Genomic DNA, 55,704 nt, shown 5'->3' with positions numbered 1-55,704 from the left:
CGCCGGGCTGCCGGCGCACGTCCAGCAGCACCGCCGGCTTGCCGTTGGCCCACGCCGCAAGTTGGTCGTTCTCGACGCCGTCGACCACGTTGGCCACATCGGACAGCCGTACCGGCGAGTTGTTCTTGTAGCTGATGATGGTGTTCTTGTACTCGGCCGCGTCGCTCAACTGGTCGTTGGTGCCGATCGAGTAACTCTGCGTCTTGCCGTTGAGCGTGCCCTTGGGCGCGTTGACGTTGGCCTGGGTCAGCGCCGAACGCACGTCCTCCATGGTGAGGCCGAGGTTGGACAGCTGCGCCGGGTTCACCTGCACGCGCACGGCCGGGCGCACGTTGCCGGCGATCGAGACCAGGCCCACGCCCTGCACCTGCGACAGCTTCTGCGCGATGATCGAATCGGCCAGGTCGTTCACCTCGCGCAGCTGGCGGCTGTCGGAGGTGAGCTTGAGGGTGAGGATCGGCGCGTCGGCCGGATTGACGCGGTTGTACACCGGCGGATACGGCAGGTTGCCCGGCAGCGTGCCGCGAGCCTGGTTGATCGCCGCCTGCACGTCCTGCGCGGCGATGTCGATGTCGCGGTCCATCGCGAACTGCAGGATGATCGTGGACAGCCCGGCGGAGGAGTCCGAGCTCATCATGCTGAGCCCGGAAATCTGCCCCAGGTTGCGCTCCAGTGGCGTGGTGATCAGCGACGCCATGGTGTTGGCGCTGGCGCCCGGATACTGGGTACTCACCACCAGGCTGGGCGCCTCGATCTCCGGCAAGGCGGACACCGGCAGCTGGCGATAGCCGAGGATGCCGAGCAGCAATACCGCCACCATCAGCAGCGAGGTGGCGATCGGGCGGCGAATGAAGAGGGTCGAGAATCCCATGGCTATCCGTAACGTGGTGAAGCGGCTTCAGCGGCGATCATGCGCGCGTCGCCGCCGGGTTCATCGCGACGCGGTGCCGGCGCGCGGGTCGGCGCGCCGGCGTGTCATCAATGGCGACGACCGCCGCCCTTGGTGTTCTTCTTGGCTTTCTCCAGCTCGGCGGCGGTCGGCGCCGCCGGCACCTCGCCGGGCTTGAGCGCGTTGACCTTGCTGCCCGGCTTGAGCCGGAACTGGCCTTCGGTGACGACCCGGTCGCCCGCCTTCAGGCCGCTGCCGATCATCACGTGGCTGTCGCCCACTTCGCCGGCGACCACCACCGGCTGCATCTTGACCGTGCTGTCGCCCTGCACCTGATAGACATAGTCGCCATCGGGCCCGCGTTGCACGGCCTGCGCCGGAATCACCAGACCGCCATCGACGGTGTTCACCAGCAGTTGCACGTTGACGAACTGGCCCGGCCACAGCTCGTTCTTGGCGTTCGGGAATTCGGATTTGAGGCGGAACGTGCCGGTGGTGGTGTCGATCTGGTTGTCGATCACCTTCAGCACGCCGCCGCTGGCGATCGGGTGCGAATCGGTGCGGTCGAGCGCGGTCACCTGCAGCGCCGCGCTGTCGCGGGTCGCGGCGGCGCGCACCATGTCGAGGTTCTGCTCGGGCAGGGTGAACATGATGTTGATCGGCTGCAGCTGGGTCAGCGTGACAATCGCGGTGGACGTGGTGATCACATTGCCCGGATCCACGCCGCGGATGCCGGCCAGGCCATCGATCGGCGAGATCACCTTGGTGTAGGCCAGTTGCACCTGGCTGTCGCGGATGTTGGCTGCGTCGGCCGCCACCGCAGCCTGGTACTGGGTGGCCGTGTTGCGCAGCGTATCCAGATCCTGCTTGGAGATATAACCCTTGGTGATCAGATCCTGGTTGCGCGACAGGTTGCTTTTCGCGGTGTCCAGCAGCGCCTGATCCTGATGCTGCTTCGCCAGCGCCTGGTCATAGGCCGCCTGGTAGGTGCGCGGGTCGATCTGCGCCAGCACCTGGCCTTTCTTGACCGGCTGGCCTTCGGTGAAGTCGAGGCTGAGCAACAGACCGCCCACCTGCGGGTTCACGGTGATCGTGTTCAGCGCCTGCACCGTACCCAGTGCGGTCAGATAGACCGGCACGTTCTGCTTGACCACCGGCACCACGGTGACCGGCACCGGCGGTGTCTCATCCTTGCCGTCCTTGCCCTTGCCCGCGGTTTGCGTCGAGGCCGAGCCGGCCGGTTTGTGCAGCAGACGGAAACCCACGACGGCCACGACGATCACGACAATGACGATCAACGCGATCTTCCAAAAACGCGACATGTAAAACTCCTGGACTGAACGGTGCGGTCAACCGGCACTCGACAACGCTGCAAGCGTCTCTTGGTGGGTGGTGTCTGCCGGGCTCATACCCGTTCGGAACGCTGCCGACAAACACCTCTCTGGATGAAAGCATAGGGGCAGTTGAACGAACTTGAACAATGCCGGTTGACATGGGTCGGGCATGACCGATGGCATGGCGACACACCATCGCAGCGCCATTCCGAGGCACGGCGCGGGTTGTGGCGCCAACGGCGATCCCGGTTCACATCGCCACGGCACCCTGAAACTTGCCGCGCGCTTCGTTTATAATCCGCGACTGGTTGCCCGTCGGGCCCTGAATCGGGATCTGGCGGCAGTGACATTCATGCCGTGCACCCCCAGGTGCGGCAATCCACGCCGGGATGAGTTCGCCAGACCGGTGCTACAGAACAGGCAATTCAGACAGGTCGGGCTGCCATCGTGGCGTTCCGCCCTGTCCACTGACAGGAGTACGTGCGTGAGCGGTCCCATGAGCAAATCCGATCAGAGCGTCTTGCGCCAGTTTTCGATCATGATCGGCGGTCTGGCGGTACTGACGGTGGTGCTGATTTTCGCGGCACTGGCGATTCACGAGCACGAGCCGCAGGAGACCAACCCGAACCAGGCGGCCGCCACCACCGCGCGGATCGCTCCCGCCGGTGCGGTGTATGCCGGCAACACCGGCCGCGCTGCCATGCAGGCCGCCGCCGACGCCGCCACCAAGGCCGCCGCCTCGCAGGTCGCCTACGGCGGCACCACCGACGGCAAGGCGATCTTCGATCACCTGTGCACCAGCTGCCACACCTCCGGCGTGGCCGGTGCACCCAAGGTCGGCGACAAGGCCATGTGGAGCCCGCGCATCGCGCAGGGTATCGACACCCTGGTCAAGCACGCGATCGAGGGCTACCACGGCCCGGACGGCAACTTCATGCCGGCGAAGGGCGGCAACCCGGCGCTCACCGACGAGCAGGTGACCAACGCCGTGCACTGGATCGCCGACCAGGCGAAGTAAATCGTCTGATCCAGCAAGCCTTCGCCAAACGCCGCCCTCCCGGGCGGCGTTTTCGTTTGCCCTTTCCCCCTGCGGGAGACAAATCGGCAGGAATTCCGATTTGCACGGCGCAAGCCGCCCGCGGGGCGAGGGCCATGGATGGCCCGAGTGTAGATTGGGACGAGAGGCGGCGGCTCGCGGGATACCCGCGCTCACTCCACCCGCCCCGCAACCCACGCCCGCGCAAACCCCTGCAACTGCGGAAAGAATGCCTCGAAGCGCAGCTGCAACGCCGCGTCGTGCTGCACCAGCACCGGCAAGGCCGAATCCAGCGGGTTGGCGCGACTGAGCCGCTGCCCGATGCCGGTCAACGCATGGCCCAGCGTCGCTCGATCGGCATAGCCTGCCGGCAGGCCATGCACATCCATGTACCCGCGAAATCGCCGCAGCGCTGGTGGCAGCAACGCGTCCTGTCGATGCAGCAAGGCGCGCAGCGCGGCGGAGTAGCGGTCCAGCGGCTGTGCGCTCCAGCGCGGAAAGTCCCGCGCCAGACAATGATCGAACCACATGTCCAGCATGATCCCGGCGTAGCGCCGATACGGCGGTGGCAGCAGTGCCTTGGCCGCCAGCACCTCGGGATGGGCATCGGTATATACGTCGATCGCGCGATGCAGGCGGATACCGTCGATCACCGGCATGGGCAGCTGCATCGCCTCCGCTCGACCGTGCAGGAAATCGCCCAGCATGCCGCCCAGCTGCAACTGCTCGTCATCGCCGGCCAGCAATGCATGCGCCAGATGGTTCATCGAACGCGCCCGCGGCGGCAAATCGCAGTGGCGGTTATCATCGTGTGCATGAATCCCATCGAGCTTCCCGCCGAGCCTGCCAGCTTTCCTGATGTCGCCGCCAGTTTCATGCTGGACGGCCCCACCGGCAAGCTCGAAGCCATCAGCGACATCGCCGATCCGGCCTGCGCGCGCGGCGCGGTGGCGGTGATCTGCCATCCGCTGACCCCCGAAGGCGGCACCATGCACAACAAGGTGGTGACGATGGCCGAGCGCGCGCTGCGCGAATCCGGGCTCGATACGCTGCGCTTCAACTTCCGCGGGGCAGGCAACTCGCAAGGCGTCTACGACAAGGGCCATGGCGAGAGCGACGATCTGGCCGCGGTCGTCGAATGGGTGCGCCGCGTGCGTCCGGACGATGCGCTGTGGCTGGTCGGCTTCTCGTTCGGCAGCTACGTGACAATCCACAATGCCGCGCGCCTGCGCGCCGATGCGTTGATCAGCATCGCGCCGCCGGTCGGCCGCTGGGAATTCGAAACCGTGGTACTGCCGACCTGCCCGTGGCTGATCGTGCAAGGCGAAGCCGACGAGGTGGTCGAGCCGCAGGCGGTGTTCGACTGGGTCGATACCATGGAGCACAAGCCCGAACTGGTGCGCATGCCCGATACCAGTCACTTCTTTCACCGCCGGCTGATGGATCTGCGCGGCGCGATCAAGCACGCCGTGCGCGACTGGCTTCCGCCACTGCGCCAGCGCTGAAGCAGCGTGCCCGACGCGCGCCGATCATTCCCCTCCCAGACCTGTCCGCTCCATGAGTGAAACTCCACCGCTCGCGCCCAGTGCGCGTTACCAGGAAGGCGTCGCCGCGCATCGCTGGGAATCCGATCCCACCCAGCTGGCGCTGTTGCCCGAGTTCGACCGCATGCACGCAGCGCTTTGCGTCGAACCGGCCGTCGACGGCAGCCTGTTCGGACGGCTGAAATCCCTGCTCGGCAGCGATCCGCCCGAAGCGGTACCCGGCTTGTACCTGTGGGGCACGGTCGGTCGGGGCAAGACCTTCCTGATGGACCTGTTCGTGGCCAGCCTGCCGCACGGCATCGCACTGCGCCGGCACTACCACCGCTTCATGGGCGAGGTGCACCAGAGCCTGCGCGCGCTGGGCGATCGGCAGAGCCCGCTGATCGAAGTCGCCGCCGGTATCGCCGAACGCTGCCGTGTCCTGTGCCTGGACGAGTTCCTGGTCAACGACATCGGTGACGCGATGATCCTGTCCGGCCTGCTCGACGAGCTGTTCAAGCGCGGCGTGAGCCTGGTCACTACCTCCAACACCGCACCAGCCAACCTGTATCGGGACGGCCTGCAGCGCGCGCGGTTCCTGCCCGCGATCGCGCTGATCGAGCAGCACTGTCATGTGGTCGAGATGGCTTCGTCACACGACTGGCGCCTGCGCGCGCTGACCCAGGCGCCGGTCTATCTCACGCCGCCTGGCGCCGAGGCGCATCGCGCGCTGGAGCGCATCTTCGCCGGCCAGGCCAGCGGCACGGTGCAACTGGACGGCGTGGTGCACATCAACGGCCGCGATATTCCCTGTCACAAGCACGCCGACGGCATCCTGTGGTTCGACTTCGCCGCGCTGTGCGAAGGCCCGCGCGCCGTGGCCGACTACATCGCGCTGGCGAAGGCCGGCCCCACCATCATCATTGCCAACGTGCCGCAGTTCACCGCCTACAGCGACGACGCAGCGAAGCGCTTCGTGCAATTGGTGGACGAGTTTTACGATCGTCACGTCAAGCTGGTGCTGTCCGCCGCCGCGCCGATCACCGCGCTCTACGACGGCGAACGCCTGCGCGCCGAATTCGGCCGCACCGAATCGCGGTTGATCGAGATGCAGAGCGAGGAATACCTCGCGCTGCCGCACCGGGCGGAATGATCGCCCTGCAGCCGTCAGCCCTTGTGGCACGCACTTCCCACCAACATTCCGTTGCGGCGCCCCCGGTACCGCAGTAGCCTGCCAAAACGCAATGACGCGGTTCCCTGGCTGAGGAGGAGGCTGGCGATGCACTCGACCACGGAATGGGGCCCGGGCTCTGCGTTGAATGCATTGCAGGACGATGCGATGAAGGGTGCTTCGGCAACCACCTCCCTTTCGACAGACGAGCAGTTTGCGGTACCCGGGTTCGACGCCGTGGCGCGACTGGCCGCCGGCACGCTCAAGGTGCCGCTGGTCTCGCTGATACTCAGCGGTGGCGATGCGTTCTGGTTTACCAGCGACCCGCGCGGTGCCGCACAAGCCGTGCCCCAGCTGAACGGGCTGTACCTCGATGCGGCACGACGCAGCACCGCGCAGGTGGTGCTGGATACGCGTGGCGACGAGCGCTTCACTCACGCCACGCTGGCGATCGGGCTGGTCTCGGCACCGATCCGCTTTTTCGCCAGCGAACCGGTGTTCACGCTCAGCGGGCAGCAGGTTGGCGCCTTGTGCGTGATGGATCACGCGCCACACACGGATCTGGGCGAAGCCGAACGCGCCGCCCTGCGCGATGCCGCCGCACTGGCCGGCACCAGCGTGGTGCTGGGCAGCTACATCGGCCGTACCGACCCGGTGACGCAGCTGCCGCACCGCAACGCCTTCTTCGGCGATCTGCACGAGCAATTTCACGATGGCGTGGGCCACGTCTGGCTCACTGCGATCGAGGTGGCCCCGGTCGAGCGCTTCAACGCCTTCGTGCGCGCGATGGGGCATGCCTATGCCGACGAGCTCATGCGCGGCGTGGCCGAGCGGATCCGGTCCTGGCTGACGCCCGGCATGCGGCTGTACCAGGTTGGCGTGACCCGTTTCGCGGTGCTGCTGAGCAATTCGCATGGACTGCTCGACACCGGCCGGCTGGACGATCTGGTGGCACGTCTGCGCCAGCCGTTCGAGTGTCTGAGCATCCCGCTGACCATCCAGCCTGGTGTCGGTCTGCTCAAGGTCGACGAAGCCGAACTACGCACTGGTGACCCGCTGCGACTGGTGATGAGCGCCTCTCACGAGGCCCAGCACAGCGAGAGCGGCTGGGCGTTGTACGACCGTGACCAGGACGAGCGGCACCGGCATGAGTTCTTCCTCGTCACCGAGCTGGCCGCTGCGCTGACCGAACGCACCGAGCTGGATCTGCACTACCAGCCGCGCATCGATCTGGACACCGGCCGCAGCGTGGCGGTGGAGGCGCTGGCCCGCTGGCAGCATCCCACGCTCGGGATGGTGCCTCCGACCGAGTTCATCCGGCTGGCGGAGTCGGCCGGGCTGATGCGCTCACTGACCCAGTGGGTGCTCGACCATGGCGTCGCCCAACTTGCCGCCTGGCGGCGCGAAGGACACGACATCCAGCTGTCGCTCAACGTCTCCAGCGCCGATTTCGGCGCCGATCTGGTCACCCGGCTGGAGGCTGCGGCGTCGCGCCACGGGGTGAATCCGCGCCTGCTGGAGCTGGAGTTCACCGAAAGCACGCTGATGCTGCACAGCGACGCCACGCGCAGTCATCTGGCGGCCATCCGCCAGCTGGGCACCGGCATTGCCATCGACGATTTCGGCACCGGCTACAGCAATCTCAACAGCCTGCGTCAGATGCCGGCCACTTGTCTGAAGATCGACCAGTCGTTCGTGCGCGCCATCGATGCGAACCCCCACGACGCGGCCATCGTGCGTTCGGTGGCCGACCTCGCGCGCGACCTGGGCTTTCGGGTGGTGGTCGAGGGCGTGGAAACCCAGCGCGTACTCGACGCCGTACTCGGCATGTCCTGCGACGAGGTGCAGGGCTTTCACCTGGCGCGCCCGATGCCTGCGCGAGCCCTGCCCGGCTGGCTCGCAGGCCATTCGCCGGCGACCATCCGCCGCTCCCGCTGAAACAGCGCGAGATGGAAGCTGCGGCCCGGCAGGTGCGAGCTGCTAACGTGCAGGCGAACTACCGCCGGAGCCACGCATGTCCATCATCCTCACCCTTGCCCTGCTGCTGGCTGCGCCGAGCGGCGGCCATGACGACGGTTTCGCCGCGCGCGTGCTGCGCGGCCGGCTGGTTGAAGCCGGCCCCACTGGCGCGGCCTACCAGAAAGCGCTGTGGCAGCAGATCAACGACTCGGCCGCCGCCGCGCTGAAGGGATGTATCGCCAGCCATGCGCCGGCGGACAAGTCGCCATTCACCGTGGTCGCCAACGTGCGTCCCGATGGCAAGCCCGAGCAGGTGGTGGCACAACCGGCCACGCCGGTCGCCAGCTGCTTCGGCGACTGGCTGGCCACGAACACACTGCCGCAGCCGCCTGCGCTGGCGTCGGAGCCGGTCTATCCGATCGAGATCGACGTCAGCATCGTGCCCTGAGCTTGCCGCACGGCCAGCGGCCGGGCCGGGATCAGCTCACACCGGCTGCAGCCGGGCTTGCTGGAAGCGGCGGTGATGGATCAGCAGGCCGCTGAAGTAGACGACGTAGTAGCCGACCAGCAGGCCGATCACCAGCATGGTCAGCGGGCTGGCGGCGTAACCCATCGGCGACATGTCGGACGCACCTGCCGTCGTCGCCGGGGCATGCTGCATCTGCGGCAGCAGCACCAGCAATCGCCAGGCCAGCCGGCCGAGCAGCAGCACCGTGAGCAGTGCACCGATCCACGGATTGGGCACGTAGCAATCACCCTTGAGCGGGTCGACCTCGAAGCGGGTCAGGCGCAAACCGAACCCGCCGAGCACACCACCGATCAGGATGCCACCCACCAGCCCTTCGGCCAGTTCGATCTTGTGCAGCCCGCTGAGCGCGAGCACGCCGCCGAGGATCGAGAACACCACGATGCGGAAGATCATCCGCTTGCGCTGGATCGGTTGCCGGCCGAACTGGCGGCTCACCCGTCGCCATACCACCCAGGCCAGCAGCGGCAGCATGATGAGGTATTGGGTCAGATGGACAGGCATCGGCAGCGCCATGTGGTGAAGTGGGTGCAGCTTAGTCGAGCGCCTCGCAACTGGCGACTGACGTTTGTCACCCGTCGATCAGGCGCGAGAAAACCCGCTCAGGCGCTGCCCAGTTGCTCGGCCAGCGAACGCGTCCGTGCCGTCACCACGTTGCCGGTGTGCAGTGTCGACTTGCGCTCGATCAGCATCACACAGCATTCCTGCGCAGCCATCGGATTGTGCCGGACGCCCCTGGGCACCACGAACATCTCGCCTTCGGCAAGCTCGACCGCGCCAGCTTCCATCTCGATGCGCAGCTGGCCGCTGAGGATCAGGAACATCTCGTCCTCGTCCTCATGGCTGTGCCAGCCGAACGTGCCCAGCACCTTGGCGACCTTGATGTAGGAGTCATCGACCTCGCCCACTACCCGCGGCGACCAGTAGTCGGTCAGCGCGGCAGCGGCGTCTTTCGGTGAAATCACTTGCGACATGACTGCTCCGTGCTACTTCGCCTTGCCCTGGTTCGCCACCGCGGCCATCTTCGCCGCGATCGCGGCGGCGTCACCGAGGTAGTAGTGGCGCAGCGGCTTGAGGTGTTCGTCGAACTCGTACACCAGCGGCACGCCGTTGGGGATGTTCAGCTCGACGATCGCCTCGTCGGACATGTCATCCAGATATTTGACCAGCGCGCGCAGCGAATTGCCGTGCGCCACCACCAGTACGCGCTGACCGGCGCGGATCGCCGGCGCCAGCACTTCGTGCCAGTACGGCAGCACACGCTCGACGGTGTCCTTCAGGCATTCGGTGTCGGGAATCTCTTTCGGGTCGAGCGTGGCGTAGCGCGGGTCGTGCACCGATTCGTTGGCGCTGCGCTCAAGTGGCGGCGGCGGAATATCGTAGCTGCGGCGCCAGATCTTGACCTGCTCCTCGCCGTACTTCGCCGCCGTCTCGGCCTTGTTGAGGCCGGTGAGCCCGCCGTAATGGCGCTCGTTGAGACGCCAGTCGGTGATCACCGGCAGCCACATCAGGTCCATCGCGTCCTGCACGCCCCACAACGTGCGCACCGCGCGCTTGAGCACCGAGGTATGCGCCACGTCAAAAGCAAACCCTTCGGCCTGCAGCAGCCGCGCGGCCTCCTGCGCCTCGGCTACACCCTGCTCGGTGAGGTCGACATCGGCCCAGCCGCTGAAACGGTTGTCGAGATTCCACTGGGATTGGCCGTGCCGGATCAGTACAAGCTTGTGCATGAATGCGCCCAACGCGATGAGGTGAACCGGGAATGGTGCAGGCCCGCCATGGCATCGTCAAATGCAGCCCCTGCCACAGGTCATGCTAAACCCGTTGCGCGGGGGCGGCATCCTATGCCCACTACCCACTTACGGAGATTGCCATGCGTCGTTTTTCGACGGTTCTCATACTCGCCGCCTTCACGCTGGGCCTGCCGTTGCTGGCGGCCGCGCACGATGACGACATCGACAAGATCAACGGCACTGCACGGGTGGAGGCCGGCCAGCACGCAGGCGATGTCAGCTCGGTGAACGGCTCGGTGGAAATCGGGAACAACGCCATCGTGCAGAAGGCCAGCACGGTCAACGGCTCGGTCGAGCTGGGTGACAAGGCGCAGGCCAGCGAACTGGGCACGGTCAACGGCGCGATCACCCTCGGCCGTGGCAGCCAGGTCCGCGGCGAGGTCGAGGCCGTCAACGGGCGCATCCAGCTTGGCCAGGGCGCCGACGTGGGCGGCAAGGTCGACAACGTCAACGGTGTGATCGAACTCGACGCCGCGCACGTCGGCGGCGGCATCGAGACCGTCAGTGGCGACATTACCGTTGGCGCCAACTCGCGCGTCGAGGGCGGCATCCTGATCGACAAGCCGCATGGCTGGTTCAGCGGCAACAGTCGCACACCGGTGGTGGTGATCGGCCCGCACGCGGTGGTGCAGGGCACCCTGGAGTTCCGCCGCGAGGTGGTGCTGAAAGTCAGCGACAGCGCGCAGATCGGCGCGGTGAAGGGCGCCACGCCGGTGAAATTCAGCGGCGCCACGCCGTAAGTTTGCGTTCCATCTGTGCGAGCGACTTCAGTCGCGGTGCTCTCCGCAACGAAGTTCAGCAGCATCGCGACTGAAGTCGCTCGCACAAATCCCGTGCCCGGACGGGTTCTTATACCCAGTCACGCGGCTTGAGATAATCGGCCAGTCGCGACTCGGCCGAACCCGGCTCCGGCGTATACGCGTATTCGAAGCGCACCCGCGGCGGCAGGCTCATCAGGATCGACTCGGTGCGCCCGCCGGACTGCAGCCCGAACAGCGTGCCGCGGTCGTAGACCAGGTTGAACTCCACGTAGCGGCCGCGCCGGTACAGCTGGAACTCGCGCTCGCGCTCGCCGTAAGAGGTGTCCATGCGGCGCGTCACGATCGGCCCATACGCATCCAGAAAGCCTTCGCCGACCGCACGGGTGAACGCGAAGCAGCGCTCGAAACCACCCTCGTTCAGATCGTCGTAGAACAGCCCGCCGATGCCACGCGTCTCGTCGCGATGTTTCAGGTAGAAGTATTCGTCGCACCACTTCTTGTAGCGCGGATAGACGTCCATACCGTACGGCCCGCACAGGTCACGCGCCACCGTGTGCCAGTGCCGCGCATCCTCGTCGTGCGGGTAGAATGGGGTCAGGTCAAAGCCGCCACCGAACCACCACACCGGCTCCACGCCTTCCCTGCTGGCCTCGAAATAGCGCACGTTCGCATGCGTGGTCGGCACATGCGGATTCTTCGGATGCAGCACCAGCGAGACGCCGGTGGCGATGAAGCTGCCGCCGGCCAGTTCCGGCCGGTGCGCGGTGGCGCTGGGTGGCAGCTGGGTGCCGGACACGCGCGAGAAATTGACCCCGGCCTGCTCGAACACCGCGCCATTGCGCAGTACGCGGGTGCGCCCGCCGCCGCCCGCCGCGCGCTGCCACGCGTCCTCCTCGAAGTGCGCCGTGCCATCGAGCTGCTCGATCGCCGCGCAGATGCGGTCCTGCAATCCGCGCAGGAAGGTTTCGGCAAGATCGGCTTGCTGGCTCATCGTCTGACTCGTCGATTCGATGCGGCAGCTTAGCAAGCCATCCGGCCCGGCGGCTGCGGCGAGACGCCACGTGCACCGACGACAACCGCCCCGCCAGGGAGCGGCGCGGATCGCTGCAACCCGGCAATGCGCGCGACCCGCTTTGATCAGCTGATCCGCGCACGCATCCGTCGATGCCCGATCAGCTGCGCCCAGCGCAGGCCCAGATCAATCCACATCAGGTAGCTCGCCTCGAGCAGCAGCAGGCCGAGATAGCGTCGGTGCCGCGGCAGTGCCGGCTCGGCGGCCACCGGCAAGCCGGTAAAGCCGAGCCGGCGCGCCAGCAACAGGCAGCGGGCGAGGTGATAGCGACTGGTCACCAGCGCCACCGGCGGCAAGCCGGCGTCGTTCGCCTGCGCCAGCAGCAGGCGCCGCGCATGGCGCAGGTTCTCCAGCGAATCGACCGAGTCCTGTTCCAGCTGCACCCGCACATGGCCGGGCAGGCCATGCCGTTGCAGCCAGGCATGGCCGGCGCATGCTTCGCTGCGCTGGCCACCACTGCAACCACCGAGCAGCAGTACATGATCGACCTGCGCTTGTTGCGTCAGCATCAGGGTACGGCTCAGGCGCTGCTGATAATCGTGTTCCGGCGCATCGCCTTCGAGCCGGCGGCCGAACACCAGCGCGATCATCCGCCGCGGTGGCACCAGCGGACTGCGCGCGGCAATCCGGCAGACGTGGATCAGGTAAGCCAGCCAGACCAGGCCCGCGCTCAATACCAGCGCCAGCACGGTCACCACCGCGGCATGCTGCACATCGCGGTCGCGCAGGTAGCGCCAGGTACGTCGGTTCGATGGCATGGTTGACCGCTGTGCGATGACGAGCATGTCAGTCTAACCGGCCGGTGTTCGCGGCGCGTTCATGCCGCCATGACCACCATGCATCACCGCCTGCGGACGGGTCGGCTGCAGGCTAGGCAAGCTGCAGGGTGACCGCTAGGCTTTCGCGATGCCCTTTCCGATGACACCACTCGCGGTCACCGCGTACACCGCCACGTCCGCCATCGGCAGTGGCCTTGCGGCGCAGCTCGATGCGCTTCGGCATGCCCGCAGCGGATTGCGCCCGAACGACATCAGCAGCGTGCCGCTGGCCTGCTGGATCGGCCGTGTCGACGGCGTGGAAGACGCCGCGCTGCCCGCCGCGCTCGCCAGCTGGGATTGCCGCAACAACCGGCTGGCCTGGCTGGGTCTGAACCAGGACGGCTTCCTCGAACGGGTGCGCGCGGCGCGCAGCCGCTACGGCGCCGCGCGCGTCGCGCTGCTGCTGGGCACCTCCACCGCCAGCATCGGCGCCACCGAGGAAGCCTATCGCCGGCTCGATGCCGATGGCGGTTTTGCCGACGACATGCTGCGGCCGATGATCCACACGCCTCATTCGCTGGCCGCCTTCGTCGCGGCCGTGCTGGAACTCGAAGGCCCGTGCCTGACCATCTCCACCGCCTGCTCGTCCAGCGCCAAGGTGTTCGCCAATGCCGAGCGGATGATCCGGCTCGGCCTGGTCGATGCGGCCGTGGTCGGCGGCGTCGATACCCTGTGCGACAGCGTGCTGTTCGGCTTCAACGCGCTGGAGTTGGTGTCGTCTGCGCCCTGCCGGCCGTTCGATGCAGCGCGCGACGGCATCTCGATCGGCGAGGCGGCCGGCTTCGCCCTGCTGGAGCGTGCCGAGCTGGCGCCGGACGCGCCGCAACTGCTCGGCTACGGCGAGGCCAGCGATGCGCATCACATGTCCACCCCGCATCCGGAGGGGCTCGGCGCCGAGCTGGCACTGAACGACGCGCTGGCCCGCGCCGGCCTGGATGCGGCGCAGGTCGATTACATCAACCTGCACGGCACCGCCAGCCAGAAGAACGACGAAGTGGAGGCCGCACTGGTCAGTCGCGCGTTTCCGCCGCGCACGCGGGCCAGCTCCACCAAGGGTTTCACCGGCCACACGCTGGGCGCCGCCGGGATCGTGGAGGCAACCATCGCGTTGCTGGCGATCGAGCACGGCCTGATTCCCGGCAACCTCGGCGGCGCCACGCCCGATCCGGTCTGCGGCGCGCAGTTCGCCTGGCGCAGCGAGCAGCAGCGCGTCGACGTGGCGCTGAGCAATTCGTTCGGCTTCGGCGGCAACAATGCCTGCCTCGCGTTTGCGCGCGCGGGATTTGCCGCATGAGTGCGTCGCGTGTGTACGTGGAAGGCATCGGCCTGTGGTCGCCGCAGCTGGCCGACTTCAGCGCCTTGCAGACCCTGCTGGCCGGCGCCATGCCGACGCCGCCGGTGCGGCCCGCCGCCGCCACGCTTCCGCCAAACGAACGTCGCCGCGCGCCGGAAAGCGTGCTGCTGGCGGTCGAGGTGGCCGGGCAGGCGGTGGCGATGAGCGGCCGTGATGCCGCCACGCTGGCCTGCGTGTTCGCCTCCTCGCACGGCGATCAGCCGATCACCGATTACATGTGCGCCACGCTGGCGCAGGCGCCGACCGAGCTGTCGCCGATCCGTTTCCACAATTCGGTGCACAACGCACCGGTCGGCTACTGGACGATCGCCACCGGTTGCCATGCGCCTTCCACCGCGGTGGCCGCACAGCGCGCCAGTTTCGGCGCCGGCCTGCTCGAAGCAGTCAGCCAGGTGCTGGCCGAACAACGCGCAGTGCTGCTGGTCTGCAGCGATACCGCCGGCAGCGGGCCGCTGGACGAAGTCACCGGCTGCCGCCAACCGTTCGGCTGCGCGCTGGTGCTGGCGCCGCGGGCCGGTCCGTCGACACTGGCGCAACTGGACCTGCGGCTGACCGCGGCAAGCCCCGACACGCCGCTTGACGAGCCGCTGGCCGGCTGGCGTGCCGGCAATCCTTCGGCGGCGGGCCTGTCGTTGCTGGCCCTGCTGGCCGGCGGGCCGGGTCACTGCCAGCTCGCGGCCGCCGCTACACTGGGATTGCGGATCGACATGGAGAACGTCGCTTGAACACTGCTGTCGCGCGCTGGTGCGTGCTGATTCCCTGCCTCAACGAAGAGGCCGCGATCCGCTCGGTGGTCGAGTCCGTGCTCGCGCTGGGCGCGCCGGTGATCGTGATCGACGATGGCTCGAACGACCGCACCCCGGAGATCGTCGCCAGCCTGCCGGTGACGCTGCTGCGCCACACCGAACGCTGCGGCAAGGGCGAAGCCCTGCGGCGCGGCTTTCGCGAGGCGCTGCGGCAAGGCTACGACGCCGTACTCACCATGGACGGCGACGGCCAGCATCTGGCCAGCGACATCCCGCGCATCGTGGCTGCCGCCGCGCAATACCCCAACCACATCGTGATCGGCGCGCGCCTGCTCGATCGCGAGCAGCAGCCCAAGGGCCGTCGTCGTGCCAATGCGGTGGCCGATTGGGGCATCTCCTGGGCGTGCGCGCAGCCGATCGCCGATACGCAAAGCGGTCAGCGCTGGTATCCGCGCCCGGCACTGGATCTGGTCGACCTGCCGGCGGAGAACTTCGTGTTCGAGGCGGCGATCCTGATCGTCGCTTCGCGCGAGAAGAAACTCGGCGTGGTCTCGGTGCCGATCGCCTCGCGCTACCACGGCGAATTCCGCCTGAGCCACTTCAATCCGGTCGGCGACGTCACCCGCATCACCACGTACACCATCGGCCGCGTTATCCACTACGGCAACTTCATCGCCAGCTATCGCCGTTCGCGCGCCGCGCCAATCGTCATCACCAACGTGACCGGCTGACGCCATGGGCCACGCGCTGCTGCTGGTGCAGTTGGTGGTGATTCTGCTCACCGCGCGCGGGCTGGCCTGGCTGCTGCGCTGGATCGGCCAGCCGCCGGTGATCGGCGAGATGATCGCCGGCCTGGCGCTGGGCCCGCTGGTGTTCGGTGCACTGGCACCGGCGTGGCAGGGCTGGCTGTTCGCGCCGGCCAGCCTGCCGGCACTGGACGGACTGAGCCAGATCGGCCTGGTGCTTTTCATGTTCATCGTCGGTGCCGAACTGCGTCTGCCCGGTGGCGTGCGACAGACCTTGCGCGCGGCCGGCGCGGTCGGCGGCCTCGCGGTGGCGCTGCCGATCGGCCTGGCCCTGCTGATCACGCCGATGCTGCATGCGCGCTACGCGCCGGCCGGCATTGCGTATTGGCCATTCGCGCTGTTCATGGCCGCGTCGATGGCGATCACCGCGATGCCGGTGCTGGCGCGCATCCTGAAGGATCGCCATCTCACGCACACGCCGGTAGGCCAGCTCGCGCTCACCGCGGCGGCGATGGCCGACGTGCTGGCGTGGATCCTGCTCGCGCTCACCGTGGCGCTGATCTCCGCACATGGCGACTGGACACCGTTCTGGCGCAGCGTGCTCGGGGTCGGCGCGATGCTGGTGCTGTGCTTCGGCGTGCTGCGTCCGCTATTGCGGCGCTGGCTGGCGCGGCATGCGACGGATGGACGCCCTGCCGGCGGCGTGCTCGCCGTGCTGCTGATCGGCGCGCTCGGCTGTGCCGCCATGACCGAGTGGCTGCATCTGCACGCCGTGTTCGGCGCGTTCGTGTTCGGCCTTTGCCTGCCGCGCGACGACGCACTGCTGGCCGGGCTGATCGAGCGGCTGGAACACGTCGCAGTGATCGCGCTCATGCCGGTGTTCTTCGCGCTGACCGGCCTCAGCACCAGCGTCGATGCGTTCCACGGCGAGGCGCTCGGCGCGTTCGCACTGATCCTCGCGGTGGCGGTGGTCGGCAAGGTATTCGGCGGCGCGTTGGGCGCGCGCCTTGGCGGTCATGGCTGGCGCGAAAGTTTTGCGGTCGGTTCGCTGATGAATGCGCGCGGCATGGTCGAACTGATCGTGCTGAAGATCGGCCTCGATGCCGGCGTGATCGGCCGCGAGATGTTCACCCTGCTGCTGCTGATGGCGATCGTCACCACCATGATGACCACGCCGATGCTGCTGTATTTCAGCCATCGCCGACGAGGCACCACCCCGGCGAACTCACGCCACCCCAACCTGCACTGAGCCACCATCCACTGCCTGCGACATCCGCAACACGCACCCTGGAGCCTGCGCCTGCATGAGCGAGACGACGCACGAAGCGGTAATCCTCGGCGGTGGACTGGCCGGCCTGTGTCTGGCGCTGCAGCTGCGCGGCGAATTTCCGGACATGGACATCCTGGTGCTGGAGCGTAATCACCACCCTTTGCCGGCCGCCGCACACAAGGTCGGCGAGTCGACAGTGGAGATCGGCGCGCACTACTTCGATCACACGCTGGGCCTGCGCGAGCACATGGATACAGCGCACATCCGCAAGTTCGGACTGCGCTATTTCTTCTCCGACGGGCGCGACGACGTCCACAACACCACCGAGCTGGGAGTCAGCCGGATCCTGCCGATTCCGAGCTACCAGATCGACCGCGGCATTTTCGAGAACTTCCTCGGCGAGGAAGCGCGCCGACGCGGCATCGACTTCCGCGACGGCGCCACGGTCAAGGGCTTCACCGTCGGCGAACACGGCGCGACACACACGGTGCGCTTCATCGACGCAGACGGCGAACACACCGCCGGCGCGCGCTGGCTGCTGGATGCTTCGGGCCGCGCGGCGCTGCTGCGCCGACGCTTCGAGCTGACCCTGGACAACGGCCACCATGCCAACGCGGTGTGGTTCCGCATGGGTGCGAAGCTCGACATCGATAGCTGGACCGACGACGCCGACTGGCGCGGACGTGTTTCACCGCCGGAGCGCTGGCGCTCGACCAACCACCTGATGGGTGCGGGCTACTGGGCGTGGCTGATTCCGCTGGGTTCGGGCGCGCACTCGGTGGGCATCGTCACCGACGCGGCGATGCATCCGCTGGAGGGCATGCGCGATTTCGAACTCGCGCTGGCATGGCTGCATGCACGTCAGCCGGCGATGGGCCGCGCAATCGCCGCCGAGCGCGACAGCCTGCTCGACTTCCGCTTCCTGCGTGACTACTCGCACAGCAGCAAGCAGCTTTTCTCGGCCGACCGCTGGGCCCTGACCGGCGAGGCCGGCACCTTCCTGGATCCGTTCTATTCGCCGGGCAGCGACTTCATCGCCATCGCCAACACATACATCGTGGCGCTGATCGGTCACGACCGCGCCGGCCGCAACATCGCGCCGTACGCACACTTCTACGAGAAGCTGTTCTTCTCGTTCTACGAGAACACGCTGGCGCTGTTCCGCGACCAGTACCCACTGTTCGGCAACGCCGAAGTGCTGCCGGCCAAGGTGATCTGGGATTACGCCTACTACTGGGGCGTGTTGTGCCAGCTGATGTTCCAGCAGCGGCTGACCGATCTGAACCTGCTCGGCGACATGCGTCCCGAACTGGAGCACGCCCAGGCATTGAACACGCGCATGCAGCAACTGTTCCGCCAGTGGCATGCCGCCGGCGGCGGGCAGAGCCGGCGCGAAATGCTGGACCAGTGCGCACTGACGTGGTTTGCCGAGCTCAACGCCTCGCTGACCGACCCGCTGGACGACGCCGGCATCCGCACGCGGCTGCGCGACAACGTGCGCCTGCTGGACGGCATCGCCGACGCACTCACGCTGCAGGCCGGCGGCGCCGATGCGCGCCTGCGTGCGCCACTGTCGGGCCAGCCGCGACCACCGCTGTTCAACGCGGCAGCCTGACGTCGGGACAATCAGCCCATGCCGCCGTTGACGCCGATCAGCTGGCCGTTGATGTAGCCGGCGGCATCCGAGCACAGGAACGCGACCAGCGCGGCGACTTCCTCCGGCTTGCCGGCGCGCTGCGCAGGCACCAGCTCGCGAATGCGCTCCGGCGGAAACGCCGCATCGGCCATGCGGCCTTCGATCACGCCGGGCGCGACCACGTTGACGGTGATGCCGCGCGAGGCCATCTCGCGTGCCAGCGACTTGCTGGCGCCAACCAGCGCGGCCTTCGCCGCCGCGTAGTTGGTCTGGCCGCGATTGCCCAGCTGCGCGGCGGCCGAGCCGATCGAGACGATGCGGCCGAAACGCGCGCGCGCCATCGGCAGCAGCAGCGGCTGGGTGACATGAAAGAAGCCGTGCAGCGAGACGTCGATCACCCGGTGCCACTGCTCGTCACTCATCCCCGCCATCGGCGCGTCGTCGTGGATACCGGCGTTGTTGATCAGCGCATGGATCGGCCCTTCGGACAGCAGCACGTCCAGCGCGGCACGGGTCACCTCCGCGTCGGTGACGTCGAACGCCAGCGCCTGCGCACTGCCGCCAGCTGCGCGGATCGCCGCCGCGGTCTCCTCGGCTCGGGTCAGGCTCTGGTGGCCATGCACGATCACCTGCCAGCCGGCAACGGCGAGCGCATGGCAGATTGCGCCACCGAGTTCGCCGCTGCCGCCGGTGACGAGTGCGCGACGTGAAATCATGGCTTCGGACATGGCGGGACTCGCTTGATGATCAGATGACGGGATGGATGACCGCGGCGCGGCCGCTGGCGAGCAGCCGGCCGCGGTGTTCGACGCGGAACGCGTACTGTGCACCGCCATCGTCGGCGTAGAGGCATTCGGCATGGACGTCCAGATGGCCGTCCAGCCGATCGATGTATTCCTCGAACAGCTGCACGTCGCGCAGGCTGACCAGTCGGCCGGGACGTACTTCCCTGCTGGCGTGCGCGCGCGCCTGCAGGGCACCGTGCACCGCCATCGCCTGTGCGCCGTATTCGGCCAGATGCACCGCGTGCAAGCCTTGCGTGCCGCGCAGCGGGTTGTCGGCACGTACATGACTTTCGCTGATCGCGTGGATCGTGCGCTCATCCCACACCTGCACCGCATCCAGCAGGCACATCGTGCCGGCGTGTGGAATCAGCTGCGCCCAATCACTCTTCGGAAGCATGCGCATGCGGCGCCATCAGGATCGACAGGCAGAAATGAAACGCCACGCCCAGGCTCACCGTAAGCCCGATCGCGCGCAGCACCGGGATCGTGGCCCACGCCAGCATGCCGAACACCAGCAGCGCGGACAGCACGCACACGATGGTGGCGTGCAACGTGCGCCGCTGCTCGGCCGGATCGCCGGTATCGCGCTCGAAGAACAATGCGTAATGCAGGCCCAGTCCGCCGGCGAGTATCAAGGCGACCAGGTGGAACAGCGAGATCTCGACGCCGGCCACGCGCTCCACCGCCAGCACCAGGAACGTCGCCAGGGTCATCGGCGCCAGCACGTGCCAGGCGCGACGCAGGCTGCGCAGCGCGAACGTGATGGTGAACACCAGCAGGATCGCGGCGACCAGCAACGCCTGCAGGATGCGCGTGCGGTAATCGACCACCAGCGATTCGCTCGCTGCCTTCAGGTCGAGCAGGCGCACCGTACCGTGGGTGTTTTTACCGAGCGCCTGCAAGGCAGCCACATCGTGCACGCCGCTGACCGTGCCCAGGCCGAGCCAATGCCCGTCGCGCTGCAGCAGCATCGCGTCGAGGCGCTGGCCCAGCGGCGTCTGCGCGTAACGCTCGGGCGTCAGTGGCGGCAGCGCGCGCGCCGCCTGCACGTCGTCGAGGAACGGCTGGAACAGATCGGGGCGGAACGGCAGACCCTGCAAGGCTTCGTTCAATGCCTTCCGCAAGATGGCCGGGTCCGGCAACTGTTGTTGACGCGTGCGTTGCCGCGCCACCGTCGGCAGGTAACGCGATGGCAGTTCCAGCGCATCGACTGCATGTTTTGCCACCAGCGCGTCGACCTGCGGCTGCAGTTTTTCCGACAGCGCCAGCACGCCCTGTTCGGTGGACGCCTGCAACACCAGCAGATAACGCACGTCCGGTGCGCCGAGTGCCTCGCGCAGGCGCGCGTCGTGCTGCAGCATGGCCTGCGGCAAGGGCGTCAGCGCCGCGAGGTTGTTCTGCCAGAACGGTCGCGGCGCGACGGCCAGCATCAGCACGATCGCAGCGGCCACCAGCACGGGAATCCAGCGCGGCCGCGGCAGACGGTCGACGAACGCGCGCGCCTGCGCCAGCCAGCGCATGTCAGCCACGTCGCGCACGCGCCGCGGCAGCAGATGCGGCAGCAGATAACGCGTGCTGAAGCCGGCGACCAGCAGGCCGACGATGGTGAACACCGCCAGCTGCTTCAGCCCATTCACGCCCGATGCGTAAAACGCCAGATAGGCGATGCACGCCGAGGCGATCGCGGTGAGCAACAGCGGCCACAGTGCGCGCACGCTCTGCACCGCATCCTCGCCCGCGCGGCGATGGCTGAGCACGCGGATCGGGTATTCCTGCGCCACCCCGAGCAGGGTGAAGCCGAACGCCAGGGTGATCCCGTGCACTTCGGAAAACGCCACGGTCAGCGCGGCAATGCCGGCCAGCGCGGCGCTGGCGATCGGCAGCGCCGACAGCAGCAGCGAGCTGAAGCTGCGATACGCCAGCAGCAGCAGCGCGATGAAACCCACGGTGGAGATGCGCCCGATCCAGTCGGCCTGATGCCGCGTCTGCGCGCCGACCACCACGCTGAAATAACCCGGCCCGCTCAGTTCGAGTTTCGCACCGGCACTGCCGGGCAACGCATGAAACGCCTGCTGGATGCCGTCGATCGCCTGCTGTTGCGCGCCCGGATCGAAGCCGGCAGCGACCGTCTGCACCAGCAGCAACGCCTCGTTCTGCGGCGAGAACCACACGCCCTCGCGCACTTCCGGCGATTTGGCCGGTGCCCACAGCTCGGCGAGCTTCAGCATCTCCAGCGTGGGATCGCGCGGCAGCAGACCTTTCAGCAGGCTGGCGGCAGGCGAGGACAAATCGTCCAGCCGCTGCTGCAGCTGGTCGGCCAGATACACCTCGTCCAGCGGCTGCGTATCCAGCGTCGGCGACAGCAGGTAGCGATACGGCAGCAGGCTGGCGTCGAGTGCACCGAGGTCGAAGCTGCCGTTGAGTATCTGGCTGTAGCGCTTGTCGTTCTTCAACGTCGCGGCGATGCCCTGGCTCAGCGCGGCCAGTTGCGCGTCGGACTGACCGGAGATGGATAGCAGCAGCAGGCGCGAACCCGGCCCGTCACCGACCTGCTCCATCAGCAAACGCTGATCCGGCGTGGTCGGTGCCGGCATGAAGCTGCGCAGATCGGTGCTGATCTTCAGACGCTGGCTGACCATCCAGCCGAGTCCGGCCAGCGCCAGCAGCCATACGATCAGCAGCGTCGCGCGGGCGCCCCGGCGCATGTTCAGGGCGTGCCCTGACACAGCGCCTGCAGCGCTTCGCGAGTGGGCTGCCCCGGCATCTTCGTCGCCAGCGAGCCGAGCAGGTCGATCGCGAGATCACCGTCGGCTTCCTGCATGTGCATGCAGCGCGACTCCCGGGCATAGCCATCGATGGTGATGCTGGCGACGGTCTTCGCCACTTTCACGTCACGCGGCACCAGGGTGAGCGTCCATGCGGCAGCAGCGTCACCGGCCTGCCTGATCTCGAACGCCTGCTGCAATCGGCCGGCATCGCCGCTGAGCAACGCGACGAAACTGTCCAGCAACACCTGCAATTGCGGCGCGCGCTCCAGCGAAAAATGACGAGGGCTCTTGCCGGCACGCTGCTGGGTCACTTCGCCGTTGGCGATGGTGGCGGTTTCCTGTTGCGGCTTGTCGACGCGCCGTTGCAGCTGATTGTCACCCAGCCATGACAGCTCGCCGGACACCACCAGCGGACGGTCCAGCACTTGCAGGAAGCGCGCCTCGGCAAACGCCGTATGCGCCGGCGCCGGCTGGCCCAGCGCGGCAATCAAAGCCTGCGCCGATGACGATGCGGCAGCCGGTTCAGACGCCGACGCGCTCGACCACAGCGGCAACAGCAGGCTCAGCAGCAGGAGGCGCGTCTTGCCAGAAATCATAGAAGTTGAACCAGTTGTAGGGTGCGACATGGATGTAGTGCTCCAACCGTTGCGCGTACAGGGCGATCAACGCATCCAGTGCCGGGCCGCGATTGTGTCGCGGAATCTCCACCCGATCGCTCAACGGCTCGAAGATCAGCCGATAGCGGTTGCCGCCCAGGTAGAGGCCGAAACACAGTACCACCGGCACCTGCAACGTATGCGCCAGCAGCCACGGGCTGATCGGAAACGGCGCCGGCGAGCCGAGGAACTCGGTGCGCCGCAGGACCTCATGACCACGGCCACGATCGGCCAGCATCGCCACCACAGCGCCGTTCTGGCAAGCCTCGGCCATCGCCAGCGCAATCGACGTGCCGTCCTGCGCTGCGTCGATCACGCACTTGCCCACGTCCGGCGCCAGCGCTTCCAGCAGTTCGGTCATCGCCGGGGTTTTCTGCTTGTCCAGCACCACCCGCAACGGCATCCCTGGCCGGCGTGCGCCGATGGCCCGCAATGCCTCGAAGCTGCCCTGATGCGAGCCGAACAGCAGCACGCCGCGACCCAGCGCCACGCGCTGATCCAGCAGATCCAGCCCGTGCGTCTCGATCTCGAACGGTTTCTCGCCATGCGCCAGCAGGAAGATCCGGTCCAGGATCGTGGCGGCGAAGCAATGGATGTGCTTGATTACCTGCCACTGCGAGACCGGCTGACCGAGCGCGCGCTGCAGATACTGTTTCGATGCCAGCCGCTCCGGCCCGCGGCGCAGGTAGAAGTACAGCGTGATCGGATACAGGCATAGCCGCCCTATCCGGCGTCCGCCGTACAACGCGATCGCGCGGATCAGCCAGATCGCGAAATGTCCGCCGCCTTCGGGGCGGCTCTGCCAATGCTCGTTCGTGCTCATGTCGTTCCCTCGACGACGCCGCGTGCCAGCAAGGTGCCGTCACGCTGAATCTCGAAACGGATCCGCGAGCCCGCAGGATCCGCCTCCATCAAGCGCAGCATTGCCGCTTCATTCGGCAGCAACGGTGCCACGAACTTTGCTTCCAGCACGCGTGTCAGCCGCTGACCACGCCATGCGCGCAGGGCCAGCGCCACCTGCTCCAGCAGGACCACACCGGGTACCAGCGGCTGGCCTGGGAAATGGCCAGGCAGCGCCGGATGCTTCGCATCGATGCACAGCGCCTGCTCGAAGCCGCTGCCATTCATGACGCCACCGCCCCTTTGCCGCGCAGCAACTGCGGCCAGTGCATGGCCAGTTGCAGCAGCATGTCGTGCAGGCCGGGATGACTCAGGTGGCGCAGCCGCCAGCGGCGATAGCCGTATTCGAGCAGGAACGCCGCAGCCAGCAGTACGTAACAACCCAGGTGCAGCCACGCCGCGGCCCATCGCTCGGGCACCTGCAGCGGCGAGGCAATCCCAAAGCGCGTCAGCAAGCCGCTGTGTTCGGCGCACAGCCACAGCACGCTCAGCAGCAATGCCTGCGCGCCCAGCAACAGCGTCCAGAACCAGGTGAGCTGGCGGGCGTAATCGGCCACGCCGGGTTGCTGCAGTCGGTCGGCGCCTTCAATCGCCACGATGAAACGCGCCACCAGGGGCTCCGCCGTACCCAGCGTGCGGCCGAACCAGCACGCCAGCAACGCATTGATCAGGATCGGCACGGTTTCCAGCAGCAAGCCGGCAAAGCCATACAGTGATAGCAGCAGCAACGCAGCCAGCACGCCCAACCAGACCGACCATGGCGCCACGCGGCGCGTCAGCAGGCGCGGCAGCATCACCACGGTCGCCAGCAAGGCCAGCGCCAGCAACGCAAAGACCTGCCGATGCGTCACCGCACCGGCGATCGCCAGCAAGGGGTAAGCCGGCAGCAACAGCAACGCATAACGCCGTGGCGTGCTGTCAGGCAGGGGAGAAACAGATCTCATGCCGGGTTCCACGAGGGTTCCGTCGAAACCGCAAGCCTGCCACTGACGACGGAATGCCACGTGACGATAGCGGAGTTGATGCGGCGAGAAAGCGCCGGTCTCAGCCGGCGCGGTGCTGCTCGACGTGCGCGGACAGCGTGCGCAGGCTGGTGAATATCTGCTTGTTGTCCGGGTTGTCCGAACGCAGCTGGAAACCATGGCGTTTGGATACGGCCAGTGCGATCTCCAGCGCATCGATCGAGTCCAGTCCCAGCTCGCCGCCGAACAGCGGGGCATCGGGATCGATCTGTTCCGGAGTCACTGTATCGAGATTCAGGCATTCCACGATCAAAGTAGCCAGTTCGTGTTGCGCTGTTGTCTGTTCTGCCATGCTCGATTCCGTACTCAAGATTCATTGCCTCCCCCCGGTGGCAGTGGGCGCGGAGTGTAACATAGCGCTCTTGTCGTTCCCGGTTGTACACAATGGTTCAGGGATGTGAAACCCCACAAATCGACTCGCTCGCGCGCCGCGCACCGCGGGTGTCCTACCGCATGGCAGAAGTCGCCAGCATCCTTGACGAGCCCGGCACACTGGCGTTGTTCGGGTTTGCCGCAGGTGCCTCGCCAGGCGACGATCCACGCTACCTGCAGGTGGCGCTGGAAGGCTTCGACACGCCTGCACCGTTCGAATTGTGGCGGGTCGATGCGCCGGTAAGCTGCGGCATCGAGGGCACGTTGCGCTGGTCGGCGGGCGGCGGCTGGCTGTTTGCGGCGATCGAACTGGACGAGCGCGAACACGGCGGACTGGAAGCCAGCGCCACCGTTGCCTATGCGACATTGCGGCAGTTCGTCGGCCAGCGTGCCGAAAAGCATGTATTGCGGGTGTGGAACTATCTGGGCGCGATCAACCAGGGTTCGGGCGACGCCGAGCGCTACAAGCACTTCTGCGACGGCCGTGCACAAGGCATGGGCGCGTTCTTTGCCGAAGGCTTTCCCGCCGCCACGGCCATCGGCCACCGCGGAGCGGAACACCGGATGCAGGTCTACCTGCTGGCCTGCGACCAGCCCGGCAGCCGGGTGGAAAACCCGCGTCAGGTCAGCGCATGGCGTTACCCGCGCCAGTACGGCCGTACACCACCCAGCTTTGCCCGCGCGATGACGCTGCCGGCGCAGGACGCGCTGGCGATCTCCGGCACTGCGGCCGTGGTGGGCCACGCGTCGGCACATGAGGACGACCTCGATGCCCAGCTCGGCGAAACCCTGACCAACCTCGAAGCATTGCTGGCCAGCGCCGGCATGGCCGCCGCGTTCGACACCCACTCGCCGCTCAAGATCTACGTGCGCCACAGCGCCGACGCGCCGCATGTGCGCGACTTCCTGCAAAACCGCCTGCCCGGCGTGCCGGTGCTGCTGCTGCACGGTGACATCTGTCGCAGCGAACTGCTGGTGGAGATTGACGGATGGCGCTACGCCTGAGCGTGTCCTGAGCCGCGCGCTGGAGCGCGACTGCGGTGGTTCTATGTCGGTACTTTTTTCGGCCGCTTCCAGCCCGGGAATGTCTGTTGCCGACCTCGCGCCACGGTCAACTCGCCCTCCGGCGCGTCATGCGTGATCACCGAGCCGGCGCCGATGGTGGCCTGCGCGCCGATCGTCACCGGTGCCACCAGCGCGCTGTTGGAACCGATGAAGGCGCCGTCACCGATGCGGGTGACGAACTTGTTGATGCCGTCGTAGTTGCAGGTGATGGTGCCGGCGCCGACATTGACGCCGCGACCGATCTCGGTGTCGCCGAGGTAGCTGAGGTGATTCGCCTTGCTGCCTTCGCCGATGCGGGTTTTCTTGGTTTCCACGAAGTTGCCGACATGCACGCCGGCATCCAGTTCGGTGCCCGGCCGCAGCCGCGCGAACGGGCCGATCGTGCAGGGGCCGTGGGTGACCACGCCCTCCAGGTCGCAGTGCGATTGCACCACGGTGCCGGCGGCCAGCTGCACGTCCTTCAGGCGGGTGAATGCGCCGATGCGCACGTCATCACCCAGCGCCACCCGGCCTTCGAGGATCACGTCGATGTCGAGCTCGACATCACGACCGGCCGCGACCGTACCGCGCACGTCGATGCGTGAGGGATCGGCCAGTCGCACGCCGTCGGCCAGCAGCGCGCGCGCGGCGCGCTGGCGGTACGCCGCCTCCAGTTCGGTCAGCTGCAGCGGATTGTTGGCGCCGGCCGCCTCGATCGGATCGCTGCATTCGACGCTGAGTGCCGCCAGCTTTTCAGCGGCGGCCATGCCGAAGATGTCGGTGAGGTAGTACTCACCCTGCGCGTTGTTGCGGTCAAGCCGGCTGATCCAGCCGCGCAACGCCTTTGCGTCGGCGACGAGGATGCCGGTATTGACCACGTTCACCGCGCGCTGGTCGGCATCGGCATCCTTCTCCTCGACCACCGCACGCACGCGGCCATGGTCGTCGCACAGCACGCGGCCATAACCGTGCGGGTCGGCGAGGCGGGTGGTCAACAGGCTGAAGCTGCCGTCCGCCGTGACCAGCTGCTGCAAGGTCTGCACCCGAGTCAGCGGCACGTCGCCGTACAGCACCAGAACACGCACATTTCCGGCTGAGACGCCGTCGGGCACATCGGCGAGCGCCTGCTCCACCGCGTGGCCGGTGCCCAGCCGCTCGGCCTGCAGCACCCAGCGCAGATCGGGCTGGCCAGCGAATGCCGCCCGCACCTGCTCGCCGCAATGGCCGTAGACGATATGGATCGCCGTCGGCTGCAGCGCACGCGCCGCGTCGATCACGTGCGCCAGCAGGGGTCGGCCGGCCAGCGGCATCAGGACCTTGGCCCGGTTCGATTTCATCCGCGTGCCGGCGCCGGCGGCGAGGATGATGATGTGGAGGGAAACTTGGTTCATGGGTATCGGCCTGACGCGTCTCGATCAAAAAAGCATAACAGCCTGTCCGGCCGGGACGAGGGCGGGAAAGGGCTCAGGGCTTCGCCGCCGCAGCCGAAACGGTGGCCTTGCCGGCATGACATTCGAAACGGAACACATAGGTCAGGCTGAATGGCCGCGCTCCGCTGTCGACCATATGGCTGTTGCCGTCGGCGTCGGCGGCCCAGCGGTTGATCGTCAGCGGATTGAACTGCCACCGCCGTGCCGCCACGCGCACGGCGGCGATGAAGGCACGCCGGCCCGTATCCGCCCGTGCCTCGTCCGCCACGCGCACTTCGCCGACCTTGCCTGCCTCATCGACGATCAGCAATGCCGGCACTTCCTGCGGCGATGGACAGCCTACGAGCAGCTCCGGCGGATACACCGGCGTCGCGCGCCGGAATGGCGTGCCGCCGCTGGACACCTCGCCCAGCGCCAGCCGGTAGCGCGTCGTGCCGACCGGCACCACCTCCTTCCAGGATGCATCATCGGTGGCGGAGGAAAGAGCCGGTGGCGGCCGCGTCATGGCGCAGCCCACCAGCATCAACAGCAGTCCACCGCATGCGTTACGCCAACCGGTTGCCCGCCCCGTCATCGTGATCGTTCCTGCCCGCCCTGACCCAAATCGTGCCGATGCAAAAACGCCGGCACAAGGCCGGCGTTCATTGCTTATCTCAGCATTCGCGCGGGAATGCCGACTCCGGCGAAACTCAGTGCTTGAGGTTTTTACGCAGACGCTCCAGCGCCTGCAGCTGGGTCATCGCCTGAACCAGCTTGGCCTGTGCCTCGGCAATTTCCATCGCGTCGGTGCGGTTGGCCAGCGCGTCTTCGGCTTCCTTCTTGGCGCGCTGCGCGGACGCCTCGTCCAGATCGGACGCGCGCGCGGCAGTGTCGGCCAGCACGGTGATCACCTGCGGCTGCACTTCCAGGATGCCGCCGGAAACCCAGAACTGCTGGCGCTCACCACCGGCCAGCACCACGTCGACGTGGCCCGGCTTGAGGCGGGTGATCAGCGGGGCATGACGGGGCGTGATGCCCAGCTCGCCCAGCTCGCCGGTGGCGACCACCATCACGGCATCGCCGTGATAGATCTCGGCTTCGGCACTGACGATGTCGACGCGAATGGTTTGGGTGGTCATGACTCAGATTCCGAATGCGTAAGACACGGGGCGGACTGAAGGTCCGCCCTTGAGGATCAGGCGGCCTTCTTGGCGCCCATGTCTTCGGCCTTCTTGACCGCCTCGTCGATGCCGCCAACCATGTAGAACGCCTGCTCCGGCAGATGGTCGACGTCGCCGTCGACGATCATCTTGAAGCCGCGGATGGTTTCCTTCAGCGGCACGTACTTGCCCGGCGAACCGGTGAACACTTCGGCCACGTGGAACGGCTGCGAGAAGAAGCGCTCGATCTTGCGCGCGCGCGACACGGCCTGCTTGTCTTCTTCGGACAGCTCGTCCATGCCGAGGATCGCGATGATGTCCTTCAGCTCCTTGTAGCGCTGCAGCGTGCCCTGCACGCGGCGGGCGACGTCGTAGTGCTCCACGCCGATCACGTTCGGGTCCAGCTGACGGCTGGTGGAATCCAGCGGATCCACCGCCGGGTAGATACCCAGCGACGCGATGTTGCGGCTCAGCACCACGGTCGCATCCAAGTGGGCGAAGGTGGTGGCCGGCGACGGATCGGTAAGGTCATCCGCGGGCACGTAGACAGCCTGGATCGAGGTGATCGAGCCGGTCTTGGTCGAGGTAATGCGCTCCTGCAGCACGCCCATTTCCTCGGCCAGCGTCGGCTGGTAACCCACCGCCGACGGCATGCGGCCGAGCAGCGCGGACACTTCGGTACCGGCCAGCGTGTAACGGTAGATGTTGTCGACGAAGAACAGCACGTCACGACCCTTGCCGGAAGCGTCCTTCTCGTCGCGGAAGTACTCGGCCATGGTCAGGCCGGTCAACGCCACGCGCAGACGGTTGCCCGGCGGCTCGTTCATCTGGCCGTACACCATCGCGACCTTGTCGAGCACGTTGGAGTCTTTCATCTCGTGGTAGAAGTCGTTGCCCTCGCGGGTACGCTCGCCCACGCCGGCGAACACGGACAGGCCTTCGTGCGCCTTGGCGATGTTGTTGATCAATTCCATCATGTTGACGGTCTTGCCCACGCCGGCGCCGCCGAACAGGCCGACCTTGCCGCCCTTGGCGAACGGGCACATCAGGTCGATCACCTTGATGCCGGTTTCCAGCAGATCGTTCGCGGCCGCCTGGTCGTCGTAGCTCGGCGCCTCGCGATGGATCACCCAGCGATCCTGCTCGCCGATCGGGCCGGCTTCGTCGATCGGGTTGCCGAGCACGTCCATGATACGGCCGAGCGTGGCCTTGCCGACCGGCACCTTGATGCCCTCGCCGGTGTTGCGGGCGATCAGGTTGCGGCGCAAACCGTCGGTGGAACCGAGCGCGATCGTGCGCACGATGCCGTCGCCCAGCACCTGCTGCACTTCCAGCGTGATCTCGGTGCCGTCGATCTTCAGTGCGTCGTACACCTGCGGTACCTGATCGCGCGGAAACTCGACGTCGATGACCGCGCCGATGATCTGAACAACTTTGCCCTGGCTCATGGAATGCTCCGGATGGATCTTTAAGGTTCTGTCTAAGCGCCGCTTGAAGCGTCGCTCTTATTGAGAGTGCGGCCACGGATGGCCGCTTTTTGATCTTGCCCTGCGATCAGGGACGATTGCACTTATACAGCCGCAGCACCGCCGACGATTTCCGAGATTTCCTGGGTGATCGCTGCCTGACGCGCCTTGTTGTAGATCAACGTCAACTCGCCAATCACCTTGTTCGCGTTGTCCGACGCGCTCTTCATCGCCACCATCCGCGCAGCGTGCTCGCTGGCCAGGTTCTCCAGCGACGCCTGATACACCACCGACTCGATGTAACGACCCAGCACGTGCTCAAGCACCGCCTGTGCATCCGGCTCGTAGATGTAGTCCCAGTCGTGGCTCGCTTCCAGCTTGACGCCGGCATACGCCGACTCGCCTGCTGCCTGATGCGCTTCCATTTCCGACGCCACCAGCGGCAGCGGCAGCAGCGCGTCGATCGTCGGCTTCTGCGTCATGGTGTTGACGAAGTCGTTGTAGGCGAGGAATACGCGATCCAGGCCGTTGGACGTATAGGCGTCCATCATCACCTTGATCACCCCGACCAGCTGTTCGAGCTTGGGCTTTTCGCCGAGATGGCTGACGCTGCCGATCAGGTTGATGTCCTTGAGCCGGCGGAAGAACGAAATCGCCTTCTGGCCGATCGCCACCACGTCCACCTGCACGCCCTGCCGATGCCACTCGGCGATCGCCGGCAGCAGACGACGGAACAGGTTGGAGTTGAGGCCGCCGCACAGGCCGCGATCGGTCGACACCACGATGTAGCCGACCCGCGCCACGTTGTCGCGCTGGGTCAGGAACGGATGGCTGAAATCGGTGCTGGCCTGGGCCACGTGCGCGATCACCTTGCGCATCGAACGGGCATACGGACGCGAGGCCTTCATCATGTCCTGCGCACGACGGATCTTTGCCGCAGAGACCATTTCGAGCGCGCGCGTGACCTTGCGCATGTTCTGCGTGCTCTTGATCTTGGTTTTGATTTCGCGTCCGCTGGCCATGCTTTATCCGCTCGTTATGCTCGCTGGTGGGAAGGGGGACGCTGTCCGCCCTTCCGATTCGCCTGCTTTACCGATTTACTGCAGCCGGTATTACCAGCTACCGGTTTTCTTGTACTCGTCCAGCGAGGCCTTGAAGGTGGCTTCGATGTCGTTGTTCCAGTCGCCGGTAGCCACGATCTTGCTCATCAGCTCGGCATGGTTCTGGTGCATGAATGCGTGCAGACCCTTCTCGAACGGCAGCACCTTGTTGACCGGCAGGTCGTCGAGATAGCCCTTCTCGGCGGCGTACACCGACAGTGCCAGCTCGGCGATCGACAGCGGCGAGTACTGCGCCTGCTTCATCAGTTCAACCACGCGCTGACCACGATCGAGCTGGGCGCGGGTGGCCGGATCCAGATCCGAGGCGAACTGCGCGAACGCGGCCAGCTCACGGTACTGCGCCAGCGCCAGCTTCACGCCGCCGGACAGCTTCTTGACGATCTTGGTCTGCGCGGCACCGCCGACGCGGGACACCGAGATACCGGCGTTCACGGCCGGACGGATGCCGGCGTTGAACAGGTCGGTTTCCAGGAAGATCTGGCCGTCGGTGATCGAGATCACGTTGGTCGGCACGAACGCCGAAACGTCGCCGCCCTGGGTCTCGATGATCGGCAGCGCGGTCAGCGAGCCGGTCTTGCCCTTCACCGCGCCGTTGGTGAACTTCTCCACGTAGGCCTCGGACACGCGCGAGGCGCGCTCGAGCAGACGCGAGTGGAGATAGAACACGTCGCCCGGATACGCCTCGCGGCCCGGCGGACGCTTCAGCAGCAGCGAGATCTGACGGTAGGCGACGGCCTGCTTGGACAGGTCGTCATACACGATCAGCGCGTCTTCGCCGCGATCGCGGAAATACTCGCCCATCGCGCAACCGGAGTACGGCGCGACGTACTGCAGCGCGGCCGACTCGGACGCCGAGGCGACCACGACGATGGTGTTGGCCAGTGCGCCGTTCGCTTCGAGCTTGCGCACCACGTTGGCCACCGACGACCGCTTCTGGCCGATCGCGACGTAGATGCACTTAATGCCGGAATCCTTCTGCGCGATGATCGCGTCGATCGCCAGCGCGGTCTTGCCGGTCTGGCGGTCGCCGATGATCAGCTCGCGCTGGCCGCGGCCGACCGGGATCATCGCGTCGACCGACTTGTAGCCGGTCTGCAGCGGCTGGTCGACCGACTTGCGCCAGATCACGCCCGGCGCGACCTTCTCGATCGCCGCGTTGAGCTTGGCGCCGAGCGGGCCCTTGCCGTCGATCGGGTTGCCCAGCGCGTCGACGACGCGGCCGAGCAGCTCCGGACCGACCGGCACTTCGAGGATGCGGCCGGTGGTCTTGGCGGTGTCGCCTTCGCGCAGGTGCTGGTATTCACCGAGCACCACCGCGCCGACCGAGTCGCGCTCCAGGTTCAGCGCCAGTGCAAACGAGTTGCCCGGCAGCTCGATCATTTCGCCCTGCATCACATCGGCCAGGCCGTGGATGCGCACGATGCCGTCAGACACGCTGATGATCGTGCCCTCGTTGCGTGCTTCCGCGCCGAGCTTGAACTGCTCGATGCGGTTCTTGATCAGTTCGCTGATCTCGGACGGATTCAAAGTGGTGCTGGACATGGCAAGTTTTCCTGGGATTCGCGCCGCATCAGCGGCACCCGATAGGTTTTGATTCTTTGGATCAGTGCGAAAGCGCGCTGGCCAGCTGCGCAAGACGTCCGCGGGCGGAGCCGTCGATCACCTGCTCGCCGGTATCGATCACCACGCCAGCCAGCAGCGAGGCATCGACCTTGGTTTCCAGTTCGATCTCGCGCTTGAAGCGGCGTTTCAGCGACACCTTGAGCTGCTCGGCCTGCGCCGCGTCCAGGGCCATCGCGCTGGTCACCTTGACCAGCAGCTGCGACTCGGACTCACGCTTGAACGCCTCGTACAGATCGGCCACTTCCGGCAGCAGTGCCATGCGGCGCTGCTCGGCCATCTCGGCGAGGAACTGCGCGAACGGCGCATCGGCGGCGACATCGGTCGGCAGATGCAGCGCCACCAGCTGAGCCGGGAGCACCCGCGGGTCGTTGCCGAGGCCGGCCACGCGCGGATCCTTCGCGACCTCGGCGGCAAAAGCCAGCGCCTGCGACCATGCGGCCAGCGAGCCGGCCGCATGAGCCACTTCGAAGGCGGCGCGCGCGTACGGGCGAGCTAGGGTGATTGCCTGGGCCATTGATCAGATCTCGGCCGCGAGCTGGTCGAGCAAGGCCTTGTGCGTCGACGCATCGACTTCGCGCTGCACGATCTTGCTGGCACCTTGCACCGCCAACGCGCCAACCTGCTCACGCAGCTGGTCACGGGCACGTTGGGCCATCGACGCGATGTCGTCCTGCGCGCTTGCCTTCAGACGGTTGATCTCGACGACGGCTTCGCCGCGCGCCTTCTCGATGATCTGATTGGCCTGCTGCTGGGCCTTGTCGATGATCTCGGAAGCCTGCTGACGGGCCACCTTGATCTCGGCCGCGACCTTGTGGTCGGCGTCCTTCAGCTCGGCGTGCGCACGCTCGGCGGCATTGAGACCTTCGGCAATCTTGATCTGCCGTTCTTCAATTGCCTTGTTGATATGCGGCCAAATGAAGTGGACGCAGAACCAGATCAGGATGGCGAACGAAATCATTTCGCCAATCAAGGTCGCGTTGAAATCCATCGCTGCGTTACCTGTAAATACGGTGTATTACGAGCAAAAACGCCGAAGCGTCGTTGCGGGAGTGCGGCGCCGCCGAAGCGACGCCGCGGTATGGCAAATCAATGACCAGCGGCAGCCGTAGCGGCATTCATCACGTTCGACAGCAGCGGGTTGGCCACGGCGAAGTACATCGCCAGCGCCACGCCGATCAGGAACGCTGCGTCGATCAGGCCGGCCAGCAGGAACATGCGGCCCTGCAGCAGCGGCACCAGCTCCGGCTGACGGGCAGCGGCTTCGAGGAACTTGGAACCCATGACGCCGATACCGATACAGGCACCGAGGGCACCGAGGCCGATGATCAGACCCAGCGCGATGGCGGTGAAGGACTGCACTTGAGCAATGTGAGCGATGAGTTCCACGACGGTCTCCTGAGAAATTGAAACTTGAAAGATCAAAATGGTTGAAGCGGATGATTCGAAAAACAGAAATCAGTGATGATCGTGCGCCATCGAGATGTACACGATCGTCAGCACCATGAAAATGAAAGCCTGGATACCGATGATCAGGATGTGGAAGATGCCCCACACTGTGTAGCCGATGATGCCCGCGCCATACAGCGCCCAGCCTGCCAGGCCAGCGCCAGCGCTGAACAAACCAGCGATCAGCATGAAGACCAGCTCGCCGGCATACATGTTGCCGAACAATCGCATCGCCAGGCTGACCGGCTTGGACAGCAGCTCGACCACGTTGAGCAGGAAGTTCGGAATCCACAGCGCCGGATGCGCGCCGAACGGCGCGGTGAACAACTCATGCATGTAGCCGCCAAAGCCCTTGGCCTTGAAGCTGTAGAAGATGATCAACACGAACACCGTCAGCGACATCGCGAACGTCATGTTGATGTCGGCGGTCGGCACGGCGCGGAAATGGCCGACGCCGAATTTCTCGGTGATCCACGGCAGCAGGTCGACCGGCAGCAGATCCATCGCATTCATCAGGAAGACCCAGAGAAATACGGTCAGCGCCAGCGGCCCGAGGATGCGCCGGTCGCCATGGAACACGTCCTTGACCTGACCATCGACGAATTCCAGCACGATTTCCACGAACGCCTGACCGCGACCCGGCACGCCCGCCGTCGCCTTGCGCGCCTTCAGCCAGAACAGCAGGCAGAACAGTACGCCCAGCACCAGCGATATGGTGATCGAGTCGATGTGCACCGCCCAGAAACCACTCTTGCTCGCATGCGGCGTGAGATGGGTGAGATGGTGCTGGATGTATTCGGTGAGTCCGCCTTGTGGCTCGCTTGCCATGTCTCAACCCTTGAATCTGAACGCCAGCAGATAAACCGCGTAGGCAGCCACCAACCCCGTGATGGCGGCCAGTGGCGGCAACTTGAATTGAAACAGGATCATGATCAGCCCCCCGACGATCACGATCCATTTCAGGATCATGCCCGTCAGCAAGCGGCTCAACGCCATGCCAGCCCCGCTGAGCCCGCTGAAGAAGCGCGCCGACAACAGCGCGGTACCCAGCGCCACGATCACCGCACCTGCAGCAGCCGACATCGCTTCGCGGCGCCCCAGCACCAGGAAAGCAAGGCCAGCCAACATGGCCACAGCAAGCTGCAGCAGCATGATGCGCAAGGCGAGACGTCGACCAGAGGCAAGACTATTGAGCACGTAACGTCTCCGCGCGGTTTACACCAGGCGGCACCGATACAGCTACGGGCCACGATCCAATCCGCAAAAGTATATCAGTGCGGCGAATGCAGCGACAAGCTGTGCGGCCTGCGACATCCTGCCCCTTCGCCCAAAAATGCAAGCTGGCGCTGGCTTCGAAACCCTCAACGCCGTGATCGCACGTTTTTGTGGGTGCGCATGCAAACAAGGCCGAACACGAATGTCCGGCCCTGCTTGTCGCGGCAGACGCCGCGATGATCCCGCTGTATTACTTGGCAGCCTTCTTGGCGGCAGCGACAACCGGCGCAGTGACGGCGTCGTTGGCAGCCTGACGCTGTTCCTGCACGAGCGCATTCAGCGACTCGGCGGTCTTCTGGGTGATCGCGAGGATCTCCTGCGAGACAGCCACCGAACGCTCGGCGTTGTCGCGGCTCAGGCTGGTGCCCTTTTCCCACAGGCTGCGCAGGCCGTTCACGTCGCGCGTTTCCATCGCCTCGGCAACGAACTCGGCGGAGATCTTGGACTGCTCCTCGAGCGCCTTGAGCTGCAACTCGGCGACCGTCTCCAGACCCTTCAGGGCCAGCGACTGTGCCTTGAAGGCGCTGTCGGTGAACTGCTTGGTGAAAGCGAAAAGCTGGTTGTTGAGCTGCTGGGTCATGATCTTGTCCTCACTGAGGATTGGGTAGTGGGATGAACTCTAGCAGCAAATTTTGTGCAGTGCAATATATTTTTCGGCTTGGGCAGCGACGTTAAGAAAAAATTCATGTAAAACGGTTATTTATGACAATTTGAAAAATATCGCGTCGCGTCAAAAACTGTCTCGACTGCAGCTGGCTCCCGACGTACAGGTCTCATACACGACCACCTTGTCCAACCCCGGCAAGCGCGGCAACAACCGTTGCCAGATCCAGCGCGCCAGCATCTCGCTGGTCGGATTCTCCAGCCCTTCGATGTCATTGAGGTAGTGGTGGTCAAGCTGGTCGTACAACGGCGCGAACGCCGTCTTCAGATCGGCAAAGTCCATCACCCAGCCCAGCTGCGGATCAGGCTCGCCCGTCACATGGATCTCGATGCGGAACGAATGCCCGTGCAGCCGCGCGCACTTGTGTCCGGCCGGCACGTGGGGCAGCCGATGAGCTGCCTCCAGCTGAAAAACCTTGAAAATATGCATGGCGGACGCCTGCGTGCAATTGATGAGCCGGCGGCAAAAACACGCACGACGCGTTTGGTGGCTATGGGTGGACTCGAACCACCGACCCCAGCATTATGAGTGCTGTGCTCTAACCAGCTGAGCTACATAGCCTTGAGGAAACCCGCCATGCCGGATCAGAACGATACGGGCGGGGCGCGGCAGTGTAGTCGCGTAGCCGGGTTGGTTCAAGTCTGCCGCTTGCCGCTGCTTCGCGCGCTGTGGTTGAATCGACTGCAGGACTGGGTGCGGTCTTGCGCGGCATAACCGCGCCGCACGACTCCAGGAGGCTACATGATTGATGTTGATGGCTATCGTCCGAATGTAGGCATCGTGCTGCTGAATGCAGCCGGCCAGCTGTTCTGGGCGCGCCGGATCAATCGTGATGGCTGGCAGTTCCCGCAGGGCGGCATGCGCTCGGACGAAACCCCGCTGGAAGCCATGTACCGCGAGCTGGAAGAAGAAACCGGGTTGGCAGCGCATCACGTGGAAGTCATCAGCGCAACTCATGGCTGGCTGCGCTACCGCCTGCCCAACCGCTATGTGCGGCATCATCAGCGCCCTACCTGCATCGGCCAGAAGCAGGTGTGGTTCCTGCTCAAACTGGTTGGCGGCGAGGATGCGCTGAAGCTGGACGCATGCGACAAGCCGGAGTTCGATCTGTGGCGCTGGGTCGATTTCTGGTACCCGGCCGCGCACGTGGTCAACTTCAAACGACAGGTTTACGAGCGGGCCCTGCGCCACTTCGCGCCCTTGGTGGAGAACCTGTGCAGCGTCGAACTCGGCACGCTGCCGCCGCGGGATACCGCGGAAACGCCGCCGACCGGGCCACGTGACGGCCGCGAAGCAGCCTGAACGGATTCAACAACGACGACAGTCGTATTGTTGACAATCATTCGCATTCGCGTTCTTATACGCACCATGTACATCTGCCTATGCAATGCCGTCACCGACAATGACATCCGCCGCGAAGCGGCTGATGGCGTGCATTCGTTTGCCGAATTGCAGGCGCGCACCGGCTGCTCCGATTGCTGCGGCTGCTGCGAGCGGGAAGCCCGCGCCACGCTCGACAAGGCGGTCTCGCAAGTACGCTGTCAGCTGCCGCTCGCCGCAGCCTGAGCCTTTCCGCCACACCCCGATCTGTTGCGAATCCTTGCATGGACAAAACACTGCCATTCGCATTTCGTCCGTGCGTGCGCGGAGTTTGTATAGTCGGCGTTGCCCGTCGAGCGGAGAAAAGCCATGAAAGGTGATGCCAAGGTCATCGAGTTCCTCAACAAGGTGCTCTACAACGAGCTGACCGCGATCAACCAATACTTCCTGCATTACCGCATGCTCAAGGACTGGGGCTACTCCGAACTCGCCGAGCATGAGTACAAGGAATCCATCGAGGAGATGAAGCACGCCGATCATCTGATCGAGCGCATCCTGTTTCTCGACGGCCTGCCCAACCTGCAGCATCTGGGCAAGCTGCGGATCGGCGAGAACGCGCTGGAGACGATGCAGGGCGACCTCGACCTTGAGCTGGCCGCCGTAGTCGATCTGCGCGCCGCGATCGCACATAGCGAGGGCATCGCCGATTACATCAGCCGCGACCTGTTCAAGGACATCCTGCACGACGAGGAAGAGCACATCGACTGGCTGGAAACGCAATTCAACCTGGTCAAGGACATCGGCGTGGAGCGTTACCTGCAAAGCAAGATGCACAGTTGAGCCGCGCTGCGCATGCGCGCGCGATGGCCATTGACGTGCTGAAGCGTGCACGCGTTCCTTGACGCTTCAATCACGGCGGGGCTATACCTTCGGTTTTCCCCGAATTGGCACCCATGGCTTCACGACCACCGCCACGCCTCGTCGTGCGCCGACATGATGATGCCGGCCAGACCCGCCGCCAGCTGTGGCTCGGCCTCGCTTGGCTCGGCAGCCTGCTGGTACTGGGCCTGACCGTTGGTGGACTGAGTAGGCATGCCACACCGGTTGCCGTCGATCATCGTCAGCAACGGGCCCTGCTGGACCAGATTGACGACCTCAAGCAGCAGGTGGCGAATCTGCAGCGGGCCGCCCAGGTCAATGAGGTCGCCACGCGCTTATTGCGCGGCACGCTGGCCCAGCGCGAGGAGGAACTCAGCGGCTTGCGCGCCGATCTGGGCTTCTACTCACGACTGGTTGGCGGCGATGCCCAGCGGCAGGGTCTGCGGTTGCAGGAGGTCAAGCTGCAACAGATTACGGGTTCACATGGCTGGAATCTCACCCTGAGCCTGACCCAGAACGCGAAACGCGGCGAAGAGACCAGTGGCAACGCAACGGTCAGCGTGGAAGGCCTGCGTCACGACAAGGTTGTGAGCCTCGACTGGCCCACGCTTGGCGATGCCACGCAGAAGGAAGGCCTGCCATTTCGCTTCATGTATTTTCAGCAGTTGCATGGGACCATCGTGCTGCCGGCCGATTTTCGCCCGACGCGGCTGCGCATCAGCATTCAGCCCGCCAGTGGCGAGCCGGTCAACCGTAACGTCGCGTGGGGTGCCGCGTTGAGCGGCAACATCATTACAGCCGAAGGGGATCACGATGCTCAACCGTAGACGCAACGAGCGCAACACCACCAGCCATGAAACCAGCCTGATCGCCCGCGGCACGGTGATCCGTGGCGACCTGCGCTTCAGCGGTGCGTTGCATCTGGACGGCCGCATCGAAGGTACCGTGCTGGGCGAAGGCGACGATGCCATGTTCACGCTCAGCGAGCATGGCCAGGTGCACGGCGAGATCCGCGTGCCGCACGCGGTGATCAATGGCCACGTGACCGGCGATGTGCACGTCAGCGCCCGACTGGAGCTGGCACCGCAGGCACGCATCGATGGTGACTTGCGCTACCACACGCTGGAAATGGCCGCCGGTGCGCAGGTCAACGGGCGCATCTCTCGCCAGGCCGAAGACGCACAACGGGAGTTGACGGCGCCCGATGCGGAGCTTGACGAGGCCGTACCGGCCTGACGCGGTATGCTTGCGCTTGTCTGCCACGACCCCATTTAGATGCCCATGGAAACCATCGTCGCAATCCCCGACTACCGCAGCAGCGGCGTACCGCTGCTGTTTACCGCTGCTGCCGCGCACAAGGTGCATGAACTGATCGCCGAGGAAGGCAATCCGGCATTGAAGTTGCGGGTGTATATCAGCGGCGGTGGTTGCTCGGGGTTCCAGTACGGTTTCACGTTCGACGAAGCCCAGGCCGAGGACGACTTTGCGGTTGAGCGCGAGGGGGTAACCCTGTTGTGCGATCCACTGTCGCTGCAATACCTCACTGGCGCACAGATCGACTACGCCGAGAACCTCAGCGGTTCTCAGTTTGTCATCAGCAACCCGAATGCCAAGACCACCTGCGGCTGCGGCTCCTCGTTCTCCACCTGAGGGGTATCCGATGGATCGGGCCAAACTGCCTCGCCTCAACACCTTTGCCGGACTCAGCCTGATCCTCGACCGCATTGCCGAGCGGCGCGATGAGTCGGCGTGGATCACCGAGCAGGCGCGCTCGACCGACGCGCGCTATATGCTGCTGGATGCCGCTGGCGAAGCGTTCATGCGACGTGATCGGGAAGTGCTGCGCTGGCTCGATACCGGCGAGCGCGATCAGTGGCTCGGTGACTTGTCGCACACCCTGCTGGGTATCGCCGATCAGCGCCCGCATTTCCTGCTGATGCTGGACGATGCCGCCGATGTGGACTCCCTCGAAGAGATCCTCGGCGCACGCCGCATGAACCTGCGTAGCGCCGGCTTGCAATTGCCCGCGCAGGAAGCGGGCATGTTTGCCTATGCCAAGGGCCTGTCGCACTGGCAGCGCGAAACCCGTCACTGCACTCGCTGTGGCGCGCCGTTGCAGCTGGTCGCCGCCGGCCATCGCGCGCAATGCACCAACCCGGACTGCGCGCGCCTGCATTTCCCGCGTACCGATGCTGCCGTGATCATGCTGGTCGAGCACGACGGCGCCTGCCTGCTCGGTCGCCAAGCTGGCTGGCCACCCGGTCGCTATTCCACGCTGGCCGGCTTCGTCGAACCAGGCGAGTCGCTGGAAGACGCCGTGCGCCGCGAAGTCGCCGAGGAATCCGGCGTCATCGTCGATGACGTGCACTATCACTCGTCGCAACCGTGGCCGATGCCCGCATCGTTGATGGTTGGTTTCATCGCCACCGCCGTGTCGCGTCGGATCGAGATGCGCGATCACGAACTGGAAGACGCGCGCTGGTTCACTCCGCAGCAGATTGTCAACGGCATCGCCGAGGGCAGCTTCGTACCATCCACGGCGCTATCGTTGTCGTACCAGTTGCTGGCGCACTGGCTGCAGCTGCGCGCCGGGCTGGACCTCGACGCGTTGGTGGCTGACGCCCCGCCAGCCTGACCCGCCTGCGCTGACTTCAGGCCGGTCCACCTGTCCCATCCGCGTCCCCGGCATGGATCAACGATGGTGCGCGGAAGCAGCTCGCTACAACACAATCAATGCCACCATCGACGACCGAGCTGGCGCCTAGCATAGCGTTGCATCGCGGCATCATCCTCGGCAACGTCGCTGCCCTGCATCTCACCACCGTGATGGCCGGATCCGCCCTATCGACGCGCATGTCGCTGCACAGCAGTGATGGCCCAGCCTTGCAGATCAGGCTCCTGCCACCGCTGCTTCCGGCCTGACAGGGCAGTTCGTCACTACGGCGGGCGAAGGCCAGCTCAGTGGTACATCGCAGAGCCGCCATCGTTCCGCTTGCAGCCGCGCCCGCGAACGTTGTCATCACCGCCCCGTTGCCGGCGGCACCCGGTGACTACCGCAAGCCGCGTCAAGCACGAGCGCATGAAGATGGAGCGAAGCACGACGCAGTTCGTCACGCGCCAGTTGATGGAACGCGCGCTGATATCGACGGGTGCGCTCCGCCGGCCAGCCTTGGCACGCCCGACGCCACCATCGACGCGATTTCCCGCAGCGCGATTTTCGGGCGCTGACGCCACCGCTGGATGCCCGCAATGGTCAGCGAAGAGGCCAGTCTGTCGCTTACAATGCGGCCACTGTCCGCGGGTTCTTCCTTTCATGGCCATCAGTCTGCTTGTCGCCCTTATCGCTCTCGGTCTGCTGCACGTCATGCCGCAATTGGCACACTGGCGTGGTGATGGCCTATTTCGGCGTTGGGTTGCGCAATTGGCAGACACCAGTGGGGCGGGGCGGGTCGCGCTGGCCCTGTCGTTGCCACTGGCGCTATGCGCTTTGTTGTGGTGGTTGCTCAATCGCTCGCCACTGGGCGAGTTGCTGCAGCTGCTTTTCTCGCTGGCCGTGCTGCTGTATTGCCTGGGCCCGCGCGAGTTCGAGAGCGATCTCGAAGCCATCCTGAAAGCGCCCGATGGCGCCAGCCGCGAGGCCGCTGCACAGGCGCTCGCCGGCGAAAACGCCCCTGTTGCCTGGAATGCGCCCGCGCTGGGCGTGGCGATCGCCTATGCCGCGTTGCGGCGGCGCTTCGCCGTGCTGCTGTGGTTCTTCCTGCTCGGACCCATTGGCGCACTGCTGTATCGACTGGCACAGACGCTGGGTCGCGACGACTCACTGCGACTCGACCCGGCCAGCCGCATGGCTGCCCGTTATGTCGCCAACGTGCTGGATTGGCCACCGGCACAGTTGCTGACCTTCACGCTTGCGGTGGTCGGTCACTGGGAGGCCGTGATCGGTGCCTGGCGGCGCTGGCACGCTCAGGCGGCGGCCACCAGTTGGTATAGCGACGGTCCGGGCTTTCTTGGAGCCGCAGCACAGGCTGACGTGCTGATCGACATCGAGGCCGGAGACGGCTATGCCGAGGAGCACAGCGACCCGCTGATCGAACTGCTGCGCCTTCGCAGCGCACTGTTGCGCGCTTTGCTGGCATGGCTGAGTGTGGTCGCGCTGATCGTGATTGGCGGCTGGGTCGGCTGAGTCTTCATCCGGGACTGTATCTGCCTCCTGCCTAAGCCCGGTCGCCGCGCAATTCGCGCACCCGCGCTTCCAGTGACGCGGCCGTAACCTGTTCTGACCCGAACGCCGCGTCGACTACCAACTCCACCCGTGCGCGGAACCGTCGCGGCAGGCGCGCCCGACCCAGCCCCGAATCACGCCGACTCCACACGCTGCCCCATACGCCGCGCAGCGCCATCGGCACCACCGGCACCGGTCGGCGTGCCAGGATTTTTTCCACGCCCGGACGGAACGGCGCAATCTCGCCATCGGCGGTCAAGCCGCCCTCGGGAAAGATGCATACCGCCTCACCTCCCGCCAGCGCGGCGTCGATCGCGTCGTAAGCCTGGTGCAGCACTTGCGGGTCTTCCTTGTGGCCGGCAATCGGAATCGCCTTGGCGGTGCGGAACACGAAGCTGAGCAGCGGGGTATTGAAGATCTTGTAATACATCACGAACCGCACCGGCCTGCGCAGATTCGCCATCAACAGCAGCGGGTCCATGAAACTGACGTGGTTGCACACCAGCAGCACCGGCCCATCCTCGGGAATATGCTGTGTTCCTTCGATGCGCACCCGATAGAGCGTGTTCACCAGCACCCAGGTGATGAAGCGCATCACGAACTCTGGCACCAGCGTGAAGATGTACAACGCGACCAGCGCATTGAGCACTGCGGTGGCCAGGAAGATCTCCGGCACACCCAGCCCCAACATGCCAAGACCCAGGCCGAAACCCGCCGCGCAGCAGATCAGCAGGGCATTGAGAATATTGTTGCCGGCGATCACCCGCGACAGTTGCTCGCGCGGCGCGCGGCTCTGGATGAATGCGAACAGGGGGACCACGTAAAAACCGGCAAAAACGCCGATCAGGGTGAGATCCAGCACAATCCGCCAGCCGCCGGCCGAATGCAGAAATGCCAGCCAGTTCAGGCCGTGGATCAATGCGGCATCCGGCCGCGCGAAGAACAGATCAACGCCAAATGCAGTAAGGCCGAATGCGCCCAGCGGCACCAACCCTACCTCCACCCGTCGCCCGGACATCCGTTCGCACAGGAGTGAACCGATGCCGGTGCCAATCGAGAACAGCGTAAGCACCAGGATGTTGACCGAGCCGTCGCCCCCAAGATTGATACGCGTGTAATTCGGCAGCTGTGCGATCAGTACGGTGCCGAAGAACCAGAACCACGAGATGCCCAGCACCGCGTTGAACACGGGGCGATCCTGCCCGGTCAGCTTGAGCACGCGCGCCGTTTCGCTGATCGGGTTCCAGTTGAACTTCAGGTCCGGCGCAGTGGCCGGCGCTTCCGGAATTCCCCGGCTGGACAGATAGCCAACGAGTGCCACGGCAATCGTGATGGCACCGGCCAGCAGTGGGCCAAGCCCGGCAATCTCCATCAACGCGCTGCCGACGATCATCCCGATCAACATCGCCAGCTGGGTGCCCGTCTCGATCAGCCCATTGCCACCCACCAGCTCACCCTGTTGTAGTGCCTGCGGCAGGATTGCGTACTTGATCGGCCCGAACGTGGCCGAGTGCATGCCCATCATGAACAGCACGATCAGCAGTAGCGAGGTGTGATGCGTATAGAACCCGTATGCGGCCAGCACCATCGCGCCGATCTCGAACAGCTTCACGTAGCGGATGATCCGGCTCTTCTCATACTTCTCGGCCAGCTGGCCGGCCGTCGCGGAGAACAAAAAGAAAGGAATAATGAACAGCGCCGGCGCAAGGTTGGTGTAGAGCGACACCGTGTGATCGTCCAACCCCATCTGGAACGCCACCAGCATCACCAGAGCATTGCGAAACGCATTGTCGTTGAACGCACCCAGCGCCTGAGTCCAGAAGAACGGCGCAAAGCGCCGCTTGCCCAGCAATGCGAATTGGCTCATGCGGTGTCCTGGATCCATTAGCATCCGCACCGGAGGTGGGATTTGGCGATTACAGAGACTACTGCGTCGGCGCAACTTCGACACCATGAGCTCGGTTCGCACGAAACACATGCTGTTTCCGTGCTGGCCCACTACGCCATATTTCGCCAAAAAAAACCGCCAGGGATCGCCCGGCGGTTTTCTTGAATCTACAGCGATGTTTTTCCTACGTCAGAGCATCAGAAGTCGTACGAGATGCCAAAACGCACATACCGCGGAGTCTGCGAAAAGAGCGGGCTATTGAAACTCGGATCGGGTTCGCTCTTGTCACCTGCATTGGCATACGTCTGTGTGATCTTCTGCTGATCAAACACGTTGTAGACCGTTGCGTTGAAGGCGAGCTTCTTGTCCGCCCATTCCGGACGGTATTCGGCACCCAAGCTCAGGGTATACGTCCAAGCCTGGCGGTTTTTGCCAGGCGACGAAATCTCCCCGTAGCAGAAGTGATAGTAATCGCCATAGCCCAAACCGGGGTTGGTTTCGTTAGCACCGTAATAGCCCAAGCAGGTCTTCGGGGCACCTGACAAGATTGCCAAGTTCCCAGATACCATCCATTCCGACGCCAGTTGGTAGGAGCCATAGGCCTTGATCTGATGACGACGGTCGTTAGCCAGGGCACCATTGGCGTAATCCATTACATAGGAGTAATCCCAGTCCACCGTGGCCGAGACGTCTTCCTGGCCGATATCGGTGCGCACCTGACCTTCGCTGTTGCCGTAGCTGCGCGAGAACAAGTAGTCAACCTTGCCGAACCACTTGCCATCAAACGCATGCTCAAGATAGAGCTCCAACCCGTAGTACTTGCGCTTCAGGGTCGTGTTGAAATGGAAGTCTGCGTTGGTCATCGGGACATCGTAATAACCGCTGCCGTCGGCCTTGGCGATCTTGAAGATGTTGGTCTGGCCCGGATTGAAGAGGTAGCTACCATAGATAGTACCCACATCTGCCGGGTCAATACCCATCGCGGCCATCTTGTCCGCGATCGCACCCGTGTCGCCGACGTCATCGATGGCGGCGCGCAGGTTACGGTAAGTCGCCTTGGCGCCAAACGTCCACGTGTCGTTGAGCTGCTTGTCGAAGCCAAGGATGTATTCGTCCTGATACTCCGACTTCAAGTTGGTGGCCGCCGCCGTTTTGGGATCGCGAGCTATGCCGTACTCGAGGTTCGCTGAGATCGGACCGCCGGTGCTGGTCTGAATCGGCGCCAAGCCGGTCGGATAGCCGTTGGAATCAATACCTGTATAGGTAAAGTACTCGCGGGTATACAACGACTTGCCAGCCGAGCGAAGCGCAACCGAGGCTGGCATGGCGAGATAGTAGCGACCAGCATTGCCGTAGACTTTGAAGCTCGAATCACCGTTGACATCCCAGCTGAAGCCTACGCGCGGAGCAAACTGCGGGCTGGTCAGGCGAAGGTAGGGAACGCCGTCGCCATTGTTATTGGTGAACTGGTCGTTGCGTAGGCCGAGCTTGACCAACCAACGATCTGTTATCTGCCAAGCGTCCTCGATGTATTGAGCGCGCTGATTAGTGGTGACCGTCGAACCGTTCTGGTAGAGATATCGATCAACAAAGTAGCCGTTTGGCGTTGGCTCTACCCATGGCTTCGACTGCCAATCCGCACCGTTAGCCGCGGGGCCGCCGGTGATGTAGCTGCCAGCGGCCTTCTTGCCGTACTCCCACGCGTAGCCCGGGCCGGACACAATCGTGCTGTCGTCGATATCCGCTACCTGCTGGTTATCGATACCGGCGGTGATCGTATGATCCCCAAGCCGGTAGCTGAGATCGACACGCAAGTTCGTGTTGCTGGACTTGTGCGCCGGATTTGCAATACGCCCCAGAATCTGGCTGTTGTTGATGATGCTGCCGCCGTTCAGGGCTGGATTCTGGTTCGCGGGCCCAAAAATATGGACGAACGTCGGATCATAGCCAGGGACCGTCGTGTAATAGATGCTCTTCATCTTGCCGTACAAGGCGGTAAGCGTCAGATCATCCGTGATGTAGCTGGTGAACTTGGCGCTGTAAAGATCTGAGCCATACTTGTGCGACTCGCCGTGGGAGCTGAACGCACCACGCGTCTGAGTATCGTTGTCGTAATCGTAGTAGTCGTTCTGGTAGGACTCCTTGCTCGAGGCGCCCGTCAGCTCCAGAATATTGCTGCTGTTGATGTTCCAATCTAGCTTGCCGTACCACTTCGGATTGTCGTAGCGGTAGGTCTGGCTCTTGGACGTTGAGGACGACAGGACTTGACTACCGTCGTTGCGCTCGCCTTCCACGGCAGCGAAGAAGAACAGCTTGTCTTGAATTAGCGGACCGCCCACATAAGCGGACTCGGTCGTCGTCCAGGACTTGTCGTTCTTGTTACTGTTCAGAATCTCCCCGTTCAACGGGCCAGGACCGTAGTAGTAATTCCGCTTGTCGGACTTGAGCGACTTCGGAGTCCATTGCACCTGCGCACCGAAATGCCATTCATTAGTGCCACGTTTGCCGACCTGGCTGATCACGCCACCATCGGAACGGCCGTAGGCAGCACCATAACCACCACTGAGCACTTCCTGCTGATCGATGGAGCCGTACGGAAGGGTCAGACCACCAAGTCCGCTCAGTGGATCGGTCGTATTGAAACCATTGATGTAGTAAGCGTTCTCCGTAACAGAAGATCCGCCAAAGGAGACTACGGAGCCGCCAGTCGTGCCAGTGAAATAGCCGCTGCCTGCAACGACGCCGGGCGCCAGCAAGGCGATTGCCTCTGCGCTGCGTGCAATCGGCAGGCGCGCAAGCTGTTGAGCCGTGATGACGGTACGCGAATCGACCGAGCTCACGTCAATCGTCGGCAAGGCGTTGGCCTGGACGGTGACCGCGGAAAGAGTCTGAGCGTTCTGGCCACCGAAGGAAACTTCGGTACCGGAACCCACGCGCAGCGTGACGTTTGAACGCGAATCGACAGTCTGACCGTTGCGCTGCAGGGTAACCGTATAGTCACCCAAGGGGAGCGAACCCACCGTGTAGTGACCGGTCGAATCGACAGCCACCTGGCGGGTGATGCCCGAGGTACTCTTGATCAGCACGGTTTCGCCGACCTGCGCTTGGCCGAAAATGCTACCTGTCGTCGACTGCGCTAGTACGCTGGTGCCAACAATGCACAGGCCGAGCCCAATCGCCAGAGACGTACGGCGCAACTGAGTCGTCGTGAAATTTTTACGTGAATTCATAAGTGGTAACTCCCCAAGGTTCAGCCCTAACTGTCTGGGCACATGAAACTTTTTGTGTGTTCGTGGCATCCAAGGACAAATCTCAAGCGAATGGTCTAGCCGACGCCGATTCACATGATTTAATGTACGTTTCCCGCACAACTTTTGCGCAAGTTATTGCGACGTTAGTTCAAGAAATCGCGAAGGTCAACACTTTCATAACTTTAATTTGCCCTCGACACCACTATCTTGCGTAGCGCGGATGTACTCACATACGCCTAGAAAACCCCCTTCTGGCCAAGCCCATGAACGCGCAAAAACCCACGACTCCTTCTGTACCTGGCAGTTTTTCGGAGCGCATAAAATTGCTGATCCAACGCGTTGGCAGCGCAACGGAGATCGCCAGGATGTGCGGTTTTTCCGAAGGCGTGGTGCGCAGCTGGCGCGATGGCAACACTGACCCCTCGCGCGCGCGCTGTGTCACGTTGTCACGCACGCTGGGCATTTCATTGGTCTGGTTGGTCGCGGGCGAGGGCGCTTTGCAGTTGGATCCCAGCGCCCCCAACATGGATGACCAGTACAGTTCGGAAAAGATGACCCCACACCGGCCCCGATCCAATCCGGATGGTCACGTCGCTGGCATGGCTGTCGATGCCCAGCGCCTCAACACCGCTGTGCGAATCCTGCAGTCGGAACTGAACCTGGCCGATAGCCAGCTGTCCTTGTCCGACCACACCGATCTGCTGAGTCAGCTCTATGAAATCCTGGGTCCCGGCGGCTCGCACGTGGACCCGCTGGCCATGGTGACGTTCAACCATCAGCTGGCCGAGCGTATCCGCAAGGAACGCAGCACAGCCTGACCCGACCGGCCACACCGCCGTCCCAGCAAACGCCGCAGCCCGATGGCTGCCGCGCTTCGTTTGAGCCCGCTCAGAGCAGGGCAATATCAGCGATGGCGCTGAACTGTGCCTTCAGTTGTCCGAGCAGGGCCAGTCGATTGGCCCGCACGGCAGGATCGTCGGCGTTGACCAGCACCCTGTCGAAGAACGCGTCCACCGGTGCCTGCAGTTGCGACAGGCGGGTCAATACGGCGGCGTAGTCGCCGGTATCGAGCGCATCCACGGTCTCCCTTTGCGCCGCCGCCAATGCGTCGGCCAGTTCGCGCTCTGCATCCGCCTCGAAATGCGCCGGATCAACAATGCGGCCAAGAGCGGGGGCGCCCGCCTCTTCGGCCTGCTTGCGCAGAATGTTTGCAACACGCTTGTTGGCGGCGGCCAGGCTGGCCGCTTCCGGGCGCCGGTTGAACTCGGCCACGGCGCGCAGGCGCCGGTCGAAATCAGCCAGGCTGGCCGGCTGCACTGCCAGCACGGCTTCAAATTGCGCGCTGTCGAAACCCTGCTCGGCGTAATAGCCGCGCAGGCGATCGAGTACAAAGTCGTACAGTTCATCGACCAGGATCGCACGCCGTTGACCCGCGTTCAGCGTCGGCGGTTTGCCGTCCTTGCCGGGTTTGAGTCCTGCTGCCAGCGCGGTATCTGGCAACAGTTCCAGCGCCTCCACGAAACTGCCACGCAGATCCAGCTCCACGCTGGCTTCGATCAACGTACGCGCCAAACCCAGCGCGGCCCGGCGCAGGGCGAACGGGTCCTTGTTGCCGCCCGGCTTCATGCCGACAGCGAAAATGCCGGCCAGGGTATCCAGCCGTTCGGCCACGGCCAGTACCTGACCAAGCTTGCCGACGGCGATCGCATCACCGCCGAAACGCGGCTGATAATAACTGTCCAGTGCCTCGGCCACATCTGCCGGCTCACCGTGATGGCTGGCGTAATAGCGCCCCATCACGCCTTGCAGTTCGGGAAACTCGCCGACCATACGGGTCAACAGATCACACTTGCTCAAGCTCGCCGCGCGGGTGGCTGCGGCAGCATCGACGCCAACCCGGTTAGCGATGATCCGCGCCAGTTCGGCCACGCGCACACTCTTGTCCCACAGGCTGCCCAGCGCCTGCTGGTAGGTGACGCCCTTGAGCTGTTCCTGATAGCTTGCCAATGGCGTCTTCAGGTCTTCGTCCCAGAAGAACTTGGCGTCCGCGAAGCGCGGCCGGATCACCCGCTCGTAACCCTTGCGGATTTCAGCCGGATCCTTGCTGTCGATGTTCGCGACGCCGATGAAATGCTCGGTCAGCTTGCCGTCGGCGTCGAACACCGGCACGAACTTCTGGTTCGTCACCATGGTGGTCACCAGAGCCTCCGGCGGCACACTGAGGAACTCGCGCTCGAACGTGCAGGCGATCGCCACCGGCCATTCGGTGAGGTTGGCCAGTTCGTCCAGCAGCGTGTCGTCAAGACGCGGTATGCCGCCGGTCGATCCGGCCAGCTGCCCGATCTGGTCGCGGATGCGCTGGCGTCGCTCGCGCGGATCGGCCAACACATTGCAGGCGCGCATTGCATCCAGCCAGCCGTCGGCATCGGCCACATGCACCGGTTGCGGGTGCATGAAACGATGGCCGCGCGACTTGCGGCCGCTTTTCAGGCCAAGGACTTCACCGTCGATGATCTCGGCGCCATGCAGGATGACGAGCCAATGCACCGGACGCACGAAACTGTAATCGTGATCGGCCCAACGCATGGGTCGGGGGATCGGCAACGTCTTCAGCGCCTCATCGACGATTTCCGGCACCAGTGACGCCACCGTCTGACCGGGCTTGACGGTACGCCAGACGAACCATGCGCCCTTGTCGGTCTGCAGCTTATCCAACTGTTCGACCGAAACCCCGCAGGATTGCGCAAAACCGAGCAGTGCCTTGGACGGCTGCCCCTCGGCATCAAGCGCGGCACTCAATGCCGGGCCTCGACGTTCGATCGCCTGTTCGGGCTGGGTCGCGGCCACGCCGGGAATGTGCACGGCCAGTCGGCGCGGCGACGCATACGCCTGGGCCAGATCCAGCTCCGCGAGAATGCCGCGTTTGGCCAGGCCATCGCAGACGCCGCGCATGAATGCCGCGGAGAGCTCGTCCAGCGCCTTCGGCGGCAATTCCTCGGTGCCAAGTTCGATCAACAGTGGCTTGTACTCAGCCATGGGTCGACTCCCCTACTTGCTTCAGGCCCGGGAAACCGAGTTTCTCGCGCTGTGCCACATAGGTTTCGGCCACGCCGCGCGACAGCGTGCGTACGCGCAGGATGTAGCGCTGCCGCTCAGTGACGCTGATCGCACGGCGCGCATCGAGCAGGTTGAACGTATGGCTGGCCTTCATCACCTGCTCATACGCCGGCAGCGGCAGGTTAGCCGCGATCAACTGGTTGGCGGTCGTCTCGCATACGTCGAACCAGTGCCGTAGTTCGGGTACGTTGGCGTGTTCGAAGTTGTAGGTACTCTGCTCGACCTCGTTCTGATGGAACACGTCGCCGTAGGTGACGATTCCTCGTGGACCATCAGTCCAGATCAGATCAAAAACGTTATCCACGTTTTGCAGATACATTGCCAAGCGTTCCAGACCGTAGGTGATCTCGCCCATCACCGGCCGGCACTCAAGTCCGCCGGCCTGCTGGAAGTAGGTGAACTGGGTCACCTCCATGCCGTTCAACCAGACTTCCCAGCCGAGGCCCCAGGCACCGAGGGTCGGTGACTCCCAATTGTCTTCGACGAAGCGCAGATCGTGTACCAGCGGATCGAGGCCGAGCTCCTTCAGCGAACCGATGTACAACTCCAGGATGTTTTCCGGGTTCGGCTTCATCACCACCTGATACTGGTAGTAATGCTGCAGGCGATTGGGGTTCTCCCCATAACGTCCGTCGGTGGGTCGTCGTGACGGCTGTACGTAAGCGGCTGCCCAGGGCTCGGGCCCCAGCGCACGAAGAAACGTGGCGGGGTGGAACGTGCCCGCACCGACTTCGGTGTCGAGCGGCTGCAGCAGCACACAGCCCTGCGCCGCCCAGTAGCGGTTGAGGGTCTGGATCACATCCTGAAAGGTACGCGCGGACATGGCTTTCCGTGACCTTGGGTAAAGCGCGTTAGTATAGCTTCAGCTTGCTTTCCCACTGGACATACGGCCGGCAAAAGCACCACGGGGGATATATCCGGATGGCCGCATCACCACAAATTGCATCCCTGCTCGGTCGCCGCGGTCGACTGGAACTTGATGACTTGCTGGCGGCGCTGGTGGTCGACGGCTACCTGCTGGCCGAAGATGCCAAACAGGTGCGCATGGGGGCTCGGGCCGGTCGCAGCATGGTGGAGTTGCACCCGCTGGTATTGATCGCCAACGCCAAACTGGCGAACCAGAACGGAACGGGCCGGCCACTGAGCCTGGAAAACCTGACCGAATGGCTGGCCGGTCACGCCGGGTTGCCATATCTGAAGATCGATCCGATGAAGATCAACGTCGCCTCGGTGACCCAGGTGGTGAGCCACGCCTACGCCAAGCGCCATCGCATCCTGCCGATCGCGGCTGCCCCGGGCGAGGTGACATTTGCCACAAGTGAGCCCTTTGATGCGGGCTGGGCTCCCGATCTGGCGCAGATGCTGCGGCGGGACATCAAGCGTGTCGTGGCCAGCCCGATCGACATCAATCGCTACCTGCAAGAGTTCTACGGTGTCCAGCGCTCGATCCAGCTGGCGCAGGATGCCAAGACCGGCAACGACAGTTCCGCTGCCATCCTCAACTTCGAGCAGCTGGTCGAACTGGGCAAGACTGGCGAAGTCGGTGCCGACGATCGCCATGTCGTGCACATCGTCGACTGGCTGCTGCAGTACGCGTTCGAACAGCGCGCGTCCGACATCCATCTGGAACCCCGCCGCGACACCGGGCATATCCGCTTCCGCATCGACGGCATCATGCAGAAGGTGTTCGAGCTTCCCGCGCCAGTGATGACCGCGGTGACGGCGCGCATCAAGATCCTCGCGCGTATGGACGTTGCCGAGAAGCGCCGCCCGCAGGATGGTCGCATCAAGACCCGCTCGGCTTCCGGCCGCGAGGTGGAGTTGCGCATATCGAACATGCCCACCGCATTCGGCGAAAAGGTGGTGATGCGCATCTTCGACCCGGATCTGGTCGTCAAGGATTTCGCCCAGCTGGGCTTTTCCCCCGGCGAGAGCGCCAACTGGCGCAGCATGGTCGAACGCCCGCACGGCATCGTGCTGGTCACCGGGCCAACTGGCTCGGGCAAGACCACCACGCTGTATTCCACCCTGAAGCATCTGGCCACACCGGAGCTCAACGTGTGCACGGTGGAAGATCCGATCGAGATGGTCTCGCCCGAATTCAACCAGATGCAGGTACACGCGGCGATCGATCTGGATTTCGCGGCCGGCGTGCGCACGCTGCTGCGACAGGACCCGGACATCATCATGGTTGGCGAGATCCGTGACCTTGAGACCGCACAGATCGCGGTGCAAGCCTCGCTGACCGGCCATCTGGTGTTGTCCACTCTGCATACCAACGACGCGCCGAGCGCGGTTACCCGCCTGCTCGACCTGGGCGTACCGCACTACCTGATCCAGTCGACCCTGACCGGCGTGGTTGCGCAGCGGTTGGTGCGCACCCTGTGCCCGCACTGCAAGCAGACGGCGACGCAAGATCCGCAGGCATGGACGGTTCTCACTCATGGCTGGGACATTCCGGTGCCGGAACAGGTATTTGAGCCGGTGGGTTGCCTGGAATGCCGCAATACAGGCTTCATGGGCCGCACCGGTATCTACGAAATGATGAGACTCTCGCCACGGTTACGCGGATTGATCTCGGCACAGCTCGACCTGAGTGGCTTTGGTCAGGCGGCACTGTCCGAAGGCATGCGCCCGTTGCGCATCTCCGCTGCCGACCAGGTAGCCGCCGGGCTCACCACAGTGCAGGAGATTCTCACCGTGTTGCCGCCGATTGACGCATTCGACGATACTCAGCCGTAAAGACGGCCAAACCGTTCACGACGCATCCCTTGCATGAAACCTGTATTGATCATCCGAACCGGTCGCGCGCCGGATTCAATCCGCGCCCGTCATGGCGATTTTCCCCATTGGTTCCGACTCGGTGCGGGGCTCCGCCTGCAACAACTGCGGATAGTCGATGTGGCCTCCGGTGAAGCGCTGCCGGCGCCGCATGAGGTCGCTGGCGCCATGATTACCGGATCGGCAGCCATGGTGACCGAGCGCGCCGCGTGGAGCGAGCGCACGGCCGGTTGGCTTCGTGACGCGATGGACGTCGAACTACCCCTGTTCGGCGTCTGCTATGGCCATCAATTGATGGCGCATGCGCTGGGTGGGCGCGTCGACTATCTGCCCGGCGGACGTGAAATTGGCACACGGTCAATCGAGCTGAGCCCTGACGCCGCGTCCGAGCAGCTCGCGCTGCCCGCCAGTTTCCGGGCGCACACCACCCACGAACAGAGCGTACTTGAGCCTCCGGCTGGAACAGCGGTGCTGGCCCGCTCGGCGCGTGATCCGCATCAATTGCTGCGCTATGGACCACACGCCATCAGCACGCAGTTTCACCCGGAGTTCAATGCGGAGGTGATGCGTGCCTACATAAAGCGCAAGCATGCCGACATGCGAGGGGAGGGCACCGACCCGCAGCAGATCTTCAGCGCGGTGGCAGCCACGCCGATCGCCCGGCGATTGCTTCGCCAGTTTTCCCGGCGGCACGGCTGGAGCGCGGTTCCCGAGTGACGCTTGCACATTCAGCCGCGCAGGCGGCGAGCAATCGACTCGCGTGAAAACAGCGCAAACACCAGGCCAAAGAGAAAGCCACCGATGTGCGCCCACCATACGTAGGCGCCATAGCTCGGCCCGACGTAGCTGAACAGCAATTGCAACAGCACCCAGATACCGATCAGCAGAAATGCCGGGACCCGTACGAATTCCAGATAGAGCCCCAGCGGCAGCACCAAGCCAAGCTTGGCGCGCGGAAACAACGCCACATAGGTGCCTACTACCGCGGACACTGCCCCGCTGCAACCGATGATCGGCAATCGCACACCCGCCAATGACAAGGCACCAATCAGGTTGGCCATGATCCCACCGATCACGAACAGCAACAGAAAGCGCAGCGAACCCAGCGCGCGCTCGCCCGGCAATCCGAAGATCACCAGAAAGAGCAGGTTGCTGAGCAAATGCAGCCAAGTCACATGGATGAACAACGCCGTAAAAAGGCGTAGCAGGGCAGGATCGGTAAGCTGCGGCAACAACGCTTCGTGTGGATCAAAGATGTTTGCCGGCACCGTCCCCCACTCCAACAACAGAGAAATCCGTTGAGGCGGAGGGGTAAGTGCCAGCCCCACGAAGCACAGCACACAAAGAGTGACGATCAGCAAGGTTGCCCAATGCCAACGTGGGCGGCGACGTGTTTCGACGTGAATGAACAAGTGTCACTCCCTCAGACGCTGGCTGGGCTGCAGCGCGTTCCTCATCATAGGCGATGCCGGATTGGCGGCCAGCCGTCGTCCAGGCGGATCTGCCACTCGGCCGTCAGGTGGTCTGGATTGCTTAGCAACAGCCAATGCGCCTGTTGCGGGTCGCGACCTGCGGTTGCCGCAGCAACGTCAGCCAAGAAAAACCCCCACCGTTTCGGGTGGAGGTTTTTGGGATAAGCCCCTGGCGGTAACCTGTTGCAGCCTGCGATCTTCGATCGCGGCAGCAAGCGTTCTCAAACGCCACAAAGACGAAGGCCTCCCCGGATGGGGAGGCCTTCCAGGATAAAGCCCCTGGCGGTGACCTGTTGCGGGTCGCGACCTGCGGTCGCCACAGCAACGCGCAGGCAAGAAAAAACCCCCACCGTTTCGGGTGGAGGTTTTTTGGGATAAAGCCCCTGGCGGTGACCTACTCTTGCATGGCAAAGCCACACTACCATCGGC

The 55,704-nt window shown here is 64.6% G+C and carries 57 protein-coding genes and 1 tRNA gene (1 of these 58 only partly in view); 23 read left to right on the top strand and 35 right to left on the bottom strand.

What is annotated here, in order from left to right; genetic code table 11:
- A protein-coding gene (locus EAH75_RS17390) for an efflux RND transporter permease subunit (protein ID WP_140806359.1) crosses the window boundary here: on the bottom strand, positions 1-871 show its beginning. It extends 2,369 nt beyond the left edge of the window; 871 of the gene's 3,240 nt are visible here — the first part of the coding sequence; its start codon is at positions 869-871; its stop codon lies beyond the left edge, outside the window.
- 107 nt (positions 872-978) lie between these two features.
- A complete protein-coding gene (locus EAH75_RS17385) occupies positions 979-2,211 on the bottom strand; it encodes an efflux RND transporter periplasmic adaptor subunit (protein WP_140806358.1) in 1,233 nt (410 codons plus the stop codon).
- Between the two features lie 508 nt (positions 2,212-2,719).
- Between EAH75_RS17385 and EAH75_RS17380 the strand changes: the two genes are divergently transcribed.
- A complete protein-coding gene (locus EAH75_RS17380) occupies positions 2,720-3,241 on the top strand; it encodes a c-type cytochrome (RefSeq protein WP_140653726.1) in 522 nt (173 codons plus the stop codon).
- Between the two features lie 191 nt (positions 3,242-3,432).
- On the opposite strand, the gene EAH75_RS17375 is transcribed toward EAH75_RS17380, so the two are convergent.
- A complete protein-coding gene (locus EAH75_RS17375; protein ID WP_140653724.1) occupies positions 3,433-4,026 on the bottom strand; it encodes an ACP phosphodiesterase in 594 nt (197 codons plus the stop codon).
- A 48-nt stretch (positions 4,027-4,074) separates the two neighbouring features.
- On the opposite strand from EAH75_RS17375, the gene EAH75_RS17370 reads away from it, so the two are divergent.
- From EAH75_RS17370 to EAH75_RS17355, 4 genes are all read left to right on the top strand, one after another.
- Positions 4,075-4,764, top strand: coding sequence for an alpha/beta hydrolase (locus EAH75_RS17370; RefSeq protein WP_140806357.1), 690 nt, complete (start codon positions 4,075-4,077; stop codon positions 4,762-4,764).
- A gap of 52 nt (positions 4,765-4,816) precedes the next feature.
- A complete protein-coding gene (zapE, locus tag EAH75_RS17365) occupies positions 4,817-5,935 on the top strand; it encodes a cell division protein ZapE (protein ID WP_140653720.1) in 1,119 nt (372 codons plus the stop codon).
- Positions 5,936-6,061: 126 nt separating this feature from the next.
- On the top strand, positions 6,062-7,891 hold the full coding sequence (locus EAH75_RS17360; RefSeq protein WP_241668985.1) for a putative bifunctional diguanylate cyclase/phosphodiesterase: 1,830 nt from the start codon (positions 6,062-6,064) through the stop codon (positions 7,889-7,891).
- Positions 7,892-7,967: 76 nt separating this feature from the next.
- A complete protein-coding gene (locus EAH75_RS17355) occupies positions 7,968-8,360 on the top strand; it encodes a peptidase C13 (protein ID WP_140653718.1) in 393 nt (130 codons plus the stop codon).
- 36 nt (positions 8,361-8,396) lie between these two features.
- On the opposite strand, the gene EAH75_RS17350 is transcribed toward EAH75_RS17355, so the two are convergent.
- The 3 genes from EAH75_RS17350 to gpmA all read right to left on the bottom strand — a co-directional run bounded on the left by EAH75_RS17350 (position 8,397) and on the right by gpmA (position 10,168).
- Positions 8,397-8,942 carry a DUF1453 domain-containing protein gene (locus EAH75_RS17350; RefSeq protein WP_140653716.1) on the bottom strand — a complete coding sequence of 182 codons (546 nt, stop codon included), beginning with the start codon at positions 8,940-8,942 and terminating at the stop codon, positions 8,397-8,399.
- Between the two features lie 98 nt (positions 8,943-9,040).
- On the bottom strand, positions 9,041-9,412 hold the full coding sequence (locus EAH75_RS17345) for a cupin domain-containing protein (RefSeq protein WP_140806356.1): 372 nt from the start codon (positions 9,410-9,412) through the stop codon (positions 9,041-9,043).
- A gap of 12 nt (positions 9,413-9,424) precedes the next feature.
- The gene (gene gpmA, locus EAH75_RS17340; protein ID WP_140806355.1) at positions 9,425-10,168 is read right to left on the bottom strand and encodes a 2,3-diphosphoglycerate-dependent phosphoglycerate mutase; all 744 of its coding nucleotides are present in this window, start codon (positions 10,166-10,168) and stop codon (positions 9,425-9,427) included.
- A gap of 143 nt (positions 10,169-10,311) precedes the next feature.
- On the opposite strand from gpmA, the gene EAH75_RS17335 reads away from it, so the two are divergent.
- A complete protein-coding gene (locus EAH75_RS17335; RefSeq protein WP_140806354.1) occupies positions 10,312-10,971 on the top strand; it encodes a hypothetical protein in 660 nt (219 codons plus the stop codon).
- A 109-nt stretch (positions 10,972-11,080) separates the two neighbouring features.
- On the opposite strand, the gene hemF is transcribed toward EAH75_RS17335, so the two are convergent.
- On the bottom strand, positions 11,081-11,983 hold the full coding sequence (hemF, locus tag EAH75_RS17330; RefSeq protein WP_140806352.1) for an oxygen-dependent coproporphyrinogen oxidase: 903 nt from the start codon (positions 11,981-11,983) through the stop codon (positions 11,081-11,083).
- A gap of 146 nt (positions 11,984-12,129) precedes the next feature.
- A complete protein-coding gene (locus EAH75_RS17325; protein WP_140806351.1) occupies positions 12,130-12,822 on the bottom strand; it encodes a YdcF family protein in 693 nt (230 codons plus the stop codon).
- A gap of 160 nt (positions 12,823-12,982) precedes the next feature.
- Here EAH75_RS17325 and EAH75_RS17320 point away from each other — a divergent pair, with 160 nt between their 5' ends.
- The 5 genes from EAH75_RS17320 to EAH75_RS17300 are packed head-to-tail and all read left to right on the top strand — an operon-like array spanning position 12,983 to position 18,613.
- Positions 12,983-14,176 carry a beta-ketoacyl-[acyl-carrier-protein] synthase family protein gene (locus tag EAH75_RS17320; protein ID WP_140653705.1) on the top strand — a complete coding sequence of 398 codons (1,194 nt, stop codon included), beginning with the start codon at positions 12,983-12,985 and terminating at the stop codon, positions 14,174-14,176.
- On the top strand, positions 14,173-14,961 hold the full coding sequence (locus EAH75_RS17315; RefSeq protein WP_140653703.1) for a beta-ketoacyl synthase chain length factor: 789 nt from the start codon (positions 14,173-14,175) through the stop codon (positions 14,959-14,961). Before EAH75_RS17320 ends, EAH75_RS17315 begins: the two co-directional genes overlap by 4 nt.
- Complete coding sequence (locus EAH75_RS17310; RefSeq protein ID WP_140653700.1) at positions 14,958-15,713, top strand: glycosyltransferase family 2 protein; 756 nt, start codon at positions 14,958-14,960, stop codon at positions 15,711-15,713. The genes EAH75_RS17315 and EAH75_RS17310 overlap by 4 nt, the downstream gene beginning before the upstream one ends.
- A 4-nt stretch (positions 15,714-15,717) precedes the next feature.
- Positions 15,718-16,977, top strand: a complete 1,260-nt coding sequence (locus EAH75_RS17305) for a cation:proton antiporter (protein WP_140653697.1) — start codon at positions 15,718-15,720, stop codon at positions 16,975-16,977.
- A gap of 55 nt (positions 16,978-17,032) precedes the next feature.
- Positions 17,033-18,613: an NAD(P)/FAD-dependent oxidoreductase gene (locus EAH75_RS17300; RefSeq protein ID WP_140806350.1), complete on the top strand. Its 1,581-nt coding sequence runs from the start codon at positions 17,033-17,035 to the stop codon at positions 18,611-18,613.
- An 11-nt stretch (positions 18,614-18,624) separates the two neighbouring features.
- Here EAH75_RS17300 and fabG read toward each other — a convergent pair whose 3' ends face one another.
- The 8 genes from fabG to EAH75_RS17260 form a co-directional block, all read right to left on the bottom strand.
- Positions 18,625-19,362, bottom strand: a complete 738-nt coding sequence (gene fabG, locus EAH75_RS17295) for a 3-oxoacyl-ACP reductase FabG (RefSeq protein WP_140653692.1) — start codon at positions 19,360-19,362, stop codon at positions 18,625-18,627.
- A gap of 19 nt (positions 19,363-19,381) precedes the next feature.
- Positions 19,382-19,816 (bottom strand): phosphotransferase, encoded by a 435-nt coding sequence (locus EAH75_RS17290; protein WP_140806407.1) that lies wholly within the window; start codon positions 19,814-19,816, stop codon positions 19,382-19,384.
- Entirely contained in the window at positions 19,800-22,124 is a 2,325-nt protein-coding gene (locus tag EAH75_RS17285; RefSeq protein WP_140806349.1) for an MMPL family transporter, read from the bottom strand. The genes EAH75_RS17290 and EAH75_RS17285 overlap by 17 nt, the downstream gene beginning before the upstream one ends.
- 2 nt (positions 22,125-22,126) lie before the next feature.
- Complete coding sequence (locus EAH75_RS17280) at positions 22,127-22,783, bottom strand: LolA-related protein (protein ID WP_140806348.1); 657 nt, start codon at positions 22,781-22,783, stop codon at positions 22,127-22,129.
- Positions 22,710-23,666 carry an acyltransferase gene (locus EAH75_RS17275; RefSeq protein WP_140806347.1) on the bottom strand — a complete coding sequence of 319 codons (957 nt, stop codon included), beginning with the start codon at positions 23,664-23,666 and terminating at the stop codon, positions 22,710-22,712. Before EAH75_RS17275 ends, EAH75_RS17280 begins: the two co-directional genes overlap by 74 nt.
- Positions 23,663-23,971: a hydroxymyristoyl-ACP dehydratase gene (locus tag EAH75_RS17270; protein ID WP_140806345.1), complete on the bottom strand. Its 309-nt coding sequence runs from the start codon at positions 23,969-23,971 to the stop codon at positions 23,663-23,665. Before EAH75_RS17270 ends, EAH75_RS17275 begins: the two co-directional genes overlap by 4 nt.
- Positions 23,968-24,687 carry a xanthomonadin biosynthesis protein gene (locus EAH75_RS17265; protein ID WP_140653681.1) on the bottom strand — a complete coding sequence of 240 codons (720 nt, stop codon included), beginning with the start codon at positions 24,685-24,687 and terminating at the stop codon, positions 23,968-23,970. Before EAH75_RS17265 ends, EAH75_RS17270 begins: the two co-directional genes overlap by 4 nt.
- A 100-nt stretch (positions 24,688-24,787) precedes the next feature.
- On the bottom strand, positions 24,788-25,057 hold the full coding sequence (locus tag EAH75_RS17260; protein ID WP_140806344.1) for a phosphopantetheine-binding protein: 270 nt from the start codon (positions 25,055-25,057) through the stop codon (positions 24,788-24,790).
- Between the two features lie 92 nt (positions 25,058-25,149).
- Between EAH75_RS17260 and EAH75_RS17255 the strand changes: the two genes are divergently transcribed.
- On the top strand, positions 25,150-26,142 hold the full coding sequence (locus tag EAH75_RS17255; RefSeq protein WP_140806343.1) for a pteridine-dependent deoxygenase: 993 nt from the start codon (positions 25,150-25,152) through the stop codon (positions 26,140-26,142).
- Positions 26,143-26,183: 41 nt separating this feature from the next.
- Here the strand turns inward: EAH75_RS17255 and glmU are convergent, their stop codons facing one another.
- The 14 genes from glmU to EAH75_RS17185 all read right to left on the bottom strand — a co-directional run bounded on the left by glmU (position 26,184) and on the right by EAH75_RS17185 (position 36,906).
- Positions 26,184-27,572, bottom strand: coding sequence for a bifunctional UDP-N-acetylglucosamine diphosphorylase/glucosamine-1-phosphate N-acetyltransferase GlmU (glmU, locus tag EAH75_RS17250; RefSeq protein ID WP_140806342.1), 1,389 nt, complete (start codon positions 27,570-27,572; stop codon positions 26,184-26,186).
- A 73-nt stretch (positions 27,573-27,645) separates the two neighbouring features.
- Positions 27,646-28,116, bottom strand: a complete 471-nt coding sequence (locus tag EAH75_RS17245; RefSeq protein WP_241668984.1) for a hypothetical protein — start codon at positions 28,114-28,116, stop codon at positions 27,646-27,648.
- A 184-nt stretch (positions 28,117-28,300) separates the two neighbouring features.
- Positions 28,301-28,729 carry a F0F1 ATP synthase subunit epsilon gene (locus EAH75_RS17240; RefSeq protein ID WP_140806340.1) on the bottom strand — a complete coding sequence of 143 codons (429 nt, stop codon included), beginning with the start codon at positions 28,727-28,729 and terminating at the stop codon, positions 28,301-28,303.
- 56 nt (positions 28,730-28,785) lie between these two features.
- Positions 28,786-30,198 carry a F0F1 ATP synthase subunit beta gene (gene atpD / locus EAH75_RS17235; RefSeq protein WP_140653667.1) on the bottom strand — a complete coding sequence of 471 codons (1,413 nt, stop codon included), beginning with the start codon at positions 30,196-30,198 and terminating at the stop codon, positions 28,786-28,788.
- A 122-nt stretch (positions 30,199-30,320) separates the two neighbouring features.
- Positions 30,321-31,238, bottom strand: a complete 918-nt coding sequence (atpG, locus tag EAH75_RS17230; protein WP_140653665.1) for a F0F1 ATP synthase subunit gamma — start codon at positions 31,236-31,238, stop codon at positions 30,321-30,323.
- Between the two features lie 90 nt (positions 31,239-31,328).
- Positions 31,329-32,879 (bottom strand): F0F1 ATP synthase subunit alpha, encoded by a 1,551-nt coding sequence (gene atpA / locus EAH75_RS17225; RefSeq protein ID WP_140653663.1) that lies wholly within the window; start codon positions 32,877-32,879, stop codon positions 31,329-31,331.
- A gap of 61 nt (positions 32,880-32,940) precedes the next feature.
- The gene (locus tag EAH75_RS17220; RefSeq protein ID WP_140806339.1) at positions 32,941-33,474 is read right to left on the bottom strand and encodes a F0F1 ATP synthase subunit delta; all 534 of its coding nucleotides are present in this window, start codon (positions 33,472-33,474) and stop codon (positions 32,941-32,943) included.
- 3 nt (positions 33,475-33,477) lie between these two features.
- Positions 33,478-33,948, bottom strand: a complete 471-nt coding sequence (locus tag EAH75_RS17215) for a F0F1 ATP synthase subunit B (protein WP_140806337.1) — start codon at positions 33,946-33,948, stop codon at positions 33,478-33,480.
- Positions 33,949-34,046: 98 nt separating this feature from the next.
- A complete protein-coding gene (atpE, locus tag EAH75_RS17210; protein ID WP_140653657.1) occupies positions 34,047-34,346 on the bottom strand; it encodes a F0F1 ATP synthase subunit C in 300 nt (99 codons plus the stop codon).
- A 69-nt stretch (positions 34,347-34,415) separates the two neighbouring features.
- Complete coding sequence (atpB, locus tag EAH75_RS17205) at positions 34,416-35,234, bottom strand: F0F1 ATP synthase subunit A (RefSeq protein ID WP_140653655.1); 819 nt, start codon at positions 35,232-35,234, stop codon at positions 34,416-34,418.
- Between the two features lie 3 nt (positions 35,235-35,237).
- Positions 35,238-35,558, bottom strand: coding sequence for an ATP synthase subunit I (locus tag EAH75_RS17200; protein ID WP_140653958.1), 321 nt, complete (start codon positions 35,556-35,558; stop codon positions 35,238-35,240).
- A gap of 313 nt (positions 35,559-35,871) precedes the next feature.
- Entirely contained in the window at positions 35,872-36,261 is a 390-nt protein-coding gene (locus tag EAH75_RS17195; RefSeq protein WP_140653653.1) for a phasin family protein, read from the bottom strand.
- Between the two features lie 150 nt (positions 36,262-36,411).
- Positions 36,412-36,774: a 6-carboxytetrahydropterin synthase QueD gene (gene queD, locus EAH75_RS17190; protein WP_140806336.1), complete on the bottom strand. Its 363-nt coding sequence runs from the start codon at positions 36,772-36,774 to the stop codon at positions 36,412-36,414.
- 55 nt (positions 36,775-36,829) lie between these two features.
- Positions 36,830-36,906, bottom strand: a tRNA-Met gene (locus EAH75_RS17185).
- A gap of 180 nt (positions 36,907-37,086) precedes the next feature.
- Here EAH75_RS17185 and EAH75_RS17180 point away from each other — a divergent pair.
- The 8 genes from EAH75_RS17180 (at position 37,087) to EAH75_RS17145 (ending at position 42,727) form a co-directional block, all read left to right on the top strand.
- Complete coding sequence (locus EAH75_RS17180) at positions 37,087-37,647, top strand: RNA pyrophosphohydrolase (protein WP_140806335.1); 561 nt, start codon at positions 37,087-37,089, stop codon at positions 37,645-37,647.
- A gap of 66 nt (positions 37,648-37,713) precedes the next feature.
- Entirely contained in the window at positions 37,714-37,911 is a 198-nt protein-coding gene (locus tag EAH75_RS17175) for a (2Fe-2S)-binding protein (protein WP_194150631.1), read from the top strand.
- Positions 37,912-38,034: 123 nt separating this feature from the next.
- Positions 38,035-38,505, top strand: a complete 471-nt coding sequence (bfr, locus tag EAH75_RS17170; RefSeq protein ID WP_140653647.1) for a bacterioferritin — start codon at positions 38,035-38,037, stop codon at positions 38,503-38,505.
- 113 nt (positions 38,506-38,618) lie between these two features.
- Complete coding sequence (locus EAH75_RS17165) at positions 38,619-39,371, top strand: DUF6776 family protein (protein ID WP_140653645.1); 753 nt, start codon at positions 38,619-38,621, stop codon at positions 39,369-39,371.
- Positions 39,358-39,780 carry a bactofilin family protein gene (locus tag EAH75_RS17160; protein ID WP_140806334.1) on the top strand — a complete coding sequence of 141 codons (423 nt, stop codon included), beginning with the start codon at positions 39,358-39,360 and terminating at the stop codon, positions 39,778-39,780. Before EAH75_RS17165 ends, EAH75_RS17160 begins: the two co-directional genes overlap by 14 nt.
- Positions 39,781-39,825: 45 nt before the next feature.
- Positions 39,826-40,194 carry an iron-sulfur cluster insertion protein ErpA gene (gene erpA / locus EAH75_RS17155; protein WP_193557814.1) on the top strand — a complete coding sequence of 123 codons (369 nt, stop codon included), beginning with the start codon at positions 39,826-39,828 and terminating at the stop codon, positions 40,192-40,194.
- Positions 40,195-40,204: 10 nt separating this feature from the next.
- A complete protein-coding gene (gene nudC / locus EAH75_RS17150; protein WP_140653639.1) occupies positions 40,205-41,179 on the top strand; it encodes an NAD(+) diphosphatase in 975 nt (324 codons plus the stop codon).
- A gap of 678 nt (positions 41,180-41,857) precedes the next feature.
- Positions 41,858-42,727: a beta-lactamase induction protein gene (locus EAH75_RS17145; protein WP_140806333.1), complete on the top strand. Its 870-nt coding sequence runs from the start codon at positions 41,858-41,860 to the stop codon at positions 42,725-42,727.
- 31 nt (positions 42,728-42,758) lie between these two features.
- Here EAH75_RS17145 and EAH75_RS17140 read toward each other — a convergent pair whose 3' ends face one another.
- Complete coding sequence (locus EAH75_RS17140) at positions 42,759-44,633, bottom strand: MFS transporter (RefSeq protein ID WP_140653635.1); 1,875 nt, start codon at positions 44,631-44,633, stop codon at positions 42,759-42,761.
- 218 nt (positions 44,634-44,851) lie between these two features.
- Positions 44,852-47,884: a TonB-dependent receptor gene (locus EAH75_RS17135; RefSeq protein ID WP_140653633.1), complete on the bottom strand. Its 3,033-nt coding sequence runs from the start codon at positions 47,882-47,884 to the stop codon at positions 44,852-44,854.
- A 284-nt stretch (positions 47,885-48,168) separates the two neighbouring features.
- Here EAH75_RS17135 and EAH75_RS17130 point away from each other — a divergent pair, with 284 nt between their 5' ends.
- Positions 48,169-48,723 carry a helix-turn-helix domain-containing protein gene (locus EAH75_RS17130; protein WP_140653631.1) on the top strand — a complete coding sequence of 185 codons (555 nt, stop codon included), beginning with the start codon at positions 48,169-48,171 and terminating at the stop codon, positions 48,721-48,723.
- 70 nt (positions 48,724-48,793) lie between these two features.
- Here EAH75_RS17130 and glyS read toward each other — a convergent pair whose 3' ends face one another.
- Together glyS and glyQ are read right to left on the bottom strand one after the other, a co-directional pair.
- Positions 48,794-50,941 (bottom strand): glycine--tRNA ligase subunit beta, encoded by a 2,148-nt coding sequence (glyS, locus tag EAH75_RS17125; RefSeq protein WP_140806332.1) that lies wholly within the window; start codon positions 50,939-50,941, stop codon positions 48,794-48,796.
- Positions 50,934-51,845 carry a glycine--tRNA ligase subunit alpha gene (gene glyQ, locus EAH75_RS17120; RefSeq protein ID WP_140653626.1) on the bottom strand — a complete coding sequence of 304 codons (912 nt, stop codon included), beginning with the start codon at positions 51,843-51,845 and terminating at the stop codon, positions 50,934-50,936. The genes glyS and glyQ overlap by 8 nt, the downstream gene beginning before the upstream one ends.
- Positions 51,846-51,943: 98 nt before the next feature.
- Here glyQ and EAH75_RS17115 point away from each other — a divergent pair, with 98 nt between their 5' ends.
- Both EAH75_RS17115 and EAH75_RS17110 read left to right on the top strand, forming a co-directional pair.
- A complete protein-coding gene (locus EAH75_RS17115) occupies positions 51,944-53,764 on the top strand; it encodes a GspE/PulE family protein (protein ID WP_140806330.1) in 1,821 nt (606 codons plus the stop codon).
- Positions 53,765-53,797: 33 nt separating this feature from the next.
- Entirely contained in the window at positions 53,798-54,520 is a 723-nt protein-coding gene (locus EAH75_RS17110; protein WP_140806329.1) for a glutamine amidotransferase, read from the top strand.
- An 11-nt stretch (positions 54,521-54,531) separates the two neighbouring features.
- On the opposite strand, the gene EAH75_RS17105 is transcribed toward EAH75_RS17110, so the two are convergent.
- Entirely contained in the window at positions 54,532-55,215 is a 684-nt protein-coding gene (locus EAH75_RS17105) for a rhomboid family intramembrane serine protease (RefSeq protein WP_140653620.1), read from the bottom strand.
- Positions 55,216-55,704 lie beyond the last annotated feature (489 nt).

The sequence above is a fragment of the Rhodanobacter glycinis genome, from assembly GCF_006438785.1.
GTDB lineage: Bacteria > Pseudomonadota > Gammaproteobacteria > Xanthomonadales > Rhodanobacteraceae > Rhodanobacter > Rhodanobacter glycinis_A.
The sequence above is the reverse complement of the archived record's forward strand: the minus strand, read 5'-3'. Positions and strand labels throughout refer to the sequence as shown.

Excerpts from the sequence above, each read along its gene's own strand:
- gpmA (WP_140806355.1), bottom strand. The coding sequence starts at position 10,168 with ATGCACAAGCTTGTACTGATCCGGCACGGCCAATCCCAGTGGAATCTC.
- glmU (WP_140806342.1), bottom strand. The coding sequence starts at position 27,572 with ATGAACCAAGTTTCCCTCCACATCATCATCCTCGCCGCCGGCGCCGGC.
- EAH75_RS17370 (WP_140806357.1), top strand. The coding sequence starts at position 4,075 with ATGAATCCCATCGAGCTTCCCGCCGAGCCTGCCAGCTTTCCTGATGTC.
- EAH75_RS17385 (WP_140806358.1), bottom strand. The coding sequence starts at position 2,211 with ATGTCGCGTTTTTGGAAGATCGCGTTGATCGTCATTGTCGTGATCGTC.
- EAH75_RS17275 (WP_140806347.1), bottom strand. The coding sequence starts at position 23,666 with ATGAGCACGAACGAGCATTGGCAGAGCCGCCCCGAAGGCGGCGGACAT.
- bfr (WP_140653647.1), top strand. The coding sequence starts at position 38,035 with ATGAAAGGTGATGCCAAGGTCATCGAGTTCCTCAACAAGGTGCTCTAC.
- EAH75_RS17280 (WP_140806348.1), bottom strand. The coding sequence starts at position 22,783 with ATGATTTCTGGCAAGACGCGCCTCCTGCTGCTGAGCCTGCTGTTGCCG.
- atpD (WP_140653667.1), bottom strand. The coding sequence starts at position 30,198 with ATGAGCCAGGGCAAAGTTGTTCAGATCATCGGCGCGGTCATCGACGTC.
- EAH75_RS17200 (WP_140653958.1), bottom strand. The coding sequence starts at position 35,558 with ATGCTGCTGCAGCTTGCTGTGGCCATGTTGGCTGGCCTTGCTTTCCTG.
- EAH75_RS17115 (WP_140806330.1), top strand. The coding sequence starts at position 51,944 with ATGGCCGCATCACCACAAATTGCATCCCTGCTCGGTCGCCGCGGTCGA.
- EAH75_RS17195 (WP_140653653.1), bottom strand. The coding sequence starts at position 36,261 with ATGACCCAGCAGCTCAACAACCAGCTTTTCGCTTTCACCAAGCAGTTC.
- EAH75_RS17135 (WP_140653633.1), bottom strand. The coding sequence starts at position 47,884 with ATGAATTCACGTAAAAATTTCACGACGACTCAGTTGCGCCGTACGTCT.
- EAH75_RS17255 (WP_140806343.1), top strand. The coding sequence starts at position 25,150 with ATGGTTCAGGGATGTGAAACCCCACAAATCGACTCGCTCGCGCGCCGC.
- EAH75_RS17345 (WP_140806356.1), bottom strand. The coding sequence starts at position 9,412 with ATGTCGCAAGTGATTTCACCGAAAGACGCCGCTGCCGCGCTGACCGAC.
- nudC (WP_140653639.1), top strand. The coding sequence starts at position 40,205 with ATGGATCGGGCCAAACTGCCTCGCCTCAACACCTTTGCCGGACTCAGC.
- EAH75_RS17325 (WP_140806351.1), bottom strand. The coding sequence starts at position 12,822 with ATGCCATCGAACCGACGTACCTGGCGCTACCTGCGCGACCGCGATGTG.
- atpB (WP_140653655.1), bottom strand. The coding sequence starts at position 35,234 with ATGGCAAGCGAGCCACAAGGCGGACTCACCGAATACATCCAGCACCAT.
- EAH75_RS17220 (WP_140806339.1), bottom strand. The coding sequence starts at position 33,474 with ATGGCCCAGGCAATCACCCTAGCTCGCCCGTACGCGCGCGCCGCCTTC.
- EAH75_RS17375 (WP_140653724.1), bottom strand. The coding sequence starts at position 4,026 with ATGAACCATCTGGCGCATGCATTGCTGGCCGGCGATGACGAGCAGTTG.
- EAH75_RS17380 (WP_140653726.1), top strand. The coding sequence starts at position 2,720 with ATGAGCAAATCCGATCAGAGCGTCTTGCGCCAGTTTTCGATCATGATC.
- EAH75_RS17360 (WP_241668985.1), top strand. The coding sequence starts at position 6,062 with ATGCACTCGACCACGGAATGGGGCCCGGGCTCTGCGTTGAATGCATTG.
- fabG (WP_140653692.1), bottom strand. The coding sequence starts at position 19,362 with ATGTCCGAAGCCATGATTTCACGTCGCGCACTCGTCACCGGCGGCAGC.
- glyQ (WP_140653626.1), bottom strand. The coding sequence starts at position 51,845 with ATGTCCGCGCGTACCTTTCAGGATGTGATCCAGACCCTCAACCGCTAC.
- EAH75_RS17160 (WP_140806334.1), top strand. The coding sequence starts at position 39,358 with ATGCTCAACCGTAGACGCAACGAGCGCAACACCACCAGCCATGAAACC.
- atpG (WP_140653665.1), bottom strand. The coding sequence starts at position 31,238 with ATGGCCAGCGGACGCGAAATCAAAACCAAGATCAAGAGCACGCAGAAC.
- queD (WP_140806336.1), bottom strand. The coding sequence starts at position 36,774 with ATGCATATTTTCAAGGTTTTTCAGCTGGAGGCAGCTCATCGGCTGCCC.
- EAH75_RS17140 (WP_140653635.1), bottom strand. The coding sequence starts at position 44,633 with ATGAGCCAATTCGCATTGCTGGGCAAGCGGCGCTTTGCGCCGTTCTTC.
- EAH75_RS17165 (WP_140653645.1), top strand. The coding sequence starts at position 38,619 with ATGGCTTCACGACCACCGCCACGCCTCGTCGTGCGCCGACATGATGAT.
- EAH75_RS17315 (WP_140653703.1), top strand. The coding sequence starts at position 14,173 with ATGAGTGCGTCGCGTGTGTACGTGGAAGGCATCGGCCTGTGGTCGCCG.
- erpA (WP_193557814.1), top strand. The coding sequence starts at position 39,826 with ATGGAAACCATCGTCGCAATCCCCGACTACCGCAGCAGCGGCGTACCG.
- glyS (WP_140806332.1), bottom strand. The coding sequence starts at position 50,941 with ATGGCTGAGTACAAGCCACTGTTGATCGAACTTGGCACCGAGGAATTG.
- EAH75_RS17285 (WP_140806349.1), bottom strand. The coding sequence starts at position 22,124 with ATGCGCCGGGGCGCCCGCGCGACGCTGCTGATCGTATGGCTGCTGGCG.
- atpA (WP_140653663.1), bottom strand. The coding sequence starts at position 32,879 with ATGTCCAGCACCACTTTGAATCCGTCCGAGATCAGCGAACTGATCAAG.
- EAH75_RS17355 (WP_140653718.1), top strand. The coding sequence starts at position 7,968 with ATGTCCATCATCCTCACCCTTGCCCTGCTGCTGGCTGCGCCGAGCGGC.
- EAH75_RS17350 (WP_140653716.1), bottom strand. The coding sequence starts at position 8,942 with ATGCCTGTCCATCTGACCCAATACCTCATCATGCTGCCGCTGCTGGCC.
- EAH75_RS17245 (WP_241668984.1), bottom strand. The coding sequence starts at position 28,116 with ATGACGCGGCCGCCACCGGCTCTTTCCTCCGCCACCGATGATGCATCC.
- EAH75_RS17240 (WP_140806340.1), bottom strand. The coding sequence starts at position 28,729 with ATGACCACCCAAACCATTCGCGTCGACATCGTCAGTGCCGAAGCCGAG.
- EAH75_RS17215 (WP_140806337.1), bottom strand. The coding sequence starts at position 33,948 with ATGGATTTCAACGCGACCTTGATTGGCGAAATGATTTCGTTCGCCATC.
- EAH75_RS17175 (WP_194150631.1), top strand. The coding sequence starts at position 37,714 with ATGTACATCTGCCTATGCAATGCCGTCACCGACAATGACATCCGCCGC.
- EAH75_RS17260 (WP_140806344.1), bottom strand. The coding sequence starts at position 25,057 with ATGGCAGAACAGACAACAGCGCAACACGAACTGGCTACTTTGATCGTG.
- EAH75_RS17270 (WP_140806345.1), bottom strand. The coding sequence starts at position 23,971 with ATGAATGGCAGCGGCTTCGAGCAGGCGCTGTGCATCGATGCGAAGCAT.
- EAH75_RS17180 (WP_140806335.1), top strand. The coding sequence starts at position 37,087 with ATGATTGATGTTGATGGCTATCGTCCGAATGTAGGCATCGTGCTGCTG.
- EAH75_RS17305 (WP_140653697.1), top strand. The coding sequence starts at position 15,718 with ATGGGCCACGCGCTGCTGCTGGTGCAGTTGGTGGTGATTCTGCTCACC.
- EAH75_RS17335 (WP_140806354.1), top strand. The coding sequence starts at position 10,312 with ATGCGTCGTTTTTCGACGGTTCTCATACTCGCCGCCTTCACGCTGGGC.
- EAH75_RS17290 (WP_140806407.1), bottom strand. The coding sequence starts at position 19,816 with ATGCTTCCGAAGAGTGATTGGGCGCAGCTGATTCCACACGCCGGCACG.
- EAH75_RS17265 (WP_140653681.1), bottom strand. The coding sequence starts at position 24,687 with ATGAGATCTGTTTCTCCCCTGCCTGACAGCACGCCACGGCGTTATGCG.
- zapE (WP_140653720.1), top strand. The coding sequence starts at position 4,817 with ATGAGTGAAACTCCACCGCTCGCGCCCAGTGCGCGTTACCAGGAAGGC.
- EAH75_RS17145 (WP_140806333.1), top strand. The coding sequence starts at position 41,858 with ATGGCCATCAGTCTGCTTGTCGCCCTTATCGCTCTCGGTCTGCTGCAC.
- hemF (WP_140806352.1), bottom strand. The coding sequence starts at position 11,983 with ATGAGCCAGCAAGCCGATCTTGCCGAAACCTTCCTGCGCGGATTGCAG.
- EAH75_RS17320 (WP_140653705.1), top strand. The coding sequence starts at position 12,983 with ATGACACCACTCGCGGTCACCGCGTACACCGCCACGTCCGCCATCGGC.
- EAH75_RS17130 (WP_140653631.1), top strand. The coding sequence starts at position 48,169 with ATGAACGCGCAAAAACCCACGACTCCTTCTGTACCTGGCAGTTTTTCG.
- EAH75_RS17110 (WP_140806329.1), top strand. The coding sequence starts at position 53,798 with ATGAAACCTGTATTGATCATCCGAACCGGTCGCGCGCCGGATTCAATC.
- EAH75_RS17300 (WP_140806350.1), top strand. The coding sequence starts at position 17,033 with ATGAGCGAGACGACGCACGAAGCGGTAATCCTCGGCGGTGGACTGGCC.